General features: G+C 68.9%; 48 protein-coding genes and 3 pseudogenes (2 of these 51 cut by a window edge). 23 read left to right on the forward strand and 28 right to left on the reverse strand.

Annotation, left to right across the window (positions count from 1 at the left end; all coding sequences use genetic code 11):
• The 4 genes from ACVTJA_RS43185 to ACVTJA_RS43200 all read right to left on the reverse strand — a co-directional run.
• Positions 1 to 487 carry the 5' portion of a tail fiber protein gene (locus tag ACVTJA_RS43185; RefSeq protein WP_465829476.1) on the reverse strand. The gene continues 233 nt to the left of window position 1, outside the view, so only the first 487 of its 720 coding nucleotides appear in the window; its start codon is at positions 485 to 487; its stop codon lies off the left edge, out of view.
• Between the two features lie 15 nt (positions 488 to 502).
• Complete coding sequence (locus ACVTJA_RS43190) at positions 503 to 3,208, reverse strand: hypothetical protein (RefSeq protein ID WP_465829478.1); 2,706 nt, start codon at positions 3,206 to 3,208, stop codon at positions 503 to 505.
• Positions 3,209 to 3,324: 116 nt separating this feature from the next.
• The gene (locus ACVTJA_RS43195) at positions 3,325 to 3,939 is read right to left on the reverse strand and encodes a hypothetical protein (RefSeq protein WP_465829479.1); all 615 of its coding nucleotides are present in this window, start codon (positions 3,937 to 3,939) and stop codon (positions 3,325 to 3,327) included.
• Positions 3,940 to 3,996: 57 nt separating this feature from the next.
• Positions 3,997 to 4,611 carry a hypothetical protein gene (locus ACVTJA_RS43200; RefSeq protein WP_465829480.1) on the reverse strand — a complete coding sequence of 205 codons (615 nt, stop codon included), beginning with the start codon at positions 4,609 to 4,611 and terminating at the stop codon, positions 3,997 to 3,999.
• Positions 4,612 to 5,029: 418 nt separating this feature from the next.
• Here ACVTJA_RS43200 and ACVTJA_RS43205 point away from each other — a divergent pair, with 418 nt between their 5' ends.
• Positions 5,030 to 5,170 (forward strand): hypothetical protein, encoded by a 141-nt coding sequence (locus ACVTJA_RS43205; protein WP_206724883.1) that lies wholly within the window; start codon positions 5,030 to 5,032, stop codon positions 5,168 to 5,170.
• A gap of 26 nt (positions 5,171 to 5,196) precedes the next feature.
• Here ACVTJA_RS43205 and ACVTJA_RS43210 read toward each other — a convergent pair whose 3' ends face one another.
• The 4 genes from ACVTJA_RS43210 to ACVTJA_RS43225 all read right to left on the reverse strand — a co-directional run bounded on the left by ACVTJA_RS43210 (position 5,197) and on the right by ACVTJA_RS43225 (position 10,326).
• Complete coding sequence (locus tag ACVTJA_RS43210) at positions 5,197 to 6,618, reverse strand: RICIN domain-containing protein (protein ID WP_465829482.1); 1,422 nt, start codon at positions 6,616 to 6,618, stop codon at positions 5,197 to 5,199.
• Between the two features lie 34 nt (positions 6,619 to 6,652).
• On the reverse strand, positions 6,653 to 7,921 hold the full coding sequence (locus ACVTJA_RS43215) for a family 16 glycosylhydrolase (RefSeq protein WP_465829484.1): 1,269 nt from the start codon (positions 7,919 to 7,921) through the stop codon (positions 6,653 to 6,655).
• Positions 7,922 to 8,008: 87 nt separating this feature from the next.
• Positions 8,009 to 8,833, reverse strand: a complete 825-nt coding sequence (locus ACVTJA_RS43220; protein WP_465829486.1) for an SDR family oxidoreductase — start codon at positions 8,831 to 8,833, stop codon at positions 8,009 to 8,011.
• A gap of 239 nt (positions 8,834 to 9,072) precedes the next feature.
• Positions 9,073 to 10,326, reverse strand: coding sequence for an MFS transporter (locus tag ACVTJA_RS43225; protein ID WP_465829488.1), 1,254 nt, complete (start codon positions 10,324 to 10,326; stop codon positions 9,073 to 9,075).
• A gap of 63 nt (positions 10,327 to 10,389) precedes the next feature.
• Here ACVTJA_RS43225 and ACVTJA_RS43230 point away from each other — a divergent pair, with 63 nt between their 5' ends.
• The gene (locus ACVTJA_RS43230; protein ID WP_465829490.1) at positions 10,390 to 10,635 is read left to right on the forward strand and encodes a hypothetical protein; all 246 of its coding nucleotides are present in this window, start codon (positions 10,390 to 10,392) and stop codon (positions 10,633 to 10,635) included.
• A gap of 3 nt (positions 10,636 to 10,638) precedes the next feature.
• Here the strand turns inward: ACVTJA_RS43230 and ACVTJA_RS43235 are convergent, their stop codons facing one another.
• From ACVTJA_RS43235 to ACVTJA_RS43270, 8 genes and pseudogenes are all read right to left on the reverse strand, one after another.
• Positions 10,639 to 10,845, reverse strand: coding sequence for a hypothetical protein (locus ACVTJA_RS43235; RefSeq protein WP_465829492.1), 207 nt, complete (start codon positions 10,843 to 10,845; stop codon positions 10,639 to 10,641).
• Entirely contained in the window at positions 10,842 to 11,477 is a 636-nt protein-coding gene (locus ACVTJA_RS43240) for a hypothetical protein (protein ID WP_465829493.1), read from the reverse strand. Before ACVTJA_RS43240 ends, ACVTJA_RS43235 begins: the two co-directional genes overlap by 4 nt.
• A 78-nt stretch (positions 11,478 to 11,555) precedes the next feature.
• On the reverse strand, positions 11,556 to 12,695 hold the full coding sequence (locus ACVTJA_RS43245) for a S1 family peptidase (RefSeq protein ID WP_465829495.1): 1,140 nt from the start codon (positions 12,693 to 12,695) through the stop codon (positions 11,556 to 11,558).
• A 74-nt stretch (positions 12,696 to 12,769) separates the two neighbouring features.
• On the reverse strand, positions 12,770 to 13,237 hold the full coding sequence (locus tag ACVTJA_RS43250; RefSeq protein ID WP_465829497.1) for a toxin-antitoxin system YwqK family antitoxin: 468 nt from the start codon (positions 13,235 to 13,237) through the stop codon (positions 12,770 to 12,772).
• Between the two features lie 122 nt (positions 13,238 to 13,359).
• Positions 13,360 to 13,713: pseudogene (locus tag ACVTJA_RS43255) on the reverse strand (hypothetical protein); the annotation flags it as partial.
• Positions 13,714 to 13,721: 8 nt separating this feature from the next.
• Entirely contained in the window at positions 13,722 to 15,182 is a 1,461-nt protein-coding gene (gene tnpC, locus ACVTJA_RS43260) for an IS66 family transposase (RefSeq protein ID WP_465826334.1), read from the reverse strand.
• Between the two features lie 13 nt (positions 15,183 to 15,195).
• Positions 15,196 to 15,711 carry a hypothetical protein gene (locus ACVTJA_RS43265; protein WP_465829499.1) on the reverse strand — a complete coding sequence of 172 codons (516 nt, stop codon included), beginning with the start codon at positions 15,709 to 15,711 and terminating at the stop codon, positions 15,196 to 15,198.
• Between the two features lie 236 nt (positions 15,712 to 15,947).
• A complete protein-coding gene (locus ACVTJA_RS43270) occupies positions 15,948 to 16,949 on the reverse strand; it encodes a hypothetical protein (protein WP_465829501.1) in 1,002 nt (333 codons plus the stop codon).
• Between the two features lie 134 nt (positions 16,950 to 17,083).
• Between ACVTJA_RS43270 and ACVTJA_RS43275 the strand changes: the two genes are divergently transcribed.
• The 8 genes from ACVTJA_RS43275 (at position 17,084) to ACVTJA_RS43310 (ending at position 25,294) form a co-directional block, all read left to right on the forward strand.
• Positions 17,084 to 17,719, forward strand: coding sequence for an RNA polymerase sigma factor (locus tag ACVTJA_RS43275; protein ID WP_465829503.1), 636 nt, complete (start codon positions 17,084 to 17,086; stop codon positions 17,717 to 17,719).
• Complete coding sequence (locus ACVTJA_RS43280; RefSeq protein ID WP_465829505.1) at positions 17,716 to 18,312, forward strand: PH domain-containing protein; 597 nt, start codon at positions 17,716 to 17,718, stop codon at positions 18,310 to 18,312. The genes ACVTJA_RS43275 and ACVTJA_RS43280 overlap by 4 nt, the downstream gene beginning before the upstream one ends.
• Positions 18,309 to 18,806, forward strand: a complete 498-nt coding sequence (locus ACVTJA_RS43285; RefSeq protein WP_465829507.1) for a hypothetical protein — start codon at positions 18,309 to 18,311, stop codon at positions 18,804 to 18,806. Before ACVTJA_RS43280 ends, ACVTJA_RS43285 begins: the two co-directional genes overlap by 4 nt.
• Positions 18,803 to 20,737 carry a tetratricopeptide repeat protein gene (locus ACVTJA_RS43290; protein ID WP_465829508.1) on the forward strand — a complete coding sequence of 645 codons (1,935 nt, stop codon included), beginning with the start codon at positions 18,803 to 18,805 and terminating at the stop codon, positions 20,735 to 20,737. Before ACVTJA_RS43285 ends, ACVTJA_RS43290 begins: the two co-directional genes overlap by 4 nt.
• 158 nt (positions 20,738 to 20,895) lie before the next feature.
• On the forward strand, positions 20,896 to 21,540 hold the full coding sequence (locus ACVTJA_RS43295) for a (2Fe-2S)-binding protein (RefSeq protein WP_465829510.1): 645 nt from the start codon (positions 20,896 to 20,898) through the stop codon (positions 21,538 to 21,540).
• Entirely contained in the window at positions 21,540 to 24,020 is a 2,481-nt protein-coding gene (locus ACVTJA_RS43300; protein WP_465829511.1) for a xanthine dehydrogenase family protein molybdopterin-binding subunit, read from the forward strand. Before ACVTJA_RS43295 ends, ACVTJA_RS43300 begins: the two co-directional genes overlap by 1 nt.
• Before the next feature lie 18 nt (positions 24,021 to 24,038).
• A complete protein-coding gene (locus ACVTJA_RS43305) occupies positions 24,039 to 25,028 on the forward strand; it encodes an FAD binding domain-containing protein (protein ID WP_465829513.1) in 990 nt (329 codons plus the stop codon).
• Positions 25,029 to 25,039: 11 nt separating this feature from the next.
• Positions 25,040 to 25,294, forward strand: coding sequence for a hypothetical protein (locus ACVTJA_RS43310; RefSeq protein ID WP_465829515.1), 255 nt, complete (start codon positions 25,040 to 25,042; stop codon positions 25,292 to 25,294).
• A 168-nt stretch (positions 25,295 to 25,462) separates the two neighbouring features.
• Here the strand turns inward: ACVTJA_RS43310 and ACVTJA_RS43315 are convergent, their stop codons facing one another.
• Entirely contained in the window at positions 25,463 to 29,479 is a 4,017-nt protein-coding gene (locus tag ACVTJA_RS43315; protein ID WP_465829516.1) for a myxosortase-dependent M36 family metallopeptidase, read from the reverse strand.
• Between the two features lie 349 nt (positions 29,480 to 29,828).
• Here ACVTJA_RS43315 and ACVTJA_RS43320 point away from each other — a divergent pair, with 349 nt between their 5' ends.
• The 5 genes from ACVTJA_RS43320 (at position 29,829) to ACVTJA_RS43340 (ending at position 37,444) form a co-directional block, all read left to right on the forward strand.
• A complete protein-coding gene (locus tag ACVTJA_RS43320) occupies positions 29,829 to 31,064 on the forward strand; it encodes a toll/interleukin-1 receptor domain-containing protein (RefSeq protein ID WP_465829518.1) in 1,236 nt (411 codons plus the stop codon).
• Positions 31,065 to 31,076: 12 nt separating this feature from the next.
• Positions 31,077 to 32,039 (forward strand): AAA family ATPase, encoded by a 963-nt coding sequence (locus ACVTJA_RS43325; RefSeq protein ID WP_465829520.1) that lies wholly within the window; start codon positions 31,077 to 31,079, stop codon positions 32,037 to 32,039.
• A 347-nt stretch (positions 32,040 to 32,386) separates the two neighbouring features.
• The gene (locus ACVTJA_RS43330; RefSeq protein WP_465829522.1) at positions 32,387 to 33,004 is read left to right on the forward strand and encodes a hypothetical protein; all 618 of its coding nucleotides are present in this window, start codon (positions 32,387 to 32,389) and stop codon (positions 33,002 to 33,004) included.
• A 4-nt stretch (positions 33,005 to 33,008) separates the two neighbouring features.
• The gene (locus ACVTJA_RS43335) at positions 33,009 to 36,254 is read left to right on the forward strand and encodes a TIR domain-containing protein (RefSeq protein WP_465829524.1); all 3,246 of its coding nucleotides are present in this window, start codon (positions 33,009 to 33,011) and stop codon (positions 36,252 to 36,254) included.
• Positions 36,251 to 37,444 (forward strand): alpha/beta hydrolase fold domain-containing protein, encoded by a 1,194-nt coding sequence (locus ACVTJA_RS43340; RefSeq protein WP_465829526.1) that lies wholly within the window; start codon positions 36,251 to 36,253, stop codon positions 37,442 to 37,444. Before ACVTJA_RS43335 ends, ACVTJA_RS43340 begins: the two co-directional genes overlap by 4 nt.
• A 1-nt stretch (position 37,445) precedes the next feature.
• Here ACVTJA_RS43340 and ACVTJA_RS43345 read toward each other — a convergent pair whose 3' ends face one another.
• The 3 genes from ACVTJA_RS43345 to ACVTJA_RS43355 are packed head-to-tail and all read right to left on the reverse strand — an operon-like array spanning position 37,446 to position 40,438.
• Complete coding sequence (locus ACVTJA_RS43345; protein ID WP_465829527.1) at positions 37,446 to 37,853, reverse strand: hypothetical protein; 408 nt, start codon at positions 37,851 to 37,853, stop codon at positions 37,446 to 37,448.
• Between the two features lie 3 nt (positions 37,854 to 37,856).
• Positions 37,857 to 39,422 carry an eCIS core domain-containing protein gene (locus ACVTJA_RS43350; RefSeq protein WP_465829529.1) on the reverse strand — a complete coding sequence of 522 codons (1,566 nt, stop codon included), beginning with the start codon at positions 39,420 to 39,422 and terminating at the stop codon, positions 37,857 to 37,859.
• 32 nt (positions 39,423 to 39,454) lie between these two features.
• The gene (locus tag ACVTJA_RS43355; protein ID WP_465829531.1) at positions 39,455 to 40,438 is read right to left on the reverse strand and encodes a TetR/AcrR family transcriptional regulator C-terminal domain-containing protein; all 984 of its coding nucleotides are present in this window, start codon (positions 40,436 to 40,438) and stop codon (positions 39,455 to 39,457) included.
• Between the two features lie 194 nt (positions 40,439 to 40,632).
• On the opposite strand from ACVTJA_RS43355, the gene ACVTJA_RS43360 reads away from it, so the two are divergent.
• Positions 40,633 to 41,757 (forward strand): FAD-dependent monooxygenase, encoded by a 1,125-nt coding sequence (locus ACVTJA_RS43360; RefSeq protein WP_465829533.1) that lies wholly within the window; start codon positions 40,633 to 40,635, stop codon positions 41,755 to 41,757.
• An 8-nt stretch (positions 41,758 to 41,765) separates the two neighbouring features.
• Here the strand turns inward: ACVTJA_RS43360 and ACVTJA_RS43365 are convergent, their stop codons facing one another.
• The gene (locus ACVTJA_RS43365) at positions 41,766 to 43,607 is read right to left on the reverse strand and encodes a S1C family serine protease (RefSeq protein WP_465829535.1); all 1,842 of its coding nucleotides are present in this window, start codon (positions 43,605 to 43,607) and stop codon (positions 41,766 to 41,768) included.
• 483 nt (positions 43,608 to 44,090) lie between these two features.
• Between ACVTJA_RS43365 and ACVTJA_RS43370 the strand changes: the two genes are divergently transcribed.
• Positions 44,091 to 44,549 (forward strand): SMI1/KNR4 family protein, encoded by a 459-nt coding sequence (locus tag ACVTJA_RS43370; protein ID WP_465829536.1) that lies wholly within the window; start codon positions 44,091 to 44,093, stop codon positions 44,547 to 44,549.
• 311 nt (positions 44,550 to 44,860) lie between these two features.
• Here ACVTJA_RS43370 and ACVTJA_RS43375 read toward each other — a convergent pair whose 3' ends face one another.
• From ACVTJA_RS43375 to ACVTJA_RS43400, 6 genes and pseudogenes are all read right to left on the reverse strand, one after another.
• A complete protein-coding gene (locus tag ACVTJA_RS43375; RefSeq protein WP_465829537.1) occupies positions 44,861 to 45,616 on the reverse strand; it encodes a DUF5953 family protein in 756 nt (251 codons plus the stop codon).
• Positions 45,613 to 46,521, reverse strand: coding sequence for a DUF6310 domain-containing protein (locus ACVTJA_RS43380; protein ID WP_465829538.1), 909 nt, complete (start codon positions 46,519 to 46,521; stop codon positions 45,613 to 45,615). The genes ACVTJA_RS43375 and ACVTJA_RS43380 overlap by 4 nt, the downstream gene beginning before the upstream one ends.
• A gap of 130 nt (positions 46,522 to 46,651) precedes the next feature.
• Positions 46,652 to 46,783, reverse strand: coding sequence for a hypothetical protein (locus ACVTJA_RS43385; protein ID WP_465829539.1), 132 nt, complete (start codon positions 46,781 to 46,783; stop codon positions 46,652 to 46,654).
• A gap of 166 nt (positions 46,784 to 46,949) precedes the next feature.
• Positions 46,950 to 48,032 (reverse strand): annotated as a pseudogene (locus ACVTJA_RS43390) (phage major capsid protein); the annotation flags it as partial.
• Positions 48,029 to 48,331, reverse strand: coding sequence for a hypothetical protein (locus tag ACVTJA_RS43395; protein WP_465829541.1), 303 nt, complete (start codon positions 48,329 to 48,331; stop codon positions 48,029 to 48,031). The pseudogene ACVTJA_RS43390 and the gene ACVTJA_RS43395, both read right to left, overlap by 4 nt.
• Positions 48,240 to 48,656, reverse strand: a complete 417-nt coding sequence (locus ACVTJA_RS43400) for an HK97 family phage prohead protease (RefSeq protein ID WP_465829542.1) — start codon at positions 48,654 to 48,656, stop codon at positions 48,240 to 48,242. The genes ACVTJA_RS43395 and ACVTJA_RS43400 overlap by 92 nt, the downstream gene beginning before the upstream one ends.
• Here ACVTJA_RS43400 and ACVTJA_RS43405 point away from each other — a divergent pair.
• Positions 48,636 to 49,025, forward strand: a pseudogene (locus ACVTJA_RS43405) (IS4 family transposase); the annotation flags it as partial. The gene ACVTJA_RS43400 and the pseudogene ACVTJA_RS43405 sit on opposite strands and share 21 nt — an antisense overlap.
• Before the next feature lie 186 nt (positions 49,026 to 49,211).
• Positions 49,212 to 49,391: a hypothetical protein gene (locus ACVTJA_RS43410; RefSeq protein WP_465829543.1), complete on the forward strand. Its 180-nt coding sequence runs from the start codon at positions 49,212 to 49,214 to the stop codon at positions 49,389 to 49,391.
• 81 nt (positions 49,392 to 49,472) lie between these two features.
• Here the strand turns inward: ACVTJA_RS43410 and ACVTJA_RS43415 are convergent, their stop codons facing one another.
• Positions 49,473 to 53,030, reverse strand: coding sequence for an endopeptidase (locus ACVTJA_RS43415; RefSeq protein WP_465829545.1), 3,558 nt, complete (start codon positions 53,028 to 53,030; stop codon positions 49,473 to 49,475).
• Between the two features lie 347 nt (positions 53,031 to 53,377).
• On the opposite strand from ACVTJA_RS43415, the gene ACVTJA_RS43420 reads away from it, so the two are divergent.
• The 4 genes in view from ACVTJA_RS43420 to ACVTJA_RS43435 are tightly spaced (at most 37 nt apart) and all read left to right on the forward strand, a layout consistent with a single transcriptional unit that may run on beyond the window.
• Positions 53,378 to 53,563: a hypothetical protein gene (locus ACVTJA_RS43420; protein WP_465829547.1), complete on the forward strand. Its 186-nt coding sequence runs from the start codon at positions 53,378 to 53,380 to the stop codon at positions 53,561 to 53,563.
• A gap of 37 nt (positions 53,564 to 53,600) precedes the next feature.
• Positions 53,601 to 54,356 (forward strand): ferritin-like domain-containing protein, encoded by a 756-nt coding sequence (locus ACVTJA_RS43425; protein WP_465829548.1) that lies wholly within the window; start codon positions 53,601 to 53,603, stop codon positions 54,354 to 54,356.
• Between the two features lie 37 nt (positions 54,357 to 54,393).
• Positions 54,394 to 55,635: an enterochelin esterase gene (gene fes / locus ACVTJA_RS43430; protein WP_465829550.1), complete on the forward strand. Its 1,242-nt coding sequence runs from the start codon at positions 54,394 to 54,396 to the stop codon at positions 55,633 to 55,635.
• 1 nt (position 55,636) lies between these two features.
• Positions 55,637 to 56,570 carry the 5' portion of an HlyD family secretion protein gene (locus ACVTJA_RS43435; protein ID WP_465829551.1) on the forward strand. Its footprint extends 260 nt past the window's final position, so 934 of the gene's 1,194 nt are visible here — the first part of the coding sequence; the start codon lies at positions 55,637 to 55,639; its stop codon lies off the right edge, out of view.

Below are 56,570 nucleotides of genomic sequence, written 5' to 3' on the forward strand. Positions count from 1 at the left end.
GACCGGACTGGGTGGGAGTCTTGTCACCAGGAACATCGGCCGTCTGCTGGGGCTGCGTGTAGCGGTGCTCGTGTTTCTGGAAGGCGTCGAGCTGCTGCGAGCCGACGGAGTTGCCCTGGTTGCCCTCACCCTGCCCGCTCGAGCCGTAGCGGGCCGAGAGGCGGGTGTCGGCACCGGAGTCTCTCAGTCCCTGTCCGTTGGGCGCACGCGTCGCGTCCTGGTTGACGCCGCGCAGGAAGGCCCCGCGATAGTCCGGCAGGTAGAACAGGGTGGCGGGAGGGTCTCCCTCCGTCACGGGAGTGCCGTACAGCGGGCCGATGAGGGCGTAGAGCGTGGGATACGTGACGGCGCTGACCTGCGCGCCGTCACAGAAGAGCCAGCCCTGCGCCGCCAGGGCGGTGCGAGTACATGAGTTGATGGGTCCCGCATAGGGGAGGACCGCTCCCACGGGGACCTCGACGGGCATCGGCGGCAATGGAGTTCGCATGGCCCCGCACCCAACCTACTTGCATCCGGGAAGCTGGCTTCCCTCGGACAGATAGAGGAGCGAGGTGGGCACCGCGACGGTCCACGTCTCCGGTGCTTCCTTGTGCGCGCAGCCGCACGCGTCCAGGAGCACCTGGGCCAGCGGCACGAGCGTCTCGGGCAGCGGGACCTCTTCCGGAGACCAGGCGGGCATGTGCCCGAGCTGGAAGAGGAAGGCGAGCGTCCGCCAGTACTCCGGCGCCACCGGGACGAGGACGCGCGCCGAGCTGGCCTGGAGGAAGCTCAGGAAGAGCGGGTCCGGGCACGGCTGGAGCTTCGCGGCGCCCACCCAGTGGAAGGACTGGGCCGAGGGCTTGCTGCCCACGTCCCACGAATAGAAGCGGTAGCTCATCTCCGCCCACTCGAAGGCCGCGTCGAAGTAGCGCAGCGCGGCTGGCTTCTCCTCGGGGGGACGCGGGTCCAGCGCCCGCAGCACCTCCAGGCACTGCCGCTTCAGGGCGGCCCGCTCCAGCTCGCGCAGGCTCCACGGGGACTCCCGCACCCACTGCCAGTACTGCGCGCGCCAGACGTCATACAGCTTGCGGTAGCCCGCGACGAGGGCATCGTACGTGCGGACCTGCCAGGCCTCGTAGGCGCTGCTGCCCTCGGACTGCTCCGGAGGAGGCACGACGCGGCGGGCCCGGTAGTAGGCCACGAGCACCTGGTAGTTCGTCGCGTTCACGTCCCGGTAGGAGGAGATGGGGGGGACGAGCCTGTTGAGGCTGACGGGCTGCTCCGGGACGTCCTCTCCGGCCCCGAGGACGAACGGCAGGGCCTCCGCGGGGCTCGGCACGAGGAACTCGATGACGAGGCGCGACCCGCGCTCCTTGACGGACATGGTGTAGAGCTTCTTGAGCCAGCGGTAGATGCCCACCTGCCGGCGGTCGCTGTCCAGGTTGTCGTGGATGGCGCGCGAGGCCTTCTCGTACTCTTCGTGGAGGCGCAGCTCGCGCTCTTGGACGACGCGCTTCTGCAGTTGGTTCGTCGCCAGGTCGACGGCCCTGTGGGCCTCGCGATTGCCGTCCTGGGTGCGATTCAGCGTGGAGTCATTCGAGCCCGTCCACTTTCCGTCGACGGTGAGACCCAGGCCGTTGGGCTCGACGGTCTCCTTCAGTTGGGTGAAGTCGCGGTCGAGCTTCAGCGAGCCGACGAGGTTCTCCAATTCCTTGCTCACGTCCGTGCCCGTGGTGCGGTCCGTCACCTGCTGGTTCGAGCTCGTATGGCGGTGGCCATCCAGGCTCCCGTGGTCCGCGCGCAGGCGCAGGCGCTCGGAGAAGACTCGCTTCTCACGCGGCATGACGTTGAGCGTGAAGGCAATCTCCCCCGGCTCGTAGCCCTTGAGCGCCTGGCGGATGCTCCGCAGCAGCCCCAGTCCGAACAGGCGCGCCCAACCCTGCTCGGAGGGGACGACGGGGTCGGACGTCGCGACACCGGCCGCCTTCTGCTCGGGAGCGCGCTGCGCCGACAACGGGAGGACCACGATGGCCTCCAGCGCCTGCCTGCGGCCCCGCTCCTCGCGCAGGGCCGCATCTCCGTGCTGGAGGCGGATGAGGAAGGCGAGCATCCGCAGGACGAGGATGAGCGTGTCCGCGCGCGTGGAGGGATTGGAGGAGGCAGCGAGCTCCTGAGTCTGCGCCCAGGTGTCGTCGGAGAGCTGCCGGGTCGCGGGCAGGGACAGGTACGCCAGCAGCGGCATCCCCAGGACCTGCTCGGCCTCGTGGGTGAGGACAGCGAGTTCATGGGGGCCCTCCAGACACCAGAACGAGTGATACAGCCGGAGGAGCGACGCCACCTGCTGCTCCGGCTCGCGCGAAGCGATGGGTGAGGCTGGCGCTCCCGCCCCGGAGGGAACGGACTCTGCTGGCGCTTTGGGTCCGGGGGGAGTGGGCGCGGCCTGCGCTCCCGCCCCGGAGGGAACGGACTCTGCTGGCGCTTTGGGTCCGGCGGGAGCGGGCACTGCCTGCGCTGCCGACCCGGCGGCAGTGGACGCGGCTGGAGCTTCCGCCCCGGAGGCAGTGGACGCTGGCGCTTTCTGCCCGGCGGCAGCGGGCGCGGCTGGCGTTTCCGCCCCGGAGGCAGTGGGCGCTGCTGGCGCTTCAGGCCCGACCGCCTCGGCCGGCGTGGACGGGGGCGGAGGCGGCAGCGCCGGGTCATTCCGGAAGATGAAGCGCTCGCGGCGCCTGGCACAGCACGAGGGCACGACGGGACGTGTCACCAGATAGGAGAAGGCCTCCAGCGACTCGTCCGGCACGATGGGGTCGATGGGAGGACAGGGATGCTCCCCACCCACCAGCCACACGGCAATCCAGGAAGGGTCGCGCCTCTTGGCCGAGGGCTTGATGGGCTGGGCCTCCGCGTGAAGCTGAATCTCATGGGGCAGGGGGAACTGGAGCCAGACATCCACGGTGGCGCCCAGCATCGGGAACTCGAGCTGCTCGCGGGGATGGGCGGCGCCGAGCTTGAAGGGCCGCGTCTCGCGCGTCGTCACGGACATCACCGAGCCGCTCACCTCCCGTCCGTCGTCGGAGCATTGCCAGGTGAAGGAGAGCCGGAACTCCGGGTCTGGCATCAGCACGCTGCCCGACCTGGCGCGAACGGGCAGCCCGGGGGGAACCGACTGGGCGGCCGGGTCAGCGCCGGGGGACGAGGGCGTCTTGGAGGGCACGTTCTCGGAAAAAGGCATGACTCGACCTCGCTGCACTGCATGAAGTGGGAAGGGAAGAAACACGAAGGGGCCGTGCCGCACGCGCACACGCGGCGCCGGCACGGCCCCTCCATGGCAGTCCGCGGGCTGCCGGCTCAGGTCTGGCGGTCGATGACGGAGAAGTAGTAGCCCTTCTCCCGGTCACCCTTGAGGGCGAAGGTCAGGGCGCTCAGACCCGTCAGGTCGATCTCGGTGAACTTCTGGCTCATGACGGCGGAGGTCAGCGTCTCGCTCTGCGTCACGTTGCGCACCAGGCCCACGTAGATCTTCGGCGTGAGGCCGAAGGCGGCCTCGTCCCCGAAGCCCACGCCCGTCTGCTTCATCACCGGCGCGCCATCCTTGATGAGCGTCACGTCGATGCCGCCCGGCGTGTGGATGTTGTTGGCCACGTCGATCTCGTTGGCCTCGGTGCTCAGCCCCGTCTGCATCAGCTCGTAGTCCTGCTCGACCTGGTTGAGGGCGTAGATGCTGCCCTCGTTGACGCTCATGGGCAGCACGCCGCTGGCGTCACCGTCCCACGACACCGCCACCTCCGTGTCCACCGTATAGGTGAAGTTGTGGTAGCCATTGAAGCCCACCCTGTCGATGACCTGCCACGCGGTGGGCGGCAGGGCGGTGAGGTCGGCGCGGCGGTTCTTCAGGAACACCAGGACGCTGCCGTCCTTGTTGTCCGAGAGGTTCTGGTACGTCACCTTGATGTCATTGGCCATGGTTCTGCTCCTTTGTGAAACAGGGGTTGGGTGAAGCCTCTTGATTGCCTGGATGTGTCAGGACAGACGCTGGATGACGGAGAAGTAGTAGCCCTTCTCCCGGTCACCCTTGAGGGCGAAGGTCAGGGCGCGCAGACCCGTCAGGTCGATCTCGGTGAACTTCTGGCTCATGACGGCGGTGGTCAGCGTCGAGCTCTTCACCACGTTGCGCACCAGGCCCACGTAGATCTTCGGCGTGAGACCGAAGGAGGCCTGGTCCCCGAAGCCCACACCCGGCTGCTTCATCACCGGCGCGCCATCCTTGATGAGCGTCACCTCGATGCCACCCGGCGTGTGGATGTTGTTGGCCACGTCGATTTCGTTGGCCTCGGTGCTCAGACCCGTCTGCATCAGCTCGTAGTCCTGCTCGACCTGATTGAGGGCGTAGATGCTGCCCTCGTCGACGCTCATGGGCAGCACGCCGCTGGCGCCGCCGTCCCACGACACCGCCACCTGCGTGTCCACCGTATAGGTGAAGTTGTGATAGCCATTGAAGCCGACCCGGCTGATGACCTGCCACGCGGTGGGCGGCAGGGCGGTGAGGTCGGCGTTTCGGTTCTTCAGGAACACCAGGACGCTGCCGTCCTTGTTGTCCGAGAGGTTCTGGTACGTCACCTTGATGTCATTGGCCATCGCTCTACTCCTCGGGGTTGGAAATGATTGCGACAGGCTTGCCGGACGGACCGTGACTGCCTCGCCCATCGCCTGTTGCACTGTCTTGGACTCGCGTCGGGAAGCCGTGTGAATTCCTGAAATCTTCAGCGGCGCGGATTCATCACCGGCGCCATCCCCGGGACGAAGCGCCGGGAGTCATGAGTCACTCAATGGCTGAAGGCTTCACGGACTGGCCGTGATTGAAGTGCGCAGGAACGTCGGAGCATCCATGGGATGCATCCACGACGTCCGCGTCGGCCCGGACCGCGAATCCAGGCGGCACTGCCAGGCCCCCGCTGGGGGCTCACAAATTCACGCGTGCGGCGTCTACTGAGCTACGGCGACACCGGCACGCTCGTCCCACTCAACCCCGCGGTCAACGAAACGAGACAAGCCAATGTCCATTCCCCTCATCTGTGGCCTGGGCGCGCTCCTGCTCGCCCTCATCCATGCCATCAACGGCCGCTCGTCGCTGTGGCTGGCCATCACCCTGCTCGCGCTGGGCATGGTGCTGCCCTCCGTCGTCCGCTGGCGGTAGGAGGGCAGCACCGGGACACATGCCGACTACAGCGGCTCCAGGCGGAACATCTGGCAGTCGTTGTTGGACCACGTCCACTGCTGGAGGACGGTGCCGTCACCGCTGCTCCAGCAGCTCGTCACGTCCAGCACCTTGCCGCTGTGCCGCGCCTCCAGCCGGTAGTAGCCGTTGCCCAGCGACACGGCCTTGAACTGCTGGTTCGCCCCGCCGCCCCAACCCCACTGCTGGAGCCGCGCGCCGTCGGCGGTGCTCACGTCGGTGATGTCCAGCACCTTGCCGCTGTAGCGCGACACGAAGCGCGCGTAGCCGTTGTCCGTGGGCTCCATCACCCACTGCTGGCTGGTGCCGGTGTGGCAGGCCCACTGGTGGATGGTGGCGCCGTCCGCGCTGCTCGGGCCATTGATGTCCACGCACTTGCCGGTCAGCTTGTTCACCAGCCGGTACGCGGTGCTCCCGGAGGACTGCAGCACCTGGGCGATGGCGCTCAGGAGCGACGTGGCGCCCGTCGTGTCCTGGGAGATTTCCCAGATCATCACGCCGCCGCCCTGTCCGAGCGCGAGCCGCGCCTTCGCCTGGATGGTGGCGATGCCGTTGTAATAGACGTCGCCGACGTTGTCCTTGTACGGCGCCTGCGAGTCCATGGCGACGAGCTGCGAATACGCCACGTACTGCGAAGGCGAGCGGCCGTAGAACGGAACGCCGAGCACCGCCTTGGCTCTCGGCAGGCCGCGGCCCACCCAGTAGTTCAGCGCGGAGACGGCATAGTCATACGTCGAGTGGGGCTGGCCGCCGTCGTAGGCCATGATGTTGAGGAAGTCGACGTCGGCGAACGCGGACGCGGGGATGCCGTCGCCGTAGTAGCCATTGGCCACCACGGCGGCGGTGAGCAGCTTGCCGCGGCTGTGCATGGCCGCCCCCAGCTCGCGGGCCAGCGCGCCGAAGTTCTGCGCGGAGGCGCCGGGCTCCGGGTACTCCCAGTCGATGTCCACGCCGTCCAGCCCGGCCGTGTTGACGAAGGACACCAGCGTGTTGACGAAGTTGGTGCGCGCGCTGGCGTTGGCGGCCATCTGCTCGAAGGCGCTGTCGTTGCCGTCGTTCCATCCGCCCACCGCGATGAGCACCTTCACGCCCCGGGCGTGCGCGGCCGTCACCAGCGAGCGCAGCCGCGCGTCGGTGGCGCTCACGCCGGTGAGCCCGCCCTGCGCGGTGGGCAGCGCGAAGGCGTAGTTGATGTGCGTCAGCTTGTCGTACGGGATGGCGTTGACGTCACCGGCCCACGTGGGGAAGTAACCAACCACCCGCGTCGCGAGCGCGGCTGACTCCACCTCGCCCACGGGCACCCCGGTGACGAGGGAGATGGACTCCGGCTGCGCGGAGCAGGCCAGCAGGGTGGCGAGGCACGCGGCCCCGAGCGTCACGCGCTTCCACTGAGAGACTTCGAGGGACATGGTGTGTTCCTTGAGGGGTCTCGACGCGAGGGGGCTACTGCTGCCACTGGTAGACGCGCACCCAGTCGACTTCCATCTGCTGCGGCGTCTGGCGGATGAGGTCCAGCGTGGACTGCGGCACGCCGAAGTAGGGCGTGGTCGCGCCATTCGTCCCGTTCGGGTAGGTGCCGCCCACGGCCAGGTTGAGGATGATGTAGAAGGGCTTGTCGTACGCCCACGCGCCATAGCGCTCGACCTCCGCGCGCGTCGCCGTCTTCACCAGCGCGCCGTCGATGAACCACTTCACGTCCGCGCTGGAGAACTCCGTGCGGTACACGTGCCAGTCGCTGACGGGGGTGCTCGGGTAGAACTGGCCAGTGATGGGCGTGTTGCCGAAGTAGCCCGGGCCATGCAGCGCGCCGGACGTCCAGTTGCCGTAGCCGACGTTCTCCATGATGTCGAGCTCACCGCAGGCGGGCCAGCCGACCTGACCGATGTTGTTGCCGAGCATCCAGAACGCCGGCCACAGGCCCGGGCCCACCGGTAGCTTGAGGCGCGCCTCGACGCGGCTGTGGCCGAACTCGCGCAGGCCCGCGCTCTCCAGTCGCCCGGAGGTGAAGGGATAGCCGTTGTTCCACTCGTTGCGCGCGATGAGCTTCAGCGTGCCGTTGCTCACCTGGATGTTGTTGGGAGAATTCGTGTACTGCTGCTGCTCGCTGTTCACGTGCACGCCAGTGTTGGCGAACCAGTTGGACGCGTTGACGCTGTTGCCGTCGAACTCGTCGGCCCAGATTTGGACCCAGCTGCCGCCTCCGCCCACGGCGCCCCAGGTGAAGGACTCCCAGCACCCGCCGACGGCGGTGCGGCTGGCGTACAGCGGCGCGGACGCGGAGCGGTTCAGGTCCGCGGACACGAAGAGCCCGTTGCTGCGCGCCTTCAAGCCGATGGAGCCGTTGCCCAGCTCCACCCACTCGAAGCGCTCCCAGTCCTGGAGGGTGGCGCGGTTGGCCACGAGCTGTCCGCCGAGGTTGGTGTCGGCGGACACGTAGAGGCCCGACTCGCTGGCGCGCAGGGCGATGGTGCCACCACCCGCGTCGATGACCTGGAACTGCTCCCAGCCCTGCGCCGACGCGCGGTTCGCCACCAGCGGCGCGGTGGCGCCCAGGTTCTGGTCCGCCGAGACGAATTGCTGCGTCGAGCACGCCTTCAGCCAGATGGTCTGCCCGACAGGCGCCGCGGCAGCCTCGGCGCTCAACAACAGACACCCCGCGGCGAGCGCCAGCATCCAGCGACTCGCCACGCCACTTCCGTACTCCCAGGCCATGCAGTCCTCCTCGTGGTCCGGATTCTCAAAAACCCGTAGCACGAGGAAAGCCTGATTTCTCGAACTTTATTTTTACAGTGGAGGAAGTCAGCGCCGGGACAGGCCGTAGATGGACATCACCATCTGCTCGAAGGTGCGAGAGGGCAGCAGTGTCTTGGCCATCAGCGCGGCGCGCTGGGACAGGTGGCCCACGGTGTAGCGCACGCGCACACGCCGCTTCTCCGTCAGCGCCAGCACCTTCTGCGCCACGGCCGCGGGGGCGATGCCCTCGCCCTCCTCCGCCTCCACGGCCTGGAGCACCTTCATGAAGGCCTCGCGGTACGCGGAGCCCGGGCCGGACTGGCTCGCCTTGACGCGGTTCTCCCGGACGCGCGTGCGCACGTCACCGGGCTGCACCAGCGTGGCCTCGACTCCGAAGGGAGCCACCTCCTGGCGCAGGCTCTCCGTGAGCCCCTCCAGGGCGAACTTGCTGGCGCTGTAGAGCCCCTGGAAGGGAAGGCCCGCCTCGCCGGCCAGCGAGCTGATGTTGACGATGAGGCCGGACTGCCGCGCCCGCATGGACGGCAGCACCGCCTTGCACACTCGCAGCACGCCGAAGAAGTTGGTGTCCAATTGGCGCCGGGCCTCGTCGATGGAGACGTCCTCCACGGCGCCCGCCATCACGAAGCCCGCGTTGTTCACCACCACGTCGATGCGGCCCTCCGCCGCCAGCACCGCGTCCACCGCGCGCTGGACGGAGTCGTCCCGCGTGACGTCCATCTCCAGCATCTTGTAGCGCTCGCCGTCAGGAGACGGCCGGCGGCTGGTGCCGTACACCGCGTGGCCATTCGCGCCCAGCAACTCCGCGCAGGCCTGCCCGATTCCAGAGGATGCGCCGGTGATGAGAACCACCCTGCCTCGCGAGTCGCTCATGCAGTCTCCTACTCAGGGGTGATGTCTCTATTAACGCCCAGACACGGAAACCTGTGCACTTCCTTTCCAGAAAACAGGCATTGACTGTCTTTGATGCCAAGGCACTGAAGGTTTCCAGGGCCACAAATGAAGGTTTGCGCGCGCACTGAAATACAAACAGTTCATTGATTGACATGACACGCCTCGCCGTGGCGCGAAGTGCGTCATTCCTGGCGCCGCGCGTCGGGGGCGGAGTGGACTCAGGCCTTCGCGGGGGCGGGAGGCGGGCGCGCCTGCGGGAAGCGGTGGCGCAGCGCCCCGGCCACCAGCAGGGACAGCACGGCGGAGACGACGCCGCTCACGAAGGGCGCGCCCGGGGCCACCGTCGAGTAGAGGAAGCCGCTCCACACGGGGCCCACCACGCGCGCCAGCCCGCCCGCCGACTGGGCGATGCCGAGCACGCCGCCCTGCAAATCTGGCCCGGCCAGCGCCGACGCCAGGCTGGCGAGCACCGGCTGGAGCATGCCCATGCCCGTGCCCACCAGCACCATGGCGACGACCAGCATCCAGGGCTGGGAGGCCACGGCGATGCACGCGAGCCCCGCGCCCATCAGCGTGGCGCCCGCGAGCACGAGCGTGAAGCCGCGAATCCGGCGCGTCAGCCAGCCGATGGCGAAGGCCTGCAGCACGAAGGTCATCAGCCCCATCAGCGCGAAGAGGCGCCCCACCTCGCGCTCGCTCCAGCCGAAGCGCGCCTGGGCCAGCAGGCCGAAGGACACCTGCAGGTTGGTGATGCCGATGAAGGTGAGGAAGAAGAGCGAGAGCATGGGCGCGATGCCCGGCTGGGCCAGCGCCTCGGCCAGCCGCACCTTCTTCCGGCCCGGCGTGCCACCCGTGCGCGCCGGGCCATGGTCGGGGTGCGTCTCGGGGAAGAGGAAGAAGACGCCCAACATGGCCGCCGCCGCGAGCACCGCCGCGGCCGTGGGAGGCGCCCACTCGCCCCACCAGGCGTGGAGCTGGCTGCCGATGACGGGGCCCAGCACCATGCCCAGGCCGATGCCGGCGCCCACGCGGCCGAGGCCCGCCGCGCGGGACTCCGGGTCCGTCACGTCCGCCACGGCGGCCTGACACGCGGCGAGGTTGCCCGCGGTGGCGCCCGCCAGCATTCGCGAGGCGAAGAGCACGGGCAGCAGGTGCACGCGGGTGGCGTACGCGAAGAGCGCCATGGAGATGGCGTTGCCCAGCAGGCTCAGCAGGATGACGGGGCGCCGGCCCACGCGGTCCGACAGCCGCCCGAGCAGCGGCGTGGCGACGAGCTGCGCGGAGGAGAAGAGCGCGAGCAGCACGCCCGCCGTCGTGGCCGTGCCGCCCATGGACTCCACGTAGAAGGGCAACAGCGGGATGATGAGCCCGAAGCCCACCAGGTCCAGGAAGACGGTGATGAAGACGAGCCCCCGCACGCGGCGCTGCACGGTGAGGGGCACGAGCTGCGCTGCTGGCGACGGCGCGTCCATGTGCCGGATGATTAACAGCGACTCGCGACGGGCGAACGTGAATCGCGCGGGAGTGACGAACCGATGACCCTCATCGAGCCCTTGATGATGGCTGGAGCGCTGGTGGGGGCCGCGGTGGGCGCGGCCCTGGGCTTTCCCTCGGGCCTGCTTCCGGGCCTCGGCGGGCTGCTCGCTGGCGCCGTCATCGGGGCCCTCTCGGGCCCCTTCGTCTTCATCTTCCTGGGGCTCGTGGTCCTCACCGTGTTCCGGGGACCGCGTCACTCCTGGGACCTGGTGCGCGAGCTGTTCGGCTCGCGCCCGGGGAACTAGCGACTAGCTTGGACGGCTCCAGATTTTCGGCCAGTCGTCGAAGTCGCTGGCTTCCTTGCCGTCGATGAGGAGCGAGTACATGGGCTCCTCGGGGAAGTCATTCAGGCGGATGGTCAGCGTGTGCCCGTCCACCTGGGCGCGGAAGGGGTGCTCCGGGTCGCTGGCCTTCGACCAGCTCAGCTTGCGGGTCATCAGCTCTTCGGCAGTCATGATGTCGGCCTCGCTTCTCCGAGGAGGTGCTGGTTCACCGTCTGGTTGGTCCGGTTCGAGCTGCCAATGAGCTCCTTGAAGACGTCGTCGCCACGGAGCCCCTTGGCCTCGGCCTTCTTCACCAGGCTGTCGAAGGTCGGACCGTTGATATTACCGTACTTGACGAAGTCCCGGGCTCGCAGCATCGCGAGCTCCAGCGGGTTGCTCATCATCTTCCGCGCCTCGAGCCGGGCGTCGTGCCGGATGGCCACCGCGCGCTTCGCCCGCTCCTCCATGGAGAGGCCCTGGGCGGCCCACTGCCTGTCGAGCTCGGGGATGGTGTTCACCTTGTCCAGGTACCACTGGCGGACTTCCGCGTTGGTGGTCGGCTTCTTCGAGTTGCTCGCCTCCGGGCCGCTCACCTGCTGCGTCCTCTCGTTGGACGGACGGCGCGAGCGCGGCTTCGGCGCCCCCGTGTCGAAGTCATCCTGGCGCGCCGGCTTCGGCTTGGAGGACGACGGCGAGGAGACCGAGTTCGTCCGCGACGGGGTGGGCGAAGAGTTGCTCTTGGTGGAAGCGGCGGGCGACTTCGGTGGAGGCGGTGTCTCGGCTCGGGGGGAGGAAGAGGACGTCTTCCGGTTGATCTTCACCATGGGGGGCCTTCGCGGGGGCGGCGAGGGAGTCTTCAAGATGAGTTATCGCGGACGGCGAAGAAAGGTTGCGACCTCCACCTACCTCTCCGCACTTTTCACTTCCTGAAAACGCGACAGAGACCTGGAGTAGCGGCGGGCGCGCAGACGGGCCAGCCCGAGCAGCGTAGCGCAGGTCCACGCTCCAGCAGTGCCACCCGCCGCGGCGCAGCCGCCTCCCGTCGTCTCCTCACAGGGCAGCCACGCCCGGCATGTGACGCCCGCTTTCACGCACGGGCGCGTGCCATCGGGTCCGGAGCAGCGGGCTCCGAAGCGGCCGGCCTCCAGGCCCGCCACCGCGCAGCTCCGCCCTCCTCCGGATTGGTCGACACAGGCCATTCCCAGCGGGCAGTCGGCGTGGGCCTCGCAATGCATCGCGCATGCATCCGCCGTCGCGTCGAGTGGTGCCCGCGTGGGCGGCGCGCGGGTGGTCTCTTCCATCACCGCCTGGAGGAAGTCCGCGTGCGCGTCGACGCGCGTGTTGGTGCCCGTCGTGCAGGCGAGGTCTCCGTACGCGGTGACGCCGCTCAGGAGCTCGGTGCCATCGACTTCCAGGAGGGACGGGCCGCCGCTGTCGCCTCCGCAGGACATGGCGGGTGCGCCTTCGATGGAGAAGGTGCCCTCGTCCAAAGACGTCACGCGCGCGGTGCCGCTGTGGCGCAGCCCCGTCCGGCCCTCGTCGTCCAGGCCGAAGCCCACCACGCGCGTCGTGCGCCCCACCAGGTCCGGAGGCAGCGAAGCGAGGTGGAGTGGCATCGGTGAGACGGGCGCGTCCTCGGCCAGGATGAGCACGCCGATGTCGTGCGCTCCCGCGCGCCAGCCGGGGTGGAGCCGCCCGTCGACGACGCGCACGCGCTCCGTGCCGGATGCGCGCGCAGTCTCCGAGGCAAATACAACCGAGAGGACCTGCGGCGCGTCGGCGTTCTCCACGCAGTGCGCCGCCGTGAGGACGACTCGTGGAGCGACCAGCGTCCCGGTGCAGAGAACGGGTGCCTCCGCCTCCGGCTCGCCGCAGAGGGGCGACACCGGGACGATGGCGCCCACCGCCGGATAGCCCGGCTCGGGCGCACCGCCCACGACGCTGGCTCGCACCGCCAGGTCGCCGGACTCGGGCGTGCGCGGATGGTCGCACGCGCCTGCCGCCACGAGGCCCCACGCGAGGAGAACTCCGACGAGCCTCATGTGCTCGCCGCCGCGAGGCCTCTCGTGACGAGGAGCCTCGCGGGCCTCACGTGCGGACCGAAGCGCACGATGCGTCAGTCCCTCGCGAAGTCACCCTGCGGCGTGGCCGAGGGCTTCCGATCCGCGTCCCAGTACTTCCACTCCCCCGCCTTCGCGCCATTCGCGTAGTCACCCTTCACGGCGAGCGTGCCGTTGGGGTGCCACTCCGAATACAGCCCCTGCGCCTGGTGCGCGACGAGCGTGCCCTCCGCCCACTTCGTCCCGTCGGAGCGCCACGCCGTCCACTTCATCTCCGGGGAACCCGCGGTATGGACCTCCTCGCGATTCTTCTGTCCCTCCTCGTAGTAGAGGGTCCACGGGCCCTGCTTGAGGCCGCCGCGGTACTCACCTTCGAGCTGCTTCACGCCATCCTCGAACCAGCTCACCCAGCGGCCTTCCATCTTCCCGTCGACGTACTGGCCCTCCGTCTTCAACTGGCCGTTGGAGTACCACTCCGCCCAGCGGCCATGCTTCGTGCCGTTGGACTTCGCGCACCACTGCACGGTGCCCTCCGGCGGCGCACGGCCATGCAGCCGCGCTCCGTCGGGACAGGGGCCGGAAGCACGGCCGCAGCCGAACACCCCAGCGAGAGCGGCCAGCGCGACGAGGACCTTGGAATGGGTTCTCAGTAGCAGGTGCCCACCCCGCTGCAGCTGCAGTTGTTGCTCGCGAACGTGTAGTCGTCCGAGGCCGCCGAGAAGCTGCCGAGGCCGTAGTCGTGCTTGGCGCAGTCCTGCGTGTACGCCGTCGTGCCCACGCACGCGGGCGTGCTGGTGATGCCGCAACCCTGACCGCAGCGGCCCTTACAACCATTGCCCGAGCCGCCCGTGCAGCCACAGCCCCTGCCCGCCTGACGGTAGTAGCCGGAGCCGATGTACTGGTTGCCGCAGGTGCAGGAGATATGCGTCCAACCGCGCTCCGAGACGAACTCGTACGGCGTGAGGGCCTCACCGACGGGGACAATCTGCATGGTAACCGTTCACCGGCTCAGGCGGAGAGCGTGAGCTGATGTGCAGGCGTGGCGGGTAGGAGCGAAGGCCCGCCCAGGCCGCGGCGGTGCGCGGCGAGGGTATCGGTGAGGAAGGCGAGCACGTCACGGCCCTGTAGCTTGAGGGTGGTGGTGGCGGTGAAGATGCGTTCGACGAAGCGGCTGCCCGCCTCGCTCTGCGTGCCGAAGGACGTCTTCCTGTACATGACGGCGTGCCGGATGCAGCGCTCGCCAAAATTGTTGGTGGGCTCGAGGCCCGGCACATCGACAAACGTCCAGAGGCACTTCTCCCACCGGAGGATTTCCCGGGCCATGCCGGCGGTCTTCTTCTCTGCCCGCAGCACCGCCTTGCGCAGCAGCCGGCCGACTCTGCGTTCCACGCCGCGCATGCGCTTCTCGAAGTCCTCGCGCGCCAGGGTGCCGTCGCGCACGCGGTGGTACCACTTGAAGAAGCGGTTGCGCTCGCGCATGAGCTCGCGGCCAATCCGTCCGCCCCTTCCTCCTCTGTCGATGAAGCCCTGGAAGTCGCGTGTGAGGTGGGCCCAGCACAGTTGCCGCAGCCCCGCGTCCACCCACTCGTAGGCGCTCCACCTGTCGGTGGTGAGGAAGCCCGCGAAGTCCTCGCCGAGCAGTTGGAGGGCGACCTTGCCGCTGCGGTTCCTGGCGATGTGAAACACCACCACCAGCGCAGTGGCCACTACCCATAGCCAGGCGCGGCGGGCCCGGCCGCTCTCACGCCCTTCTGCGAACCCCGTCTCGTCAGCGTTGGCCGCCTCCGAGGACTGCACGTAGGCGAGGGCCTCGGCCGTCGGTGAGGCGAGCGCGTCGGCCATCTCGCCCTCCAGGTTGCTGACGCTGCCCACCGACAGCTCGACGCCCAGCATGTCCGACAGAGCATCCTTCACCAGTCGCTTGGAGAGGCGATACTTGCCCACCAGCAGCGAGGCGAGCGCGGCAAGCCTGTCACCGAAGACGCTGCGCGCGTGCGCGGGCACCTCGGCACGCGTCACCAGCCCGCAGTCCGAGCACGCCAGTGCATGGCAGCGGTACTCGGTAACAATGGCCGACAGGACTGGCACCTCTACTACCTGATGACGCCGGGGCACGCTGTCGCGTCCGTGCAGCCGGCCCTTGCAGCCCCGGCACTGGCTGGGCATCAACTCCACGACGTGCTGCACGTCCTCGGGCCCCAGCAGTGCGCGCTCGTGCTTCTTGTGGCCGGGCTGTCCACCGGGACGCCGGCCCGTGGGCTTCTTGGGCTGGCGCGGGGTGCCAGGTGCGTCCGAGGAGGGCGGTCTTGAGGAGTTGTTGGAGTTCTGGTTGAGCCGTGCCTCCAGCTCCGCCACGCGCGCCGTCAGCGCCTCCACCTTCGCCATCAGCCGGGCGATGACCTCATCGCGCGCGGCCACTTGCGCTTCCAGTTCCGCGATACGCGCGTCCTTGGGGTCCACCGCCGCCACGCACCACGGTGTCTCACGCGCGAGCGGCCACCGTCGAGCGCCCGCCTGCCCACCGTCCGATGCTCAGCAGGCCTACCAGTCGAGCATCGGTCGGTGAACGGTTACTCTGCATGAAGCTCGTCTGGCGCATCGCCGCGTCCTCGACGCGCGTGCGCTGGGCCTCGTCCACCGGCGCCACCTTGCCGAGGCCCTCCAACAACGGGCCCATCAGCGCGGACTGCGCCGCGTCGAGCGGAGCGCCGCTCGGATTGAAGCGGCCCACGCCCTGGTTGAAGTCGATGTGGAAGCCGATGACCGGCGCTCCGAAGTCGTACGTCACCTCGACGACCTTCGACTCCGTCTCCACCACCAGCATCCGCACCGACGCGCCGCCCGCGCCGTAGCGGGCCTCGAGCGTCGTCTCGTCATGCTGGAGCAGCGTGAAGCCTTCCGCCTCATCCTGTTGCCGTGGGTCCGCAGGCCCGTCCGAACAGCCCACCAGCGACATCGCCACGGCCACCGTGATTCCGCACAGCCAGAGCGCCTTCATTCCCGTTCTCGCTTCCGCGCGTCGGCTTCACGCACGAACGGGAAGAAGCTTGGAAGGCCAAACAGTAGACGTCAAACCGAAAACTTAGAAACTGAGGACAAGTCTGTTTTGACTCCGGGATGGGTCGGGCGAGACATGTCCAATGACAGACATGTCTCCCGACAGCAGAGGCCGCGGCCCGGGGGTTGGCGAGGGGGAATGAAACCTCCCCCGGGCCGCGGAGCCTCGGGGAGGCCTTAGTGGCGTCCCCCACCTCGCTCGCCGCGCTCGGGCAGGTCCACCGCGGTGCCGTCGAGCGTCGCGTCACCGCACTCGGGGCCGAACGTCAGCACGTGCGTCTCGCCGTCACTGGTGGCGCGCGTCAGCGTGCCGGACGTGGGCCACGGGCAGACGTCGCGCGACGGCCGGATGATGCCCGCGAGCGTGATGGTGGCCTGCGTGCCGTCGAGGGACTCCTCCGCGTAGGAGCCGTCGATGGTGCGCACCGGCGGCGTGTCGTCGGAGAACGCGACGGACAGAGAGCCGGTCAGGTGCACCTGGCTCACCACCGCGCCGGAGGCGTCCGTCTTCGTGCGCGTCACGTCCGCCTGCGTGGCCTTCGTGCGCGGCGGCGAGCCCAGCGTCAGCTCCGCCGTGGAGGACGTGGTGCCCTGCGACGTGGAGACGTCACCGGCGGAGTTGGTGCGGGAGATGTTGAAGGTGACGGTCTGCTCCTGCGTCACCGCGCCCTCGCAGTTCTCCGGCGCCGTGTACGTGGTGGTGATGTCCACCGTGCCCGAGGAAGGCCCGCCGTGTCCGCCCGGCGCGCCGCCGTCAGCAGAGGCCGCGTCCGTGGAGTGGGCGCGCACCGTGCCGTCCCCCGGAGGCGCACCGCCACCGCCACCACCGCGTCCGCCACCACCGCCGTGTCCGCCGCCGGGCCGCGAGGGCGCGGCGCACTCGGTCCACTCGAGGTGCACGGTGGCCGGCAGACTCTGGCCGCAGACATCCACATAGGTGATGTCCGGGCTGTCGTCACAGTGGAAGCCCTCCACCGAGTGCGGCCGGAGCTTGTCCAGCCCGCGCAGGAGGCTGGACACCTCCACCGCGTCACTCGAATCCGAGGCGGCCTCGACGGCCTGGGAGACTTCCGACGTGGTCTCGTCCGCCGTCTTGTCGGAGCTGCAACCCACCGTCATCGCACCCGCGGCGAGTGCGAGTGCTCCCAGCCACTGACTGCCCCTGTTCCTGCGCATCATTCGTGCTCCTTGGTGTTCCGGTGCCCGGCCCACTGCGCCCATGGGACGAGAGGATTTATTTTCGTGTTCCCGGCACTCGGTGCTTCCGTGCTTGCAGGACGCGCCGCGCGCGCCGATACACTGGCGCCTTGACCGTGAACGACGAGCTGCGCGCACTCATCACCGAGGCCCAGGACGGCAGCGTTCGCGCCTTCGAGCTCCTCATCGCTTCGCACATGCCGCAGATACGCCGCTTCGCGCGCGCCTTCGCCGCATCGGAGGCGGACGTGGACGACCTGGCGCAGGAAGCGCTGGTGAAGGTCTACAAGAGCCTGCGCTCGTTCCGCTTCCAGTCCGCCTTCAAGACGTGGCTCTACTCCGTGGTGCGCAACGTCTTCTTCGACGCCGCACGCAGCCGCGCCGGCCGGGAGCGCGCCATGGAGGAGCCGCTGGAGGTGGAGCATGTCCGCGCCCCATCCGGCGCCGTACCCGCCGACGAGGGCATTGCCCGCGCGGAGGAGAAGGAGCGGCTGTGGCGCGCGCTGCGGGCACTGCCCGCGGAGTTCCGCACGGCGGTGGTGCTCTTCGACGTCGAGGGGTACAGCTATGAAGAGGTGGCCGCCATCGAAGGAGTGCCGGTGGGCACCGTGAAGTCGCGCCTGTCCCGGGGCCGGACGCAGCTCCGCACCCTGCTGGCGGGCGGGCAGGCCCCCGGAACCCCGGGTGGGGGTGGGTCGGTGGGAACATTCCCGGGCGATGTTTCGTCCCAAGGACCGAGGAGCGGTAAATGAGTGAGCCCGAAGACACCGAGGACCGCGCGCTGCGCGAGCGCCTGGGAGCACTGCGGGACGATTCGCCCTCGCCCGACTTCCAGTCCGCGCTCCACCGGCGGCTGGTGGAGGCCGGGCCTCCGGACCCCGCTCCCGGGTGGGACTGGGTGCGCTGGCAGTTCCGGCACCGGGCTCCCATCCTCTGGCCGTCCGTGGGTGTGGCGGCCGGTGTCGCCGCGTTCCTGGTGCTGGGGGCCATGTCGAAGCCCCCTGCCCCGCCCACCGTGGCCGAGGCGGCGCAACCCCTCGCGGTGCCGGGCACGCAGGTGCCCGTGAGCAAGGTGGCGGTCATCAAGCTGGACTTCACGGCGGACGTGGCCGTGGAGCAGGCGGACTTCCAGGTGAGCCTGCCGGAGGGGCTCTCGTTCTGGGCGGACGGAGAGGAACTGCCGCTGCGCTCCTTCCAGTGGACCCAAGCACTCAGTGCGGGTAGCAACGTCATCCCCATCGCGGTGCGCGGGCAGCGGCCGGGCCGCTACCTCGTGACGGCCGAGGCACGTGCCGGCGGCCAGCGCATCGAGCACGACGTGGTGCTGGAGGTGACGGACGGATGAACAGGGACCTTCCAGCGCGCGCCCTCGTGGTGCTCGTGCTGCTCGTGGCGGGTGCCGCGGGAGCGCAGCAGCAGGCCGCTCCCCCGCCCGCGACACCGCCGCCGTCCACGGGGACGGGCGCGGTGCGGCCTCCCGAGGCTCCGGCGAAGACGCCCGCCCCTCCGGCCCCCGCGCCCGAGTCGGGGGCACGCGTGCGCAGCTCGCACACGGTGGATGTCATTGCTCCTGGTGAGAAGGTGGACACCATCTTCGGCCGCATGCGCATGGAGCGCCCGGCGCCGCCGCCGCGCGAGGATGCGGTCCGTCCTCCACCGGGTGCGGACTCTCGCGAGAAGCCGTCCGGCTCGGAGAGGGAACGGGAGAGAGCCGGTGGCGGGCCGCCCCAGTCGGGCGGGGACGGGCGCTCACGGCATTCGTCTCCTCGGACGGATGGCGCGCCGCCGCCGTCTTCCTCACAGCCCCTGCCTCCGCCGCCGAACCAGCCGCGACCATGACGGTCGTCCCAGCGCTTGCGCTCGTGGCCCTGGTGGCCACGGCAGATCCGCTTGCTCCGGAGCAACAGGCGCTCGCCCATGGCGAGCTCGCGAAGACGCCTCGCGTGGCCATGGCAGGAGACGTCTCTGCCCGCTCGACGGACGCCCATGACGAACCCGCGGACGCGGAGGACCTGCTGGCCTCCGCACAGGAGACCTTCGCTCGCGGCGACTACGCACGAGCAGAGCAGCTCGCCCAGGAAGCAGCCCGCCCGCCCCGGCTCGGTGCCGCCCTCTATCTCGTGGGCCTCTCCCGCTTCCGCGCGGGCCGTTCCGCCGAGGCGCTGGAGGCGCTCGACGCGGCGGGGCGCGCGGAGGACGCACCGGAGCCGGCCCTGTGGAACTTCAACAGGGGCGCCTGTCTCTACGCGCTCGGCCGCTTCGAGGAAGCCGAGCAGGCCTTCGCCAACGCCGCCTCGGACGCGACGCTCGCCCGGGTCGCCTGGCTGAACGCCGGCTTCGCCGCGCTCGACGCGGGCGCCCCCGAGCGCGCCACGACGTGGGCAGACCGCGCGGCCTCAGGCGCCTCGGAGAACGAAGCCCTCCAGATAGAGGAGCTGCGCGCCCTCATCGCCCAGGCCACGGGACAGCCCGTGAGCAGCAGCGACGTCTCATATCGCCAAGGCCTCGCGGCCTTCGACGCGGGACGTTTCGACGAGGCACGCGCGCACTTCCTCCAGGCCGCGGAACAGGACCCGAGCTCGGGCCGGGCCCGGCTCATGGCCGGAGCCTCCGCCTGGCGCACGGGCGACCGTGCCGTCGCGCGTGAGGACATCACCGCGGCGCTGTCCCTCACCCTCGACGCGATGGACCGGCGCACCGCGCACCAGTACCTCGACCGGCTCTCCTTCGGCCTGCGCGCGAGCGGCCCTGGCTCGCGGCTGTACGCCACGGTGGCTGGCGGCTTCGACGGCAACGTGCTGCAGGTCGGCGTGGCGCCGCGCGACGTGTCCGGGGCGAGCTCCGAGGTGGAGACCGCGAGCCCCTTCGGGGAAGCCAGCGTGGGGCTCGCGGCCCGGCTCCGGCTCTCGGACTCGCTCTTCGGTTACCTCTCTTACAGCGGGAGCCAGCGCATCTACACGCTCGAGTCCGTGCGCGACTACTCGCTGCAACTGCATCGCGCGGCGGCCACCTTCGAGTGGGAGGCCGCCCGCCACCTGCGCGTGGGCCTCTCCGGAGGAGGCGACCTGTTCTTCACCGGCCTGGCCGACTTCCGCGGGCTGCAGGGCTCGGTGAATGGCTGGGGCTGGCTCGCGGTGGACGAGAGCGAGCTCACCAGCACCCGGGTGGACGTGACCTTCGCGCGCAAGTCCGGCCTCGCCAGCGAGTTCGACTACCTCACCGGCCCGCGCTTCGATGCGACGCTGTCCCAGGAATTGCGGCTGAAGTCGCGGAGCGTGACGGCGTGGTACCGCTACCGCGAGGACCGCATCGGCACGTTGGTGCAGGAGACCACCGCCGACACCACGGGCGCCTCGCGGGAGTACGTCATCCCCTTCGGCTGGGCGGGACATGCCGTGGGCGCCTCCGCACGCGGCGTGTTCGGCCCGGTGTTCGACGCGAGCCTCGACGCCGAGCTGGAGCGGCGCAACTACCTGGACGAGAGCTTCCTGCGCGTCACCTCGCTGGATGGAACCGAGCGGGACTGGAACCTGAAGCGACGCCGCGACTGGCGCTTTACCCTGGGCACCGCAGTGAGCGCGCGGCTGTCGCGCTGGCTGCAAGCCACCGCGCGCTACGAGCTGCTCGTGAATCGCTCCAACGTGGACACGCGCCTGGAGGACGAGCCCGGCACGTGCACGGCGCCGGACTACCTCTGCCATGTCTACGACTACACGAATGGCAATTACGAGAAGCACGTGCTGATGCTCGAGCTGGGCGCCTCGTGGTGAGCAGGCGCGCGGTGGTGCTGAGGGGACGAAATGTCCTCGGGCTTTGTTCCCGGGCGGGATTCGTTGAGAAGCCGAAACTGCCCTCGCCCGTTCACTGCAATCCCGGGTGGCCGGAGGGGGGCTCCTGGTAACGATGTGGCCGAGAGGAGCAATCGACCTTGGCCCCATCCGACGATGACTCCGCCCCGAAGCCGCTGCTTCCCAGGCTCTCCCGCCGCGCCTTCTTCACCGGCGCGGGTGCCTCTGCGCTGAGCACCACGCTGGTGCAGACGGTGGCGCAGGCCGCCACCCAGGCCGCGCCACCCGTCCTCGGGCCCGAGCCGTCCACCCTCCAGCTCGACATCAACGGCCGCACCGTCATCGTGCAGGCCGACCCCGGCACCACGCTGGCCGAGTTGCTGCGCAACCAGCTCGGCATGACGGGGACGAAAGTCGGCTGTGACCGTGGTGCCTGCTCGGCGTGCACGGTGTGGCTCGACGGCGAGGTGGCCGCGAGCTGCATGACGCTCGCCTTCGATGCGCGGGGTAGGAAGGTCACCACCATCGAGGGCCTTGCGCGCGGGGACGAGCTGCATCCGGTGCAGCGCGCCTTCGTGGAGAACGACGCGCTCCAGTGCGGCTTCTGCACGCCCGGCATGGTGATGAGCTGCGCCGCGCTGGTGGAGCGCAACCCGAAGTGCACGCTCGACGACGTGAAGCAGGCGGTCAGCGGCCACCTGTGCCGGTGCGGCACCTATCCCAACGTCTTCAAGGCCACCCTCGCCGCGGCCCAGGTGAGCGGCAAGGGCAAGGGGAAGAGCTGATGCAGGACGTCAAGGACACCAGCGGAACGCAGGGCACCGCGAAGCCCTCCGACGGCCAGAAGACGCAGGCGGGAGGCCCCCAGAAGCCGCCGCCTCCCAACCCGGGTCCTTCGAGGGAGCAGGCGATGCAGTACGGCATCGTCGGCGCCGGCCTGAAGGAGGTCACCCGGAGGGTGCCGCTCGACGAGCCGCCTCCGCTGCCGGAGAACGCGAAGCTCAAGTCCATCGGCAAGCCCATCTCCCGCCTGGACGGCATCGAGAAGGTGACGGGCCGCGCCCGCTACACCTTCGACGTCCAGCTTGCGGGCATGCTCTGGGGCCAGCGCGTCCTCTCACCGCTGCCGCATGCGCGCATCAAGTCCATCGACACCTCGGCGGCCGAGCGCTACCCGGGCGTGCGTGCCATCCACATCCTGGAGCGCGTCCTCTCCACCGCGAAGCTGAGGGACCCGAAGGCGGAAGCGGGCAACCGCTACCCCACCGTGCGCTACGCGGGCCAGCCGATTGCCGCGGTGGCGGCGGACTCGCCCCGCGCCGCCGAGGCCGCGGCCCGCCTCATCAAGGTGGAGTACGAGCCGCTCCCGCACGTGACGGACATCGAAGCGGCGATGAAGGAGGACGCGCCCCGCGTCTTCCCCGGCCCCACCGAGCAGCCGGCCACCGCGGGAGGCGGAGGCGCGCCGCCGGGCCTGCCGCAGAAGGGCAACGTGCGCGGCCCGGACACGAAGCCACGCGGCATGGGCCCCCGCGGAGACGTGGCGAAGGGCTTGAGCGAGTCCGACGTGGTGATTGAAGCGGAGTACCGCACCCAGGTGCAGACGCACGTGCCCATGGAGCCGCACGGGCTCGTCGCGGACTGGAAGGACGACATGCTGACCCTGTACGCGTCCACCCAGTGGCTGGGCAGCGTGCGGGACGAGGCGGCCGAGCTCTTCGAGCTTCCGAAGAACAGGGTGCGCGTCATCAGCGACTTCACCGGCGGCGGCTTCGGCGCGAAGTACGGCATCGGCAACTACGGCCTGCTCGCCATCCACCTGTCGCGCAAGGCGCGGGCACCGGTGCGGATGATTCTGGACCGCCGCGAGGAGCACGTGTCCGGCGGCAACCGCCCCAACAGCATCCAGCGCCTCAAGCTGGGCGCGAAGAAGGACGGCTCCCTCGTCGCGCTCCAGGTGCAGGCCTACGGGAGTGGCGGCGTGGCCGGAGGCGCGGGCGTGGGCTTCGCCCACTCCACGCTCTATGCGTGCCCCAACGTGCATGTGGAGCAGTACGACGTCTTCACCAACGCCGGCCCCTGCGCCGCCTTCCGCGCGCCCGGCCAGGTGCAGGGCATCTTCGCCCTGGAGCAGACCATCGACGAATTGGCCGAGCGCCTCGGCATGGATGCACTGGCTCTGCGCGCGAAGATTGACGTCTCCGGCACGGACGACTCGCTGGCCCGCGCGCACGAGCGCAAGGTCGGCGCGGAGAAGGTTGGCTGGAGCAAGCGGCGGCCGGCGGGCTCGGACAAGGGGCCCATCAAGCGGGGCATGGGCATGGCCCAGTCGCAGTGGGTCTACCTCGTCCACCGGAACACCTCGTGCGAGGTGCGCGTGTCGGGGGACGGCTCCGTCGAGGCCTTCAGCGCCACGCAGGACATCGGCACCGGGACACGCACCATCCTCGCGCAGGTGGTGGCTGAGGAGTTCGGCCTCAAGCCCGAGGACATCGCCGCGTACGTGGGGGACTCGCGCTACCCGCAGGGGCCCGCGTCCGGCGGCAGCCGCGTCACCAGCTCGCTGACGCCCGCCGCGCGCAACGCCGCCCACCGCTGTGCCCGCGAGCTGGCCGCGCGCATCGCTCCCCTGTTCGAGGCGAACGCGGACGACATCGTCTTCGCGGACGGGAAGGTCTCCGTGAAGGGCAAGCCGTCCGCCTCGATGCCCTTCCGCGAGGCGGTGAAGAAGTCCGGCGTGCGCGAATTGTCCCACCGAGCCGACCGCCGCGACGACTACGAGGGCTACGCGATGGCCACTCCGGACATGAGCATCAGCCGGCACGGCATCGGCGGCGTGCAGTTCGCCGAGGTGGAGGTCGACACGGAGACGGGCATCGTCAAGGTGGAGCGCGTCGTCGCGGTGCACGACTGTGGGCGCCCCATCAACCCCAAGCTCACAGAGAGCCAGATCTACGGCGGCGTGATTCAGGGCGTCAGCTACGCGCTCTACGAGGAGCGTCACCTGGACCAGGCGAGCGGCCACCAGCTCAACGCCAACGTGGACCAATACAAGATTGTCGGCTCGCGCGAGGTGCCGCGAATCGAGGTCATCGTCCTGGAGCAGCTCGGCGCGCAGTCCTCCACGGATGCGCGTGGCGTGGCCGAGCCCGCCAACGTGGCGACAGCCGCGGCGGTGGCCAATGCCTTCTACAACGCGACGGGCAAGCGCATCCGCACGCTGCCGATGACGCCCGCCAACGTGCTCGCCGCGCTGCGGGCCTGAGACGGATTCGGAGGACGCATGCAGAGCTTCGAGTGGGTGGACGCGGAATCCGTGGAGCAGGCCGTCTCCCTGCTGGGGGAGTCGAACGAGCGCCAGCCCGTCATGGCGAAGGCCGGCGGCATGGACCTGCTGGACTTGATGAAGAATGGCGTCGTCCAGCCGCACCGGGTGGTGAACCTCAAGAGCATCCGGGGCCTGGATGGCGTGCGCTACGACGCGAAGCAGGGCCTGGAGCTCGGCGCGCTGGTGACGTTGGCGCGGCTGTCGCGCGAGCCCGAGGTGCGCGGCCGTTTCGTGGCGCTCGCGGACGCGGCCGAGCACGCGGCCACGCCCCAGGTGCGCAACGCCGCCACCATCGGCGGCAACCTCCTCCAGCGGCCCCGCTGCTGGTACTTCCGCAATGACTTCTTCCACCAGGCCGGAGGCGACGGCGTCGAGCGGGTGCGCGAGGGAGAGAACCAGTACCACGCCATCTTCGACAACCAGCGCACGGTGATGGTGCACGCCTCCACGCCGGCCACGGCGCTCGTGGCGTATGGCGCGTCGGTGGAGCTCACCGGCCCGGGAGGGAAGACGCGCACGGTGCCCGTGTCCGAGCTGCTGCTGCCTCCGGACATGAAGCGCCCGCGCGACACAATCATCGCGCCCAACGAGGTGCTGACGCGCGTGCGCATCCCCGCGCCCGCGGCGGGGACGAAGGCCGCGTACCACAAGCAGGGCGAGCGCGAGAGCTACGACTGGCCCATCTGCGACGTCGCGGTGGTGCTGCGCATGGACGGCAAGGTGGTGCGCGAGGCAGCCATCGCCATGGGCTGGGTGGCGCCCACGCCCCGGCGCGCGACGGAGGCGGAGAAGCTCCTCGTGGGGAAGCCGCTGGACGAGGCGCTCGCGCGGCAGGCGGCGAAGGCGGCGGTGAGTGGCGCGACGCCGCTGTCGAAGAACGCGTACAAGGTCCCCGTCCTGGAAGCGGTGGTCCGCAGGACGGTGCTCGCCGCGGTGAAGGCCTGAGGAGCGCGCGCATGGACTCCAGCGGAGAGCAGAAGCCACCCACCGTCTGCCGGCGCCTGCGCTCCAAGGGCACGCCGGGCGTCCGGTATGACGCGTCCGTGGACTGGGACACCGGCTACGTGTCGACGGCGACGTTCTGGTGTGTCGGCACGGGCGAGAGCGTGGGGCCGGATGACGACCTCGTGCATCCGCACGCCTGCGGCGCGGCGCGCGCGTGCTTCCGCGAGCCCGAGGCCGATTCCGAGGGAAGTCGCATCCTGGAGTGAGCCGGAGCGGTGGTTCGGCGATTCCCCTTCGGCCGGGAGCTGCGTCCCGACCGAAGGCAGCACGCCGGGCACTTCTTTGCCCGGCGTGCCCCCCACGCCTTCAGCGGCTACAACTTCGCGGGCCGAGTCGCGCCGGGCCTTCCTCCGCCCGGCGCGTCCCGCCCGTTGTCAGCGCTTCGAGCCCGTCGTCCCCTGCGCGCGAGGACGCCGCATCGCGAGGCCGAGCGCCGCGAGCAGCATGACCGCCGCTCCCGGCACGGAGCCCTCCGGACCCGACGAGCAGCCCCAGCCCGGAGCCGACATCGCCCCGGTGACGCTCGCCTCATCCACCGCGCCGGACTCGGAGGTGGTCTTGCCCTGCAGGCTCCCGGGGATGTTCCGCACCCGCACCGTCACCGACGACGGGGCGCTCACATTCACACCGTCGGAGACGCGGAGCTGGAAGGTGAGGTCCGTGTCCTTCGTCACCGACGGCGCGCGGAAGTAGGGCCGCGTCGACTTCGAATTGGCGAGCACCACCGCCGGCCCCGCCGTCTGCGTCCACGCGTAGGTCAGCGTGGCGCCCTCGGGGTCCGTGCCGCTGCCGCTGAGCTGGACGACGGCGCCCTCGAGAGCCGTCTGAGCGGAGCCCGCGTTCGCCACCGGCGCCTGGTTGACGTTGGTGCACTGGCCGCGGTGGGCGACCAGCGTCGTGAAGGGAGTGTTCGCCAGGCCCTCGAACTGGAGGTCGTCCACGTCCAGGCCCCGCGCGCCGACGCTCACGTCCGTGCCGACGCGGAAGCGGATGCGCACCGTCTTCCCGGCGTACGCGGTGCCGAGGTCCGCGACGCCCTGGATGAACTCGGGGTACCCCTCGCTCTGGCCGCTGTAGGCCATCCGGTTCTCGATGGGGTTCCCACCGTCCGGCAGGACGAACCCGTTGTAGGAGGGCGTCACGAACTGGCCGATGTCCGTCCAGGTCAGTCCGTCATCCTCGCTCAGCTCGATGACGGCGCCGTCGTAGTCCTGCTCCAGGTCGTAGCGGTGCTGGAACGTGAAGCGGAACGGCCCCGACGACGCCACCTGCAACGGCGGCGAGACGAGGAGCGTGTCCGAGTTGGTGCTGTTGTCCGGTCCGTGGAAGTACCAGTCCATGTCCCCCGCGTCATGCTGGCGCGTCCACGGGAAGGCGCCCGGATACTGCTGCTCCAGGCGCCACGAGTGGTTGACCGCGTCCACCGTCTCCACGATGCCCGTGCCCGGCGCCTCGTCCGTGTTCACCCGCAGCGTCACGGACCGCGTCTGCACCCCAGGGGTGGTCTGCTCCACGTCCCGGTAGGTCATCGTCAGGGTGATGACGCCCGGAGTGGCCGGGCCGGAGAGCCGGACCGGCGCCTCCACGGTGACGACCTGGAACGGGTCGGTGGGCGGCACCTGCACCGTCGCCCCCAGCGGGAAGCTGACGTTCGGAGCGTTGGTGGTGAGCGTCACGCTCGTCTGCGTCAGCCGCGCGACGCCGCTGTTGCGCAGCGACATGCGCAGGAGCACCGTCTCGCCCGTGTCGAGCGTCCCGTCGTCGTCGCACGACATCCCCGTCCCCTTCTGCTCGACCACCTCCACGCCGGTCATCAACACGTCCTTGCCGGTCTCGAAGCTCTCCACCAGGCCGACATGGTCCGCGGAGTCACGCGGGGGCGCGATGGCGCGCGTCCCGGCGCCGCGCTTGGCGAAGGCGTTCGCGAAGAGGACGAAGTCCGCCCGGTCATTGACATACGCCGCGGCGAGCAGCGCGTCGCGCGCCTCGAGGAAGGTGGGGGCGTTGGGGGTGAGCTTCATCGACGCGACGAGGTAGTCCTTCATCCGCTGCTGGGCCTCGGCGAAGGTGAGGCGCTGCTTGTCCCGCAGCAGCGCCGTGTAGCACTCCCACAGCGTCACCGACCACCACTCGCCCGAGTTGTGGACCTCCGAGTTGCTCAGCCCGGAGCGGCCGAAGTTCACCGGGATGTCGTCGGGCAGCCGGACGCCATTCTGCGTGTAGCGCAGCGTGAGCGGGTTCTTCGTCAGGTCGGTGGTGTACGGGTAGCGCCGTCCGCCCCAGTAGTAGCCCTGGTTCTCACCGCCGCTGTTGACGTACGAGCCACGCGCGTAGACGCCATTGAAGTTCGCGTTGGAGGGCACCTGGTCATCGCCCTCGCGGGCCACCATCAACAGGCCCGAGAAGTCGCCCCAGCCCTCGCCCATGCTGCGGCCCTGGTTGTTCGTCAGGCCGAGGGCGTCGCCGATGAGGCGGTTGGACATGTAGTGCATCCACTCGTGGGCGATGATGGTGTTGTCGAGCGTGCCGTCGCGGTCCGTCCCCTGCCGCCGGAGCGCCACGCTCTGGGGGAGCTGGATGCGGAACGAGGCGCCCAGGCCCTGGTCCACCGAGACGACGGGGATGGTGACGGAGGGCGCCCGGCCGAGCACGGGGAAGAACGTGTCTCCCTCGAACTGGGGGATGAGGACGAGCCCCACGGCGCCGGCGGCCTGCACGCGCTCGGCCTTGGTGGGGAAGTCGCAGCCCTGCGCGTCCACGAGGGCAATCTTCCCGGCCAGCGCCGCGGCGTTCGTCAGCGGCTCGCACGCATCCGTCACGGTGCCGCCCGGGACCGCCACGCTGTCCTCGGCGAAGGCGACAGCGGCGGTGACGTCATACTGCTGGAGCCCGAAGGCGGAGACGCCCACCACCCAGTTCCCCGCGAAGGGGTGCTCCGGCGACACCTCCAGGGTGCGGAACCCGCGCGTGTCATAGACGAACATCTGCATGCGGGGCCGCGTACCGTCCGGAGGCGTGGACATGTTCGCGTTGTTGCGGCCGACATAGTCCTGGCCCTCGGCGCGGAGGTAGTCCCCCTCCAGGCCGCCGCGACCGTAGTTGTGGGTCTGCGCGTTGCCCGCGGCCTCGTCGAAGCCGGAGTCGTAGTACCAGTCGTGCAGGAAGTTGGTGACGAAGAAGATTTGAGCCACCGAGCTCATCTGCTGCGCGTCCGAGACGCTCGGCGCGAGCCCCAGGTCATAGCCGTCGCCGAAGATGCCCCCCGCGCCGAGGCTGCCGCGCAGGTCTCCCGGGCCGAAGCCGCTGGGCGAGACGAGGTCGACATACGCGTCCACGTTGTTGCCCGTCGTCTCCAAGGCGCCCTCGGGAAGCCACGGGTCATTGCGGCTGTAGGGCGAGTTCTGCAGCGTGATGAGGTTGGGCGAGACGAAGGGCGCCTGGTAGCCGTCCGGCAGGCCCGTGGGGTGCGGCGTGGCCGCGTTGCCCTGCGGGCCGTCGTAGGGGATGTACGGGCTCTGCGTGTCGGCCCACACGCGGTAGGTGTAGCTCTGGTGGGAGGACAGGTCGTGCCGGAAGAGCACCTGGCCATCCGCCGCGGAGATGACGTAGGCGTACATGTCACCGTCCGTCCCGTTGGCGGGCGTGGTGTCGAGCTCCACGTACCAGGCGGGCACCAGCGCGTCGGGCAGCGGGAAGAAGACCTGCTTCACGCGCGCGGGCGAGGAGAACACGACGAGCCGCGGGCCCGGGGTGAGCGCGTAGTGGGTGTAGGGGCCCTGGGCACGCCCCGTGAGCGACAGGCTCACCGCGGGCAGCGGGTCCCCGTGCAAATCCCTCCACGCGCGCGCGATGGCCTCGCGCGGCTCCAGCGTGAAGGCCGGGGCGGCCTTCTCCAGCCGGGGATTGGAGGCCACCGGGCTCAGATAGCCAGACATGGCGACGAGCTGGCTGTCCGAGTCCATCAGCACCTTCAGCGACTGGCGGAAGACCTCGATGCCATTCACCTCCTGCCCGAAGGTGACGATGCTCGCGCCATTGCGCGCGCGGTGGACGCCCCGCACGGGGATGTGCGGCGCGTCGGTACGGCTCAGCCGGTACAGCTCGGCCTGCTCACCCAGGTACTCTCGCGCCGCCTGCTCGGGCGGCACCGGCTGGGAGCGCTTCAGGCCGGGCTGCGCGGGACGCGCCCCCCAGACGAAGGTGGGAACGCCCAGCCGGGACTCCTCGTGGGCGACCTCCACGCCCTTCGCCCGCTCACGGGCGCTCGGCTCGCTCCCGGACGGCTGGACGCGAGCGAAGGCGTCCACCGTGGGAAGCTCCCGGGCGGCATGGGCGGGTCGTGCCACTGCCGCCACGATGACTGTTGTAGCTACCAGAAGACTGCGAATCACTTTGTACGCTCCCGTTTCCAGAGTCCGGCCCCCTCGACTCCAAGAGAAACGGCGCAATGCAAGCTCATGTCGCAATCAAACTGCAAATTTCACTAGCTTCATGGCTTGTATGTCCCCTTCCACGTCCCTCCACGTCCTCGCCAAGATGGAGGCAGCCCCCGGCTGATTCCCGGACCGAAGGCGCGCCCGAGGTCTCCTGGAGGCCCGGTCGAGCTCGGAGAGGTCCTGCGGACGGATGAATGCTGGTCGCGGGAGGCAGGGTGAATCGACACCCGCCTGGACGGGGCCAAGGACAGATGAGCGGAGCGCATATGATGGGCAGCGGCCGTCCTGCGCCACCGTTCCGCCCATGCCCAACCCTCCAGCCCGACCCCGCATCTTCATCAGCCACTCCACCAAGGAGCCGGTGGGGAAGGAGTACCGGGACGCGCTGGTGCAACGGCTGGAGGCCGCCGGGTACCCGGTGCTGCTGGACGAGGACATCGAGCTGAACCAGGACTGGCGCCCGCTGCTCAACGCCTGGATTGGTGGATGCGACGCGGCGGTGCTGTTGCTCTCCGAGGCGGCACTGGCCTCACGTCACGTGGCGTACGAGGCCAGCCTCCTCGCCTACCGGCATCGGAGCGAGCAGGGGCGGTTCCAGCTCATCTCCGTCATCATCCCCCCTGTCACCGCGGAGCGTGTCGAGGCGAGCGCACTCGGGCCCTCCGGTGTCGCCGAGATTCAGGCCGTCCGCCAGAACGTCCCTCGGGACGAAGCCATCCAGCAGGTCATGGACTACCTGGACCAGCACGTCCGCTCTCCTGACTCTCCAGCGGAACGAAATGCCCAGCGGCTGTCATGGCTGCTCCGCAATGTGGACCCGAAGGACCTGGCTCTCGCGGCCAGGGAGGTCGCGGGAAGACTGGGACCCTGGACGCCCGGGCTGGAGCTGCCCATGAAGGTCGCCCTTGCCCTCATGGAAGCGGGCCTGGAGCGGGCACCCAAGGGGGTCCGATTCTTTCGCAAGCAATTGCCACCTCCCACGGACCTCGATGAGGCCGTGACACTCATCGCCACCTCATGGGTGGACTGCCGCTCCACCGCCGAGATTCCCGCGGTCGTGAAGCGCGGCGGGCTGCTGGCCTTGAATGGTGAAAAAGGTGAAACGGCCTGGCTGTATGTGGTGGGGGCCTGTCCCATCCGTCCCAGCGACGCGTGGAAGGTGGCGAAGGTGGACGGGGTCATGGACAGCAAGGGCATCGAGAACCTGAAGGAGCGCATCCGAGAGGCGCTGGCCTACGAGCTCAAGGCAGCGTCTCCGGCGCCCGAAGAGGTACAGGAAGCCGTTCGCGTCTATACGGATGAAAACGAGCCTGTCTTCGTGGCTCTGCCGTTCCATGGACTGGACCTGCCCGCCATCCAGGAACTCCGAAACGCGTTCCCCGGCGTCACCTTCTTCTTCCTGACCGGAAGCGCCGTCGTGCACGAGGAACTGGCGCGGAAGGCGAACATCGAACTCCTCCAGCCCACACTCGAGCCGGGAACCGAACAACCCTTCTGGAAACTCTTCCACCAGAAGAGCAGGTACCTGAAGGCCTCCTGAGGATTCCGCCCCATGTCCGAGACCCCTTTGCTCCGCTATCGCAAGGTGTTCGACCCTCCTCGCAAGGTCGAGCCGCCGCCGGTGCTCTCAGCGGAAGCGGGAGACCAGCGCCGGAACGTGGCCTACGTCTATGGCGACGAACGAATCGTCCTCGCCGTGAACGTGGCCCTGGCCACGCAGCGTCCACTCCTCGTTCGCGGCCCATCAGGGACGGGCAAGAGCTCCCTGGCCCGCAGCGTGGCGGACTTCCTGGGCTGGCGCTACTACGAGTACGTCGTCACCTCCCGCACCCAGGCCCGGGACCTGCTGTGGCAGGTGGACCTGCTCCGCCGGCTCCATGACGCCCAGGCTCCCAGGCACAGGCTCGGAGCCGACTACGCCCCGTATGTCGTCCCGGGTGTCCTGTGGTGGGCCTTCGACGAGGAAGCCGCCAGGACGCAGCGGCTGCTCGGCATGCGCGGACAGGGCACGGCGCGGAGCAACGACCCGAACCTGGGCAGCTCGCACCCGCGTGCCGTCGTGCTCATCGACGAAATCGACAAAGCGGACCCGGACACGCCCAACAACCTCCTCGTGCCCCTCGGCTCCCTCCAGTTCCAGGTCGAGGAGACGGGACAGCTCGTCAAGACGGCGGCCGCGCGCGCACCGCTGCTCATCATCACCACCAATGATGAGCGCGAGCTTCCGCAGGCCTTCTTGCGCCGGTGTGTCGAGCTCAAGCTCGAGTACCCCGGACGTGAGTGGTTGCTCGACATCGGCCGGGCTCAGCTCCCGGGGCTCGCCGAGGGGCTGCGCACCGCAGTGGCGGACGCCCTACTGGGGCCCGCTGGAAGCAAGCCGACGGTGAGCGCCGCCGAGTACGTCGACGCCCTCCGGGGGTGCCGGGAGCTGGAGATTGGAGCCGGCACCCCGGAGTTCGAGAAGCTGCTTGAGTCCACCATCTGGAAGCACGGACGGAAGGGGCCCGGCAAGTGAGCCGCGACGCCTCGTCCAACCTGGGGGACCTGGCGCGCGCCTTCGCCCGGCTGCGTCCGGAAGACGAGGCAACGCGCAAGGCCATCGCTGCCCTTCTCCTGCGTCCCGGTGATGAGGCTTCACACGTCGAGGAGTCCAAGCCTCCACTCCCGCCTCCGCCTCCAGGTCCGCCCGGGAACATCCCGGTTCCGCCTCCCGTGCGAGCCCACCCACCGAGCCCCCAGCCGGGGCCGGACGGAATCCCCATTCCCCTGACCATCAAGTCGACGCGGAACCCGAGCCCCACCCTGCCCGACTGGCTTGCCACGGCACCACCTCTTCCTCCCGAACCCCCGCTAGAAGTCACGATGGAAGCACCCGCGCCGCTGCTCGACCCGCTCCGCTCCCGAGCCATCCTGGGAGGTCTCGCGGCGGCTCCGGGAGAGGGTCCCATCGACATCGACGGCATCCTGAGCTCCGTCGCGCGCGGGCAGGCGCTGCTCCGTCTGCCGTACCGCCGCGTTCCCACGCTCGCGCGAGGCGTGCAACTGCTGGTCGACCGCAGTGATGCCATGCTGCCCTTCCATCTCGACCTGGCGGGACTGGAGCGCGAGCTCGGCAACCTCGCTGGAGGCGCCCTGGAGGTGTTGCACTTCGTGGCCTGCCCTTCACGCGGGTGTGGGCAAGGTATCCGGCGCCGGTGGAAGTCCTATGGCCCCGAGCGGGTGCCACGCCTGGGCGCACGCATCCTGTGCGTGACGGACCTGGGCCTCGGGATTCCGCCTCCTGGAGAAGCTCCCGCCCACCCGGAGGAGTGGATTGCCTTCGCTGAACAGCTTCGCCGGGCGGGGTGCTCGGTGGGGGCGCTCGTCCCCTACCCTCCGGAGCGATGGCCTCCCGCCGTGACGCGGGTAATGGACCTCTTCCACTGGGACCGCAGCCTGACGGTGGCCCGGGCCGTACACGGCGTCCTCCAGAGGGGGTGAGGCCTTGGCCTTGGGCACGCTCGCAACCGCACGCAGGCTCGTCGAGGAGGTCTCACGGGAACAGCCCCAGGCCTTCGAGCTGGCCTGCCTGGCTTCGTTCGCGGTCCGCGTCGATCCTCATCTCTTGAGGCGGCTGCGACTCGCGTTGATGCCGGGTACCTCTCCCGCGCTCGAAGCAGACGTCTGGCTCGGCGACCTCGTGGCATTCCGGAGCCCGCAGGGAATCGTCTTCGAGAAGAGGGTGGGTGCCCTGCTGCGTGAGCGGCTCGCGGCCAGGGGGACCGAGCGCTACGAGCAGGTCTGGAGGATGACCGAGGAGGCGCATCGCTGGCTCTCGCCGGTGCTGCGCGTCGAGGAGGAGCTCAACTACCTCCAGTTCTGCCGCGCGCCGGATGCGCATGAGCGCACCCGCACCCTGCTGCGCTCGGCGCTCGCCGCGCTCGTGCGGAATCCGGAGTCCGGATTGGGCCACTGGGCCGCTGGCGTCAGTGAACGACTGCCGCCCGAGCTGCGGTACCTGGAGGAGGCCCAGGGTCTAGCGGACGCGGCCAGGCTGAGCCTTGGAGAGGGATTGACGCTTCCCGCTCCGCCCTCAGGGGGAATGCCTGAATGGCTGGGGCCGATGGCGCGGGAGAAGATGAAGCGCGTCCGGCTCGAGGTGAAGTTGTTCACCGGATACGTGGAGCTCGGCCCCGAGAGCCGGACGACAGGGCCCGGCATCGAGGTGCCAAGGACCGAGCCCCTGGTCGTCGATGTCGAGGTACTGACGGAGAAGCCTCCGGCTCCCCGGCGGGTCTTCATCAGCTCCTCGCTGAGCACGACCGCCCCAGTGCATGCGGAGATGGTCCAGACCCTCCGCTCCGCGCACCACGAGGTATTGGGGGTAGATACACTCAAACTCGCGTCCCTGCAGTCCGCGTTGGAGGAGGAGATCCGCCAGAGCGATGCCGCAATCGTGCTCATCTCGGGGGGATTTCTCGAAAGCAATTGGAGCGCCCTGGAAGTCCAAGCCCTCCTCGAGAAGCTGCGCAGAGAGGGCAACCGCTTCACCCTGCTTCCCGTGTATCTGGGCTCGGCGACCCCGGAACTCCTCGCTCGATTCTGGCCGGATGCCAAGGCGCTCGTTTCCATCCAGGGCATCTACGCGTCCCATACCGGCCGAGACAACCTCTCCAAATCAATCCTCGAAGCCCTGGAGAGGCCGTCGGAGACGGTCCGGTCGTGGCGCCGGTTGGAGCTTCACCCCTCGAGACCGGAGCGGATTGCACTTCAAAGAGGGCGTGTCCGCCTGCGCACGCTGCTCGGTGACGAGCACACCATCGAACCTCTGGAAACCGGTGCGCTTCTCCGGATTCCTCCACCCGACCCCGTGTTCTTTGGCTACAAGCGAGAGCTGGAGATTGCGATGGAAGCCGTTCAGAAGAGCGCTTCCATCCTCCTCATTCACGGGCCTTCCGGTGCAGGCAAGACGGAGTTCGTTCGCCGAATCGCTGCCGCCTCGGCAGCCGACTTCCCTGATGGGACGTTCTACGTGGAGAGGCGCGAGGGCGCGCCCCCATTCAGCGCGCGAGCAGTGGCCCGCGATGTCCTCGACGCACTGAATGTGGAAACAGGCAATGACCCGCGTGGTGCGCTCGCGCGTTATCGCGAGCTGACTGCTGAACGCAAGCTCATGCTGGTCATCGATGGCTTCACAGACCCATCCGCTGAGCACAACCTTCCTGCCGCGGAGCTGGAAGCCCTGGCTCCGGGGCCCGGCTCGCGGCTGGTCCTCACCTCGCGTCAGCAGAACTCCTTCATGGACTTTTCCGACCGCGTTTTCCTCCAGGTCATCGATGTCGCGCTGAAGGGGCTCCACCCAGGAGCGGCCACGACACTCCTGCGTACGGTCGCGCCCCAGGTTGGCGACGAGGCCGGGAGGCTCGCGCAGGCGTGCGGCTATCTCCCAGGCCCGCTTCGTCGGGTCGCGGAGGAACTCACCCGGCGGGGACCCGACGTTTCCATCTCCAACTACGCCTCGCTCCTCGAACGTGCCCGCGTGCTCTCGGTGTTTCCAGAGAGCTTCGATATGGAGGCGGCACGTGCGGTACTCAGCGCACAGGAAGCGGACCTGAGTAAGAAGGTACTGATGCCCGTACGCCCTGAGAGGCAGGAGTCCCTATTGGTGGAGATGGTGCACCTCGGGCTCTTGCAGCCCTCAACGGCCGTCGGGCGGTTCACGCTGTGGCAGCCCGTCCGGCAGGTAACAGAGGCCGACCCCGAACTGTCCGACTCGCTGAATGCAACGCTATCGCATTCAAACTACTTCGATACTCTCCTCGAGAAGCTCAATCGGCAGTACCGGGAGGGAGGCTCCGCACGCGCGGATGCCATTGAAGCTTTCGACCGCGAATGGCCTAATTTCGAAAAGGCTTTTTCGCTCGCAACCAGCCGCGTCGCATTGGCTGACTGGGACTCAATCGGCACGGAGCCCCTGGTAAGGCTCCGGAGACCGCCCTCCGAGTACGAACTCAGGCAACGGCGCATCTTGGCAGAAATTACAAAGAGCCATCCTGGATATGCACTCCACATGCTGAGCCTCGCACTCGCGCTCGCTGACCTTGGAAAACATGATGAAGCCCTGTTGACCCTTCGCACGGCCCTGGAGACCGCGAACTCAACGACTGGCGCCACATTGACAATCATCGAGATACGTTCCGAGCTCGCGAGGATGCATGTCGACATGGAAAGCCGGGAGGAGGCCCGCATGGTCTCAGCCCCCCTGCTTTCCAATCAGCGCTCACTGACTCGCTATCAACGCGCTCTTGTCCAACATGTCTCTGCATGGATTGAGGCCGAGGATGGCGTGAATACCGCCAGACAGGAGTACCAGGTAGCCCGAAGGCTTGCGCAAAGTGCAGCCGATGTGCGCCTCGAAGTCGATGCGCTCCTCGGCATCGCAAATGTCGAGATGTCGCGTGGCTCGCTGGGTGAGGCCGAAGCGCGATACATCGAAGCCCTGGAGTTCGCCGAAGCCTTCCGCGACGAACGCGGCATTGCCCTCGCCTCCTGGGACCTCGGGCGGCTCCGTGCGCGTCAGGGAAATCTCAAGGCCGCCAGGGAGTTCATGCAGCGACTCGTGGACTATCGTCGTGCCATCGGACATGCCCAGGCCGAGCTGACGGCGCAGGAGATGGAACAACTCCTGCCCCCCGCGCCGCCTGACAGCATAGGCCCGCCACCGCGCACGACTTTGACCCCTTCCGGATGAAACGCCTGTTCCGCGCCTCCCGCCTCCTGGCACTGCTCGCCGTCCTGGCGGTCCTGAACCCCGCGGGCTGTCTGCTGCTGGTGGCGGTGTTCTTCGCGCCACCCTGGGCGCCCGCGCTGGTGAACCTGCTCAAGGGCATCCTGCGGGAGTACAGCCTCCTCCTGCTGCTGCCGGTCCTCGTGTCCGCGCTGCTCACCGCCTACGCGATTCCGTCCGGGAAGTGGGCATGGCTACGCTGGGGCTCGACAGCGGCCGTGCTGCTCCTCCTCTACGCCGCGCTGATGCCCGTCGTCTCCGCGTGGTGGCTGGCTCGGACCCACGACATCCCGCTCAGCCTCCGCGAGTACTTCCGTCCCCTCGTGGCACAGCGTCCCCTCCCGAGCCAGACGGTGCGCGTCGCCACCGTCGACGGTGTCGACCTGCAGGCCGACCTGTTCCTCCCCGAGGCCCCGGCCTCCGCCGCCCGGCCCGCGGTGCTCTATGTCCACGGAGGAGGCTGGAGCGCGGGAGAGCGCGCCTACGCCCGTGCGTGGGCCGGCTTCCTCACCTCACTGGGCTACCCGGTCATCAGCCTCGGCTATCGGCTCTTCCCACCCGCCACCGGCCTGAAGGCCCCTGGTGACATCCGGTGCGGCATCGCCTGGGTGAAGGCCCACGCTTCCGAATACGGCATCGACCCGGACCAGCTCGTCCTCTTCGGCGAGTCCGCGGGCGGACACCTCGCAACCCTCGTCGCCTACGCCTCGGGCGATGCGCGGTTCTCCTCCTCCTGCGACGCAGCGGACACGTCGGTGAAGGCGGTCATCAGCTTCTACGCCCCCAGCGACCTGGCCGCCCATGCCGGGCACCGCGCGGGCTCCCGACGCGTGCTGGAGGGCTTCACGGGCGTGCCCCTCGACGGCCACCAGGACCTGTACGCGCTGCTCTCCCCACTCACCCACGTGAGCCCGAAAGCCCCTCCCACGCTGCTCATCCACGGAGGAGCGGACACCGTGGTGCCGTCGCACGCGTCACAGGTGCTGTCCGCACGGCTCGCCCAGGACGGCGTGCCGCACCAGCTCTTCACGCTGCCTTACGCGGAGCACGCCTTCGACGTCTGGGACGGCGGCTTCGGCCGTCAGCTCGCCCGGGCCGAGGTGGGGCGGTTCCTCCAGCAGTACGTGCCCGTCGGAGTCCGCCCCGCCCCCTGAATCACGGCTCCACGGCGTGGACGCCGCCTTCCGCGTCCACGTCGAAGTGCAGAGAGCCCCGGTTGCTCCCCAATACGAAGACGACATAGCGCCCGCCGGGCTGGAGGGGCTTGGGCTCCTCCAGCACGGCGAAGCCCTGGAGCGTCTCGCCGTAGGTGAACTGACGGACGCTCGCGGTGTCGCCAAACGGCTCGGCACGCACCTGCCAGAACATCTGCCCCGCCCGGTCCATCACCTGCACCGTGTCATAGCGGGGACGGTCCTCGTGCTCCGGGTCCTCCACCACGAAGCTCGGGGACGGAAGCCGCTCGTTCCCGGACGCCAGTGCCACCTGGACTCTCGGGCGGCACGCGGCGAAGAACAGGAGGGTGAAGCCGAGCAGCAGCGTGGCGGCGCGTGACGACCTCATGGGCTACGGGGCTCCCTTGCCCGCGCGAATCTGGGCGAGCGCATCGTTGAGGTAGGCGGTGTAGTCCGTGCCGTTGTAGGTGAACGTCCCTCCACCCGGCGAGTTGAAGAAGCCCGCCTTCTGGGCCTGCTGCAGGAGCTCCGCCTGCTGCTCCGGGTTGAGCTGGCTCCAGGACTTGCCTTCCTTGATGCCCTTCTCGAACTCGTAGCCGTCACCGACGTTCTGCGCCCACAGCGCCTCGCTCATGTAGTCCGTGCCGCCGTTCTGGTGCTGCCAGACGTGCGCGGACTCGTGCACCAGCAGGTCCGGCGTCAGCGGCAGGTCCTCCTTGGGAATGTAGATGGTGTTGCCATGCGTGAAGGCGCGGCCACTCGTGCTGAAGAGGCCCGAGTTGCCCTCCTTGATGCGCATGGATGAGTAATCGATGCTGTCGCCATACACGGAGCGCAGCGTGTTGATTTCGTCACCGGTGAGCTTGCGGCCCGGCGGCTCCACGCCAATCAGCGTCTGGATGGCGCTGAGCGCGCGGCCTCCCATCATCAGGAACGCGTCGACGGGCGTCTGGACGAACGTCTTCACCAGGCCCAGGCCCATCTGTTTGAAGCCTTCTCCGAACTTCCCTTGGAAGAGCTTGCCGATGCCCCCGAAGAAGGTGCCGATGCCCTCGCCGACGTTGCGGAACGCACCTACCACGGTGTTGAGCGCGCCGGTGGCCAGGCCGCGCACGCCGTCGAACAGGCGCACGCCCACCCACTTCGCCGCGTTGCCCACCGCCTTCGCGGCGGTCCCCACCGCATTGCCCACGGCCTTCGCGGCAGTGCCCACCGCGTTGCCCACGGCCTTCGCCGCGTCGACCACGGCGCCGCCCACGGCCTTCGCCGCGCCGACCACGGCACCACCCACGGCCTTCGCCGCGTTGCCAATGGCCTTGAAGGGGTTCCAGAACTCGACCTCCTTCGCCTTGCCGTCGACGTAGATGGTGCCCTTGTCGTTCTCCGCGCGAATCTCCGCCACCTGCGCGGACGTCAGCTTCTCGCCGGAGAGGACGCGGCGGAACAACTCGCCTTCGTCACCCGCCGAGTCCTTGGAGTTGAGCTTCGTGTCGAGGTGGTGCCCCGCCTCCTCCACGTACGTGGACGCGGCCAACGAGGGGTCCAGGTCCTGGTTGATGTAGACGGTGCCGGACTCGGCGTCATACGCGCCGTTCGCTCCGGTCAACTGGTCCGCAGGCACCTGCTTCACCGGGGGCAGCCAGGAGAAGTCTCCGGCCTGCGCCTTCTGCCGGTACTGCTCGGCCTGCACGGCGTTGTAGCCGTCGCCGAACACGGTGCGCATGGTGTCGTGGAACTTCTCCTTGTCCGAAGCCAGCGCGCCGAACTCGCGCCGGAACTCCGACTGGATGTCGGGCTTCGGGCGGCTGAACTCACTCACCGTCGAGAAGCCGGCCCTGCGCGCCGTCGCCTCTCCCGAAGTCCGTGGTGAGACTTCCGCCTTCTTCCCCGCCGGCTCCCTGCCAGACTCATCGGGCCTGCGAGGTACCTGCGTCGGTATCCGAGACTGAATCTTCATTGCTGCTCCCCCTTTTTCGAAACTCTCCCAGTTTACCGTGAGTGCGGGCTCCCGCGTCCAGTGGGGCTCCGGCGCCCGATTGTTTCGAGGAAGACAGCGAGGCCATCGAGGAGCCGGGGCAGGCCGAACTCGAAGAGGGTGTCGACGTTGAAGACGAGGTCCTTCTCCTCCGAGATGCGGGAGAGCATGGGGAAGCGCCCCGCCTGGATGACGCGGGACATCGGCTCCTCCTGGGAGACCAGCCACTCCTCGTTGGTGAGGCCCGTCTCGGCCTCGGCCTCGCTCTCGGCCTCCAACTCGATGGCGACGCCCCGCACGAAGCTCACCGCCGTGAGACACACGTGGAGCATCGTGCTCGCATCGAGCCCGAGGCCATCCACCGCGCTCAGTGCCCACTCGGTGTGGGCCATGCCGGCCGGAATGAGCTGGGGCCGCGACAGGGAGAGCACGCGCGCCAGCCACGGGTGACGCCGATACAGCGTCCACTGCAGCCGCAGCATCACCTCCAGCCGAGCCCTCCAGCCGGCCGGTGGCACGCGGGGAAGCTCCAGTTCGCGCATCACCGCGTCCGCCATCAGCAGGACGAGGTCGTCCTTGCCGGGCACGTGGCGGTACAGCGACATGGGAGGAACCCCCATGCGCGTGGCGATGCTGCGCATGGACAGCGCCGCGAGCCCCTGGGAATCCGCAATCGCCACCGCGGCGCGGACGATGCGCTCGCGCGAGAGGTCCTCGTCGGACTCGACGGATGGGCGGCGCCGCGAAGACGGAGATGCGGGCGAGATGCCGGCAACGGCCGGAGCCACCACCGTGCCGACGCGGGGTAGCGCCTGCGTGAGCCCTTCGCGCCCCAGTGCGTCCAGCGCCTTGGCGGCCGTCGCCAGCGCGACGCCCCACTCCTTCGCCACCTGCCGCGTCGAGGGCACCCGGTCTCCCGCGCGCAGCTCTCCCGTGGCGATGCGGCGGCGGAGCTCGGTGACGATTCGTACGTAGGGCGGTTCTCCGGACCGGCGCATCGAGGCCTCCTTCGTGGACATCTGTACTAGTACAGCGTCACTCCTGGCGACAGCACCCCAGGAGCCACGGTCCGGCTGTCCTAGCACAGACGCATCCGAGTTGCAGGAGCGCTTCGGAGCGCCGTAGCTTGTCCCGAGTGCTGCGTACACCGTACGCAGCACAAGCGTACGGCGTACCCGACCAGGAGAGCCCCATGAAGACACGCGACATCCTCATCTCCGGCGCGAGCATCGCCGGGCCCACGCTGGCGTACTGGCTGCACCAGCACGGCTTCCGCCCCACCGTGGTGGAGCGCGCGCCGAGCCTGCGAGGCGGAGGTCAGGCCATCGACGTCCGGGGCGCCGCGCGCACTGTCGCCGAGCGGATGGGCCTCCTCACGGAGATTCGTGGGGCGCACACCCGGATGCGGGGCATGTCCTTCGTGGACGGCGAGGGCCACACGCTGATGTCCACCACCGAGGAGACGCTCACCGGCGGGGCCACGAATAGCGACGACGTGGAGCTGATGCGGGACGACCTCGCGAACATCCTCCACCGCGCGACGTGCGACGACGTGGAGTACCGCTTCGGCGACTCCGTCACCTCGCTCACCGAGGACGGCGAAGGCATCCACGTCACCTTCGAGCGGGGCACGCCGCGGACCTTCGACCTGGTGGTGGGCGCGGACGGACTGCACTCCCGGGTGCGCACGCTCGTGTTCGGAGAGGAGGCACGGTTCATCCGGCATCTCGGCACGTACCTCTCGGTGTTCAGCGCCCCCAACCACCTGAACCTGGACCACTGGCAGGTGTTCCATCAGGAGGAGGGGAGGATGGCCGGCATGTTCAGCGCCCGGAACAACACCGAGGCGCGCGTCATCCTCGGCTTCCAGTCACCGCCCCTGGAGTACGACCGGCGCGATACCCATCGGCAGAAGCAGCTCGTGGCGGACGCGTTCGCCGGCATGGGCTGGGAGGTCCCCCGGCTGCTGAAGACGATGTGGGACGCGCCCGACTTCTACTTCGACTCCATGAGCCAGCTTCACATGGACCGCTGGTGGAGCGGCCGGACGGTGCTCGTCGGCGACGCGGGCTACTGCGGCTCGCCCATGGCGGGACAGGGGACGGGCATGGCCCTGGTGGGCGCGTACGTGCTGGCCGGAGAGCTGAAGGCCGCGGGCGGCGACCTCACCACCGCGCTGCCGGCCTACGAGCAGCGGCTGCGCGGCTTCGTCCAGAAGAACCAGTCGCTCGCGCATCCGGACATGAAGGGCCCGCCTCCCCCCGAGGCGATGCGGGAGGCGGCCACCGCCATCTCCCTCGTGGACTACCGGAGCTGACGCCGCCGCTACTGCCGCCAGGAGGTGGGCACGTTCTTCTCGGCGGCGTGCCGCTCCAGGTCCGCGAGCTGCCCCTGGGCCAGCTTCAGCTCCACCTCCACCTCCCAGCGCCGCTTCGTGGCCGCGCCTCCGGCGGCCTCGTCCGCCAGCAGCTTCTTCTTCTCCTCCTCCAGCGCGGTGACGCGGGCCCGCGCCCGGCTGAACTGGGAGCGCCACTCGTCGGCCTCCTGCCGCGAGCGGTCCGCCTCCGCGCGCCGCTGCCACAGGGACTGCTGCCACATCTGGATGCCGCCCTTGTTGCGCTTCCACTCCTCGCGCGAGGCGTGGAAGTCCTTCATCGGGACGTCGAAGTGCTCGGCGTCCTCGGCCGCGCCCTCCATTCGGAGCGACGCGTTGCCCGCCCCGGTGAGCGTGCAGTCCTCCACCGGCAGCCGCACCGCGCCCACGTATACGCCCTGGGTGAGCCCCTTCGTCGCGAACCAGCGCAGGCGCCGCGAATCCTCCTCGGCGGACATGGTGTCGCGCACCGGCCGCCAGTAATCGATGTCCAGGGTGAGCGAGCACGTCTTCCCCTCGGACTCCATCTCCACCCGGTGCACCACGCGGCGCGGGAGCGTGTCGAAGCGCTCGATGAGCAGCGCCACCAGCCCCAGTTCCCCCACGTGGCGGACCGACAGGAGCAGCGGCTCCTCCGTCTGCTGCTGGTAGCGCTGGATTTCACGCTGCTCGTCGCGAGCCACCCGCGCCAGCAATTCCTCCCAGCGCGCCGTCGCCTCCTGGGTGGTGGGAACGTTGATGAGCTTGCGAGCGTAGGGAATGGGCAGCGCCAGCCCCATGCCGTCCGCGTCGTTGACCTTCATGGAGACGACGCCCACCACCTCGCCACGCCCGTTGAGCAGCGGCCCGCCGCTGTTGCCCGGATTCACCGAGGCGTTGAACTGCACGTAGCCGGTGCCCAGGTACTCCCGGCCCACGTAGCCCACCTTCCCCTCGTGGACGGTGAAGTCCATCCCCTTGGGACTGCCAATGAAGACGAGCCTGTCGCCCGGCTGGAGGAGCGTCACGTCGCCCAGCTTCAGCGGCGTCCCCTTCGCTCCCACCACGCTCACGGTGGCGAGGTCCAGGTCCGCGTCGGACTTCACCGTCTCACCGAGGAGCTGCCGCCCGTCCGGCAGCACCACGTCCATCACCTTTCCAATCGGGCAGACGACGTGCTCGTTGGTCAGCACCAGCTCCGTGTCCACGAAGAAGCCGGAGCCCGTCTTGCCGCCGCAGCGCAGGCTCACCGTGCTCGGCGACGCGAGCTTCGCGATGTCCTGCGTGGAGAGCGCTCCCTCTTCAGGTGCTGGCCCCGCCGGCTGCGCGGGGCCGCCCGGGTCCCAGCCGGAGACCTCGAGCGCCGCCTGCCGCAGCGCGGGAGAGCGCGTTACCCAGACGCCGAACGCGGCACTGCCCAGCACCAGCACGCCGAGCGCCACCACGAGCCCCACCCGCGACGAGCGCCGGGGCGCCGTGGCCTCGGGCAGCTCCGAGGGCTGGAGGTACGCATCCGCGCCGTGCTTCGCGAGCACGTCCAGCAGCTTCCGCGCGAAGGCGCTGGAGACGCCGCGAGCCACGCGGTCGCCCGGAATCGCCAGCACCGTGCGGGCCTGCGAGAAGGAAGGCGCCGGAGGGCCGAGCAGCGCCAGGGCGCGCGAGAGACTGAAGCGCTGGCGCTCGTCGCGCACCGCGTCCTTCAACACCACGTCCATCAGGAGGCTGGCCCCACAGACGCAGCGCGCACGCTCACCCGTGTCCGGCGCACCGCACCGGAGACACCGCTCATCGACTGAAACCGACATCTTCGCCATGTCCCCACTGCCCGCCTGCTTCGCGCCCGGCCAACAGGGCCAGCAGCCCCTTCGAGAGGGCTCGCCGCTCCGACGCGTCAGGTGTGCCCGCGAGCATACCCTGCCGACGTGGAGGCTCGCCCCGCGTCACTTCAGACCACGCGGCCAGTCCACCAGCAGCCACCCCTCTTCACCTGGCGGCTCGCGCCAGACCAGCCCCTCTCGCCGGTGGGTGGGTCCAGTGGTCAGTGTGCCTGCGGACATCCACTTGGATTTCGAGGGCAGGGTGACGCAGGCGGGAAGCCGGTACCCCATGGCGAGCTGTTGTTGCAACTACGGGACGCTCAACCCGTCAGCCACCGAAGCGGCCCGCAAGCAATGGAAGGCCTGGCCCCAAGGACCTGCATCAGGACCTGTTCGGGCTCTATAACCAGTGCTACGCGGGGACTCCCCTGTGGAACAGCGCGGGACCCAGGCTCCCATATGTCAAGTAGACCCGTCCCCATGGCACCGTTGCTTGAGGAGGTGTCTCGGCTCCATTTCCCGAACCCGCCCGCGACGCACGAACAGATTGCGGCATTCGAGCAGCGCGTGGGATGGCGGTTGGACCCTGACCTGCGCGCCTTCTACCTTCACTGTGATGGCGCCGACTTCTTTGACCGATTGGACTTCGAGTTCCGCTTCTATCCGTTGGCGCAGATTCACCGGGCCCGCGTGGTCATGCGCAAGAGCGACACCGACGCGGCGGGCCCTGCATCCTGGTATGCGCTCGGGGAGGTGCAGGACAGCAACTTCATTCTCCTCGACGTCAGCCGGCAGCACGAGGGCCGATACCCCATCCGGGATGGCTACAACGAGGCGTTCCCGCACCCGGAATACTGCGAAGAGATTTCCGGCTCCTTCTCTGCGTTTCTCGCGGGCGCTCTCCGCTCCAACGGGCGGTGGTTCTGGCTCAAGGAATGAGCGGCGCCGCGCTCGATGCGTCAACAGGCGGCGCCACCGGGGCGCACGCGTTCGCGTAGCGCGCGGCCAGCTTCGCGTCACGGCGGCGGTGTGCACGGTGACGCGGGCCATCTCTAATCGGTTGGCAGCGCCGCGGCCCGCGCTGTCACCGCGATGGAGGCCGCGTCCGCGACGCCGCCCAATGCGCACCCACCGACTTCAAAGCCCCGGCCCGATGTCCGGGCCGCACCACTCGGCTAGCACCGACTGCGCCCGCGCAGCGCCCCCTTCCTTCGGCTGGGGAACTGGCCCCGCACCACGGCACGGAGGGGTCAAGGTGCTGAGCGCCCGCCGATCTCCGGGAAGCGCTCATAGGCCCGCAGGAGCGCGTCCAGGTGGGCGGGGTTGTCGAGATCGAGCGGCGCATCGGTGAGCTGCACGACCCACCCGCCCGATGCCGTGCGCAGCGCTCGTGAGAGCAGGTCGGCGTCGCGGGCCGGGTCCGGGAACCCGATGGCCTTCGCGGAAGCGGCAGACCAGTAGTTCAGCCACCCAAGGTAAGCGGGAATCTCGGGCGAGCGGAGGTGATGGAAGAGCTTCAGTGCGGGCAGCCCCCGGCGTGGGGACGGCGGTCCTTGCAACGTGGGTGCTGTTTGATACGCGATGTCTAGCGCAGCGGCGTCTGGTGTTGCACGTCCCCAGAAGGCGCGTGCTCCCTCCGCCACGGCTTCAAGCACAGCCGCCGCTGCCGCGATAACCGCTGCATCTAGCGGCAACTTCGCATGGACTTCAAACAGGGGCTGACCGCCTGGGCTGAAGAGTCCCGAATTTTCCATTCCAGAAACCGTCACGGGGTAACTCTTGTCCCCGTTGCACACAATAGGGAATTCCCCGTCCTCAATGTTTTCCAAGAGCCATGCATCGCGTTGTGTCAATGGGATGGGGCGCCCGCTGTCTGAGAGCCGCCACTTCAGCCTCAAGCCGGGGAGCGCCTTTTCCATTCCATGGATGACGTCAACCGTGCGGCCGTCTTTGCTCACGAGCGCAGGCGCGTAGGTGATAAGGTGGAGGGTTGTTTGCTGAGTCATCGTGTGCATCCCGTGACGACGATCTTGAGGAACGGATCCTCTTGCAGCAGAGCGGCTTTGTGCGCTTGGGTGCTCACCCCGACGACGAAGTCATATCCACAGGCCACGGCGATGGCTCGCTCCTTTCTGAGTTGCTTGACTTCCTTCTTGATCTCCATTTCCTGGACGAAGGCACTGTACTTATCAAATTGATGGGTCTTGATCTCCCACAGCACGCGCACGCCGACTTGCAGCGCATCAAAGCGTATTCCTGCCACGCTCACGTCCCTGCCGGGATGACGGTTGGGCGGAAACTTGTCGGCGCACTCGTTATGCGGATCATCTTTGGATGCGCGCGGCACTGGGATGGCCTCGCACTCCGGGCGGCGATCGCGCTCCAATGGCTCGGTAGACACCGGAGGAAACAAGTCCTGCCCTGATGGCTCGGGATTGGGCTTGCGGTGCGTCAAACGATCCTGCTCATTGGATGGCCGCGTTTGAGTCTCGGTCTTGGCTCGCTCACGAGATGCCCTCCGGTATGCATCCAACTCCTCTTTGATGGCGACTGCCACCACCACCACGCCAACAACAATCACGGCCCCAATGACTATCTCGGGTGCCACCAGAATGCAGACACCCAATCCAATAGCAGCGGCCCCCGCAGAGGCGACAGAGCATCTTCCCGTGACATCGTGAAACTCGATCCGATCATGATCGAGCGCGTGATAGCACCGCTCCACAAGCACGGCCCATTCGTTGGATGCCTCCCGCACCACGCATCGCCCCCCATCCGCCCACGGCAGCGTCGCCGCTCTCTGGAGGTTGGCGACCCTCGGGTTCCGGGCCGCTGGGCCTTTCGGGCTCGGCGCCGACGTAGCGCAGGCTGAGAGAAAGAGCAGAAGTGCGGCGCAGGCGCGGCGTCGCATGGTCACGTCCTTACAAATGGGGTTCCGCCCGCCACGCTCGACAGCGAGGGTGCTCGGACCGCGCCCAAGTCTCGCAGCGCGGCCCCCTGGGGAGCCAGAACCGAGTGCATCCAGTCCGAGCCGCCGCAGCTCAGCGGTGCACCTTTCCACCCCAGATGAACGCCCCTCCGACGAGCGGCACGCTGTAGGCCGCGACGTGCCCCGCCGGCATCAGGTGCGCGATGAGCAGCTCGTTCTCCCACCCACCGGTGCGCCCCTTCATCCAGTCCGGATCGAGGATGTGCCCCGCGCCGATCGCGATTGCCCGGCAGTTGCGTTGCGACCTGCCTTCACATGCACACCAGGTCGGTGCAGGTGCCCGAAGGCGACCGTAAGCCCGGGGGCACCCCACTCGTCGGCGGTCTTCGCGGTATCACGCCTTCGGGTTGGTAGGTGATCGAGCTGAACGCCTTCGGCTGGCGCAGCTTGAAGTCGTCCTTCACGATCGCGCGGATGGTTGTCTCGTCGTACTCGGCGCGGGTGTCGTGCTCGGAGAGGATCAGATCCTCGTCGATGCCGTAGATGAATTGGCGCCAGTCGGCACAGAACGTGATTCGCGTCACCGGGACGCGCGTCGTCATCACGAAGGGGAAGCCGCGAATCGTCCCCTTGTCGAGCATCTCCTGACGGAAGATGAAGATGCCCGAATCCTTGAGCTGCATCAGCGCGGTCGCGCGGGTCGGGTGAATGACCCACGCCGCAGCGCCCATGCGAACGTGCGCGGTCAGCCGCAGCTCGACCGCCTTGTCGATGTCGGCGAGGTAGGCCGACGCGGTCGTGCCCGTGTTGGCGAACGTGTGCGCGCCGTCGAGCTGAGCGAAGAGCCCCTTCGGCTGCGCGCCCGTACCGTCGCCGTTGAAGCCCGCGTCGTCGAGACCATCGGCCACGGTCGCGCGGATGTCCTCACCGACGCCCGCGTCACCGACGCCCGGCGTGCGCAGCAGGTCGTTGCTGATGTCGGTTAGGACCATCCCCTTGTGCACCTTGAGCACGAGCTTCCCGTACTTCGGCGCGCTCCTCGGGACGGTCTCCCCCTCACCAACCCACTTGAAGACCGAAGTCCCCATCTACGTGCCCATGTGCAACTCGCCCTTGAACGGCTGGGTTCGCACGCCGAGCTTGAGCAGCGCGGCGTCGGGCCGCAGGAAGTCGATCACTTCGCCGCTCTGCTGGATCGGTACGAGCACGCCCGCGCTGTCGAACTTGCTGAGCTGAACCGCCTTCTGCACGTCGGCATTGCCGAAGCGCTTCGCGGCGTCGATCAGCTTGGCCGCGCCCGTGCGGCGACCCAAGGCGATGACGCTCTTCGTGAACGCGCCGAAGTTCGCGACGCTCGCGTAGACGCTGCCCTCGCGCGTCGTCCTGTCTGTACCCACGCGGCCGGGGGCGCTTCGGGCCGCAGCGTTGATCAGCTCACGCGCGACCTCGGGGCCGAGCGCCTTCACCATTTCCGCGACCTGCTCGCGAGTCATTCCTTGTCACCCCCTCGGATGTAGCCCTTGAACGCCTCGACGAAGCCCTTCGCGGTTTCGGCGGCGTCGAGACCCTTCGCCTCGTCGTCCTCGTCGTCTGCCTTTGGCGCATCGGCAGGCGACGGCTCGCCCGTTTCGGGCTTGCTCTCGTTCGCGGGCGCGGGCTCGTCGCCACTGTTTGGCTTTGCGCCCTGCTCGTCGGCCGCGTCAGACTTGTCGTTCTCGTCGTCGTCGGCCTTCGGCTCGCGCGTCGAGCAGCTCGACGACCCGCTTCGCGATGCGCTCGACGATGTCTTCACCCGCACCGTCGAGCGACTTCGCGCGCACAGCTCGCGCGTTCGCCGGGATCGTCACGATCGAAACTTCGAGCAGCTCTTGAGCGTCACAGTCAAAGCCGCCCCGCTCGCTCTGCCGGTAATGGCCCGGGAGCATCAGGTAGCGGACTGAGACAGCGTTGAGGATGCCCTTCGCGACCTTGCGCGCGAAGTCGTCTTCGTCGTCAAACTCGACATCGATCATCAGCGCGTCGCCTTCGACGTAGACGCGCCCCTTGCCGATGGGAAGCGGCGGCTCAGCTCCCGTGAGTGCAGCCTGCGCGCCGTCGGTGAGACGAGCGCCTCCCAAGTCGTGGCGCTCTACAGTCGCCGTTTCTGCACCGAGGAGAGTTTCCGGGACATCAAGGACTTGCGCTTCGGCTTGGGTTTGTCGGCCGTGAGCATCACCGAGCCGGAGCGACGCGACCGATTGCTGCTGGTATGTGCGCTGGCACTCTCGCTGCTGACGTTGCTGGGAGCTGCCGGGGAGCAACTGGGCATGGAGCGCTACCTCAAAGCCAACACCGTCAAGAGCCGCACCTGCTCTCTGTTCCGCCAAGGCTGCTTCTACTATCAAGCCCTGCCCATGATGCCCGAGGCCCAGTTGCGACCGCTGATGGAACTCTTCGGCCAACTCGTTCGCGAACAGCCCGTTTTCCGCGAAGCCTTCGGTGTCATATGTGGGGATGCTTCAGGTCCCGCACGGCAGGAGTTGCCAGCGTCACCAGCAATGCCTGCCTCACGCCCCCCACGGTCCGCCTCCCTCGGACACTCCCTCGCCTGCCGCATGGCACGGGCCCTGCTCATGGCCGGCGCCAGCAGGTGAACCATCCTGCTGGGGACCACCATCGACCCGTGCAGCTCAATGCTGAAGATGCTCAGCAGCAGCGGCACGTACGTCACCATTCCTCGTGGGACGACGCGCGTGTACGTGTCCGACAACCGCTTCCGCTGGCTGTGTGGGAGCACGACCGGGTCCACGACGTACGTCGACGTGTATCACTCGACGACGTCGCGCCAGATGACCTGGTACTGCAAGGCGTGAGAGACGTCCCCTGAAGGGCGGCTTCGTCCTTCAGGGGACCTTCTCATGCTTCAGGGCCGCCGGAGACGCGCGGCCCCGGAGCTACCGGCCTGCTCGAGCCCGTCCCTGCGTGGCCGGCTTCGGCGACTGTCCCGACGCGACGGCGGAGGCCACGCCGAAGACGACGTCATCGTTGTCGTCGTAGAAGCCGAAGGTGCAGCTCGACGCCGGGCTGCTGGCCTCCACGAACTGGGCGCGGATGGCGTGCTGCCCGGCACCACTGCCCACGGTGAAGGTGTGGCTGAACGTCTTCGCGCCGGCACCCGTGCACGTCAGGCCCGTGGCGAGCGAGGTCCAGATGGGGAGGCCCGGCGTCGTCGTGTAGTAGAGGTTCAGCCGGTCCGTCGCGTCGTAGCACCACACCGTCACGTCCACCTTCACCTGCTTGCCCGGGGTAATCGGGCCGCCGTCCACGCTCTTCAGCACCACCCGGTCGATGCTCTCGTCGAGGTGGTAGAAGCCGATGGGACCATCCGGGCAGCCGTCGAGCGCGTTGGGCGTGTTGGGCTCGGCCGCGAGGAACTGGCTGCCACGGCTGTTGACCAGCGTGCCCGTGTCGCACCCGCACCCGGTGCCACAGGCCGGCGTCCCGAGCGAGGCGTCATAGGAAGCCATCGCCACCGTGCAGCTCCCGCCGCCCGTCTGGGTGGTGAAGCGGAAGGCGCCGCTGTAGTTGCCCGCGCCGCAGTCGCTCACCGCGCGCGCCCGCCAGAAGTACTGCGTGTTGGCGGCCAGCGCCGGAGACACCGTCCACGTGCTGGTGCCCAGCCCCGTGGCCGAGCGCGCCACGTTGGTGAAGGCGCTGTCGGTGGCCACCTGCACCTCGTAGGAGGTGGCGCCCGTCACGTCGCTCCAGTCGAGCACCGCCGAGAGCGCGACACCCGTCGCCGCGTCCGCGGGGCTCGCCAGCGTGGGCGCCGCCGGAGGCTGGCACGACGTCTCCGTGGTGTTGAAGCTGAACGCGGTGCTGTACGCGCCGTTGGCGCAGTTGTTCACCGCGCGGACGCGCCAGTAGTACCGCGTGCCGTTGGCGAGCGCGGGCGTCACGGTCCACGTGCTCGCGCTCAGCGCCGAGGCGGAGCGCACCACGGTGGCGAAGCTGGCGTCGGTGGCCACCTGCACCTCGTAGGAGGTGGCTCCCGCCACGTCGGCCCAGTCGAGCACCGGCGCAATCGCCACGTCCGCTGCCGTGTCGGCGGGAGAGGTGAGCGTGGCCACGCCCGGCGGAGTGCAGGGGCCTCCCGGCGTCGCGCAGACACACGCGGCGGCGCGGCCGAAGCAGGCGCTGGTGCTGGCGGGCACCACCGAGTAGCAGTAGCGCCTGTCATTGGCGACCTCGGTGTCCGTGTAGCTGGTGCCGTTGACGGTGGCCACCTTGGCCTTGCCGAAGTCGCAGCCGGCGTAGCCCTCCGTCTTCATCACCCAGTACTCGCTGGCGTTGGGCACCGCGTTCCAGCTCAGCGCCACCTGGCCATCGCTGCCGGTGGCCGTGGCGGTGGGCGCGGTGGCCGGGCCGCTCGCGCAGCCCGCGTTGGCGGGAGCGGGCGTGGAGCAGGCGATGCCGTGACGGTTGAAGGCGGCGTGGATGGCCGTCATGTGCGGCGTGCCGTCGTTCAGGTTGCCGTTGTCGTCATCCGCGGCCAGCCACTGCATGTAGCCGTGGCTCGCGCCGCAGCCGTCCGACGTGCCCGCGGTGCAGTTGCAGGCGTGCCACGCGCCGATGTTGCCGCTGCCCTGGTAGAAGAGCTTGTTGCCGAGGATGAAGGCGGTGTTGGAGTCGTAGTTGAACGGCGCGGCCTGCAAGTCACGCGCGACGAGGTCCCACGCGGCCTGACGGGCGGGCGCGGCGGCGCAGTGCACCTGCCGGCCGCAGGGGCCCGTGCTGGAGCTGCACTTGGGGCACACGAAGTTCTGCGGCGTGGCCGGCGTCTGGTTGGCGTGCGCCAGGTAGTCCGCGTCGCGCACACCCGAGCACTTGCTGTTGCACCAGGCCGCGCCCGTCTGCGCCTCGTTCTGGTTGTAGCCGGTGCCGTCCGGCGTCTTGCCGCAGCCCCTGTCGCTGGTGTGGAAGAAGCCGTAGCCCACGCACGAGGCCTGCAGGCGGTAGATGGACGCGATGTCCGCGTAGCCCTCGCTGGAGTTGCTGAGAGCGCCGCCGGAGTCGAAGTCATCCATGCCGTGGCCCCACTCGTGGTCGAACACGGCGGCAATCTCGCCCGTGTTCCGGCACCCGCCGCCGCTCCGGTAGAAGTTGATGGTGGAGCCGTTCCAGAAGGCGTTGCAGGTGCTGTTGATGTTGACGTTGGCGGTGAGCTGTCCCTTCAGCCACGTGTTGTTGGGGAGCCAGCCGCGCGCCAGCTCGGCGATGCGGTTGACCTCGTAGAAGGCCGAGCGCGAGGCCGGCGTGTTGCCTGCTCCGCCGCCACCGGTGGTGCAGTCGTGCTGGCCGTTGGTGCCGCCCATCTGCACGTTGCCGGTGGTGGAGCTGGCGCTGACGGCGCCGCAGGTGTCGCTGACGCGCACGTACTTGCCGTTGAGCGTGGTGGTGACAGTGCCGGAGCTGTAGGCGAAGACGCCGGCGCCGTCCGTGTAGTTGTTGGGTGAAGCGAGCCCCGTGTTGGCCCACGGCATGGGCGTGTCCACCTGCATGGTTCCGCACGCCTCGTTCGCGGTGCAGATTTCCGTGCTGGTCAGCGGGTAGATGCCGCCCTTCACGGTGGCGTCCAGGTAGTGGTTGTCGTCCTCCAGCGCCAGCACCTCGCCCGTCTCCGCGTCCACCGTCACCTTCCAGCGCTCCTGCTCCCCCGGATTCTGGAAGCCGTACGTCCACACGAGCTGGTGCCGGTAGCCTTCACCGAAGCCCTTCGCGTCGGCCTGGGCCAGGGGCGCCACTTCCAGCGTCGGCTGCATCCAGAGCTGCGAGGGAGACTCCAGGAGGCCGAAGCGCTCGCCGCCCGCCGTGAGTGCCTGCTGCCCGTCGAGCGTGGGCCGCGTGGACACGGTGGCGTTGCTCCACGCCTCGGTGCCCAGCAGCACGAGGTTGCCGTGGTTGATGGTGGCCACGAGGCGACCATGGCGGACGGGGATGCCGTCCACCTGCTGGGGAATCAGCACCTGCCACAGCACGTCCGTGACTTGCGTCACGCGGGGCTCGCCGAGCTGGAGCATGTCCACCCCGAGCGCGGCCTGGTTGTCGCTGATGAACTTGAAGAGCAGGTCCGCGACGGCGGCCTCGTCCACCTGCCCCACGGAGCGCCCCAACTGCTGCTGCACCGAGGTGAGGCTGACCTTGTTGCCCACGCCCGTGCCGGGGATGAGCGGAATCGAGCCCTGGATGGCGGACGGCGTCCCCGTCAACGGGTCCATGTACACGTGGAAGTCACGGCCGTTGCGCGCGAAGAAGTCGTCCCACGCGCTCGGCCCCACGCCCTTCAGCTTCGAGCGGGCCTCTTCCAGCGGCATGTTGGAGATGGGGAGATACAGCTCGGGCTTGAAGAAGGCCTGACTCGCCAGCGTGCTCTGCTGGGACGGCTGGAAGGCCCACCCCACTGCGCTGAGACACAACGCGAGACAGGCGGCCCACTTCCACACATGGCGCATACGCTCCCCCCATGGAGTCCGAAGGACTCGGGTTGTTGGCGCCCCTCACCCGGGGCGCGTTCCCAGTCGAACCCGCCGTGCGTTCCGGGCGAAACGTTCATTTCAGGATTTGTTTTGTTTCAAAGTATTACGCCTTTCACGGGTCTACCGGCTGTTCATCAGTGAGCAGTTCCCCGGAAGCAGGGCGTGCTGCCGGACATCGCGGTGCGCGTGGGTGACGCGCGAGATGCGGGCCGATTCGCGCATCACACGTCCCCTCTCGGGTGCTCCATGGGTTTGAGGGACGCGGAAGACCAATCCCGGTCACCGCGGCCCCGCATCAACCCCACACAACAGGAGCCCCATCCATGAACCGGAACGAGCCGCAGATCTCCTTCGAGCTGAAGGACACCCAGCTGAAGTCCATCGAGGAGTCGCGCGAGTCGTCCAGCGGCAAGCTGAACATCAAGACGGCCGTCCGCGCGGGCCTCGCCACCGGGTTCGACTGCATCTACTTCGCGCGCAACGCCCCGTTCGCGCCCGAGCACCTGTAACCCGAACCCGTGAAGCGCAGACAGGGAGGATGTGTCGATGAACGTCGTTGCTGAAATCACCCTGGAATCGCTCCGGCAGCACGAAGTCGGGCCGCTGGAGCGCTATGGCGAATGCCTCAGGAACACCTTCGAGGCGCATCCTCCCCCCTTCAGCGCCGCCTGGTACGGCGACCAGTTCCGGGAGATGGCGCGGAATCGTGAGTGGTTCGCCAACATCATCGTGGGCAATGCGTCCACGGAAGGCTGGGGCTCGGGGAAGCTCTGGTACCTGGCCGGCAAGACGCCGGATGAAGCCGTCTCGGCGCTCATCCAGCAGCACGCGATGGACGAGGCGCGGCACTCGCGGATGTATCAAAGCATGGTGGAGCGCATCTTCCCCGGCACCGTGACGGAGGCGCTCCGGACCGAGTTCAAGACGCTCGCGCCCATCTACCGGTTCGGCGACAAACCGGAGCGGCTGCCGCCGTACACCGGCCAGGACATCCTGGACAACCTGCTCCAGATGAACGTGGCGGAAATCCGCACGCTGGTGAACCAGCTCATCGCCCGCCCGGTGCTGATGACGTACTGCCCGGAGGAAGCGCGGGAGCGGCTCGCGCGGATGCTCGACAGGCTGATGTGGGACGAGTCGCGGCACGTGGGCTACACGGCCCGGCTCATCGACGACGCCCTGGCCACCCGCGACGGCGACTTCATCCGCGACATCGCCCCCACCCGAATCATCCAGCTCAACGAGCTGACGCTGGACGAGGTGGGCCGCGCGAAGGCGAATCCGCAGACGGCGTTCGCCTGAGACTCACGCTTCAGGCTTCACGTAGGGGGGAATCACCATGAGCTGTCCTGCCATCAGCCCTCGCATCCGCGAGCTTCGACGCAGCATCGAGGCAGGTGATACCGCCGCCGTGGAGGCCTTCTGGCACCGGCTCACCCGCGAGGGTACGCCGCTGCTGGAGGAGGTGGAGGGGGACCGGGAGCACGTCCTCCTCACCCTCGTCTGGAGGGCCGAGCGGCCAGTGCGCAACGTGGTGGTGGTGCCGGGTCTGGAGTGCATCTGGAACCCGGACTCCAACCAACTGGAGCGCGTGCCCGGGACGGACCTGTGGCACCGCACGTGGAAGGTGCGGCGTGACCTGCACACGACGTACTGCTTCTCCCCCGACGAGCCGCTCCGGCCCCTGCATGAGATGGGGCCCGAGGAGGAGGCGGCGTACCTCCAGGAGCGGATGAAGGCCTGGCGCACCGACACGCTCAACCCGCGCCACTTCTCCCCCAATCCCGCGCTGCCGCCCATGTCCGTCATCGAGCTGCCGGACGCGCCGGGCCGCCACTGGGCGGCGCGGCGTCCGGACGTCCCGGAAGGGCGGCTGGAGCAGGGCCTGTTCCGGCACGCCGGCTCCGGCCGCGAGCGCACCTTCTGGCTGTACCGCCCCCTGGGCGAGGCCACGCCGGAGGACGCGGCGCTGCTGGTGCTCTGCGACGGCGAGGGCCACCTGGAGCTCGGTGTGATGGACGTGCTCGACAACCTCGTCGCCGACGGGCGCGTCCCACCGCTCGTCTGTCTCCTGCTCCACCACCCGGACCGCGAAGCGGAGCTGACGTGCAACGACAGCTTCGTGGACGAGCTGGCCACGGAGCTGCTGCCGCGCGTGCGCGGTGAGCTGCGCTTGTCCACCCGGCCCGAGCGGACGGTGGTGGGCGGCTGGAGCTACGGAGGGCTCGCGGCGGCGTTCGCCGGCCTGCGCCACCCGGAGGTCTTCGGCAACGTGCTGTCGCAGTCCGGCTCGTTCTGGTGGGCGCCGGAGGACGCGGAGGAGAACGAGTGGCTCACCTCCCGCTTCGCCGCCATGCCCCGGAAGGACGTCCGCTTCTACCTCAACGTCGGGCTGCTGGAGCGCGGCCCCTCCCCGGGCAACAGCCCGAGCCAGCTCGTCGCCAACCGCCACCTGCGCGACGTGCTGCGGGCCCGGGGCTACGACGTCACCTATCGCGAGCTCAACGGTGGCCACGACTACATCGGCTGGCCCGGAGGCCTCGCTGAAGGGCTGATGTCGCTGATCGGCCGGGAGGTGTGACGTGTCCGCGGACTTCTCCCATTCGCTGCGCGCGCTGCATGAGGACGGCTTCCGGCGGGCCGGGCGGGTGCTCCTCATCCTCGCGCTGTTCACCTGCGGCTGGCTGGCGTGGTTCATCTTCGCGCGCGTCACCGTGTACGAAGTCTCGGAGAACGCGCGCCTCGAAGTGGACCGCGCCGTCTTCCCGGTGGAGGCGCAGGTGGACGGCCGCGTCCTCACGAGCCACCTGGACATCGGACGGCACGTCGAGAAGGGCGAGGTGCTGCTGGAGCTCGACTCGAATGCACAGCGGCTCAAGCTCCAGGAGGAGCAGACGCGGCTCGACACCCTGCTCCCGCAGCTCGAGACGCTTCGAAGCGAGCTGGCGGCGCAGCAGCAGGCGCTCGGCGCGGCGGGGCTCGCGGGCAGCTCTCAACTGAGCGAGGCCCAGGCCAAGAAGCGGGAGGCGCAGGCCGCGCTGTCCTATGCCGACCAGGAGCAGTCCAGGCTCGAGCCGCTCCTGAAGAGCCAGGCGATTGGCGAGCTGGAGTTCCTCAAGGTGAAGTCGGAGCGCGAGCAGCGGCGCGCGGCGCTGGAAGCCGTGGAGCAGGAGGCCGACCGCCTGCGCTCCGAGCGACTGAACCAGAGGAGCCAGGGCATGGCGCAGGTGGCGCGGCTGGAGCGGGAGCTGGCCTCGATGGAGGGGCTCATCACCACGACGAAGGCGCGCATCGCCACCCTCACCCATGATTTGGAGCTGTTCGTCCTGCGGGCCCCCGCGAGCGGACAGATTGGCGAGGTGGCGCGGCTCCAGTCCGGCTCCGAGGTGAAGCGCGGGGACAAGCTCGCGGTGCTGGTACCGCCCGGCAACCTTCGCGTCGTGGCCGACTTCAACCCCTCGGATGCGCTGGGCCACATCCGTCCCGGACAGACGGCGCGGCTGCGCCTGCAGGGCT

The organism is Pyxidicoccus sp. M6, from assembly GCF_055568925.1.

Bases quoted from the DNA above. Each gene is read 5' to 3' on its own strand.
- ACVTJA_RS43215 (WP_465829484.1), bottom strand. From the start codon at position 7,921: ATGGCCTGGGAGTACGGAAGTGGCGTGGCGAGTCGCTGGATGCTGGCG.
- ACVTJA_RS43375 (WP_465829537.1), bottom strand. From the start codon at position 45,616: ATGACTCAGCAAACAACCCTCCACCTTATCACCTACGCGCCTGCGCTC.
- ACVTJA_RS43365 (WP_465829535.1), bottom strand. From the start codon at position 43,607: ATGGCGAAGATGTCGGTTTCAGTCGATGAGCGGTGTCTCCGGTGCGGT.
- ACVTJA_RS43210 (WP_465829482.1), bottom strand. From the start codon at position 6,618: ATGTCCCTCGAAGTCTCTCAGTGGAAGCGCGTGACGCTCGGGGCCGCG.
- ACVTJA_RS43265 (WP_465829499.1), bottom strand. From the start codon at position 15,711: ATGAAGGCGCTCTGGCTGTGCGGAATCACGGTGGCCGTGGCGATGTCG.
- ACVTJA_RS43350 (WP_465829529.1), bottom strand. From the start codon at position 39,422: ATGAAGATTCAGTCTCGGATACCGACGCAGGTACCTCGCAGGCCCGAT.
- ACVTJA_RS43245 (WP_465829495.1), bottom strand. From the start codon at position 12,695: ATGAGGCTCGTCGGAGTTCTCCTCGCGTGGGGCCTCGTGGCGGCAGGC.
- ACVTJA_RS43330 (WP_465829522.1), top strand. From the start codon at position 32,387: ATGGAAGCACCCGCGCCGCTGCTCGACCCGCTCCGCTCCCGAGCCATC.
- ACVTJA_RS43415 (WP_465829545.1), bottom strand. From the start codon at position 53,030: ATGCGCCATGTGTGGAAGTGGGCCGCCTGTCTCGCGTTGTGTCTCAGC.
- ACVTJA_RS43425 (WP_465829548.1), top strand. From the start codon at position 53,601: ATGAACGTCGTTGCTGAAATCACCCTGGAATCGCTCCGGCAGCACGAA.
- ACVTJA_RS43300 (WP_465829511.1), top strand. From the start codon at position 21,540: ATGCAGGACGTCAAGGACACCAGCGGAACGCAGGGCACCGCGAAGCCC.
- ACVTJA_RS43195 (WP_465829479.1), bottom strand. From the start codon at position 3,939: ATGGCCAATGACATCAAGGTGACGTACCAGAACCTCTCGGACAACAAG.
- ACVTJA_RS43325 (WP_465829520.1), top strand. From the start codon at position 31,077: ATGTCCGAGACCCCTTTGCTCCGCTATCGCAAGGTGTTCGACCCTCCT.
- ACVTJA_RS43290 (WP_465829508.1), top strand. From the start codon at position 18,803: ATGACGGTCGTCCCAGCGCTTGCGCTCGTGGCCCTGGTGGCCACGGCA.
- ACVTJA_RS43305 (WP_465829513.1), top strand. From the start codon at position 24,039: ATGCAGAGCTTCGAGTGGGTGGACGCGGAATCCGTGGAGCAGGCCGTC.
- ACVTJA_RS43240 (WP_465829493.1), bottom strand. From the start codon at position 11,477: ATGGTGAAGATCAACCGGAAGACGTCCTCTTCCTCCCCCCGAGCCGAG.
- ACVTJA_RS43320 (WP_465829518.1), top strand. From the start codon at position 29,829: ATGCCCAACCCTCCAGCCCGACCCCGCATCTTCATCAGCCACTCCACC.
- ACVTJA_RS43190 (WP_465829478.1), bottom strand. From the start codon at position 3,208: ATGCCTTTTTCCGAGAACGTGCCCTCCAAGACGCCCTCGTCCCCCGGC.
- ACVTJA_RS43410 (WP_465829543.1), top strand. From the start codon at position 49,212: ATGCTGAAGATGCTCAGCAGCAGCGGCACGTACGTCACCATTCCTCGT.
- ACVTJA_RS43385 (WP_465829539.1), bottom strand. From the start codon at position 46,783: ATGAAGGGGCGCACCGGTGGGTGGGAGAACGAGCTGCTCATCGCGCAC.
- ACVTJA_RS43380 (WP_465829538.1), bottom strand. From the start codon at position 46,521: ATGCGACGCCGCGCCTGCGCCGCACTTCTGCTCTTTCTCTCAGCCTGC.
- ACVTJA_RS43220 (WP_465829486.1), bottom strand. From the start codon at position 8,833: ATGAGCGACTCGCGAGGCAGGGTGGTTCTCATCACCGGCGCATCCTCT.
- ACVTJA_RS43355 (WP_465829531.1), bottom strand. From the start codon at position 40,438: ATGCGCCGGTCCGGAGAACCGCCCTACGTACGAATCGTCACCGAGCTC.
- ACVTJA_RS43340 (WP_465829526.1), top strand. From the start codon at position 36,251: ATGAAACGCCTGTTCCGCGCCTCCCGCCTCCTGGCACTGCTCGCCGTC.
- ACVTJA_RS43205 (WP_206724883.1), top strand. From the start codon at position 5,030: ATGTCCATTCCCCTCATCTGTGGCCTGGGCGCGCTCCTGCTCGCCCTC.
- ACVTJA_RS43280 (WP_465829505.1), top strand. From the start codon at position 17,716: ATGAGTGAGCCCGAAGACACCGAGGACCGCGCGCTGCGCGAGCGCCTG.
- ACVTJA_RS43370 (WP_465829536.1), top strand. From the start codon at position 44,091: ATGGCACCGTTGCTTGAGGAGGTGTCTCGGCTCCATTTCCCGAACCCG.
- ACVTJA_RS43225 (WP_465829488.1), bottom strand. From the start codon at position 10,326: ATGGACGCGCCGTCGCCAGCAGCGCAGCTCGTGCCCCTCACCGTGCAG.
- ACVTJA_RS43285 (WP_465829507.1), top strand. From the start codon at position 18,309: ATGAACAGGGACCTTCCAGCGCGCGCCCTCGTGGTGCTCGTGCTGCTC.
- ACVTJA_RS43235 (WP_465829492.1), bottom strand. From the start codon at position 10,845: ATGACTGCCGAAGAGCTGATGACCCGCAAGCTGAGCTGGTCGAAGGCC.
- ACVTJA_RS43420 (WP_465829547.1), top strand. From the start codon at position 53,378: ATGAACCGGAACGAGCCGCAGATCTCCTTCGAGCTGAAGGACACCCAG.
- ACVTJA_RS43270 (WP_465829501.1), bottom strand. From the start codon at position 16,949: ATGATGCGCAGGAACAGGGGCAGTCAGTGGCTGGGAGCACTCGCACTC.
- ACVTJA_RS43360 (WP_465829533.1), top strand. From the start codon at position 40,633: ATGAAGACACGCGACATCCTCATCTCCGGCGCGAGCATCGCCGGGCCC.
- ACVTJA_RS43200 (WP_465829480.1), bottom strand. From the start codon at position 4,611: ATGGCCAATGACATCAAGGTGACGTACCAGAACCTCTCGGACAACAAG.
- ACVTJA_RS43310 (WP_465829515.1), top strand. From the start codon at position 25,040: ATGGACTCCAGCGGAGAGCAGAAGCCACCCACCGTCTGCCGGCGCCTG.
- ACVTJA_RS43345 (WP_465829527.1), bottom strand. From the start codon at position 37,853: ATGAGGTCGTCACGCGCCGCCACGCTGCTGCTCGGCTTCACCCTCCTG.
- fes (WP_465829550.1), top strand. From the start codon at position 54,394: ATGAGCTGTCCTGCCATCAGCCCTCGCATCCGCGAGCTTCGACGCAGC.
- ACVTJA_RS43230 (WP_465829490.1), top strand. From the start codon at position 10,390: ATGACCCTCATCGAGCCCTTGATGATGGCTGGAGCGCTGGTGGGGGCC.